Raw genomic sequence first — 56610 nt, 5'->3', positions numbered from 1 at the left:
CGGTGGCGGTCCTCCCAGGTCAGGAACAGGCCGCGCGGCCGCCGGTAGATCTCGCTGAACTTCTGGCAGGCCTCACCCACCGTCGGCGTGTAGACGACGGGCAGCAGCTCCTCCAGGTACTCGGTGACCAGGCGGTAGAAGAGGACCTCGTTGGTGTCCTGGAGCTGCCGCAGGTAGATGTGCCGGTTGAGGGGCTTGTCGTAGCCGTGGAACGCCTCGTAGGCGCGGGCGACCTGCTCGTCCAGGCTCTCCACGGCCGGCGGCAGCAGCCCGTCGATCCCCAGCTCCTCGCGTTCGCGGCGGCTGAAGGCGGTGCCCCGGTTGACCAGGGGGTCGGCCAGGGTCGTCACGGCGGGGCTGGTGGTGGGGCGGGGGTGATGTGTGGGCTGGTCCATGACGTGACGCCTTCCCGTGACGCGCCGGTTCGTGCGGGTGACGTGTGCCATCCGGATGAACACCGGCTCCCTGCAAACGTCCCCCGGACACCGATGAGTTCCGCACCGCCGTCCGGTCTACCTCTCCGTACGGCCCATCGCGCCCCAACGCCCGTCAGGAGACAGTGATATGAGTGTGACGACACCTCAGATCCAGGCACCCCGGACCGAGTCCGGCCTTCTCTCCACCCGCCCCGTGTGGCTGGTGGGCATCCTGGCCACCCTCGCCGGAGCCGTCGTGGCGGAGGCGTTCGCGCTCGTCACGCGAGCCGCCGGCGTCCCGATGGAAGCGGCGAGTCCCGGGGCCGAGGAGGCCGCGGAGATCCCGGTCGGCGGATTCTTCGGCGGGGTGCTGTTCTGGTCGGTCGCCGGAATCGTCCTCGCGGTCGTCCTCGCCCGCTGGGCCAAGCGGCCCGCCCGCACCTTCACGGTGACGACCGTCGCGCTCACCGCACTGTCCCTCGCCGGCCCGGCCGTCGCCCCGCACACCGCCACGTCCACCCAGATCGTCCTCGCCGCGTCCCATGTGGTCGCCGCCGCGGTCGTCGTTCCGCTGCTGGCGCGCAGGCTTGCCCACGTGCGGCGCTGAACACGCCCCACCCCCTCCCCACCACCGACACGGGCCCGTCGCGCTTCGGCGCCGACGGGCCCGTCGCTGTGCTCCCGTCCCGCGGCACCCCTGAACGGCCCAACCGCACTGCGCCGGAGGAGGCGAGCGTGGATGACAGGTGTGACCGTGGTGGAAGGGATGCGCGTGCACACGGTGACGAGGAGGCGTGATGGCGGAGGCACTGGCCGAGGGCGGCACGAAGGGCGCTGCCCCGAGGGGCGGCGCAGGTCCGTCCCCGGGCGTCTTCGAGCAGCTCGGCGCCGTCGCCGACGCCGTCCTCTACGAGGGCTACCTCCTCTACCCCTACCGCCGCTCCTCCGCCAAAAACCGCGTCCGCTGGCAGTTCGGGGTGTTGTTCCCCCGGGACTGGGTGGAGGCGGACGGCCCCGTCACGCCCGGCGTCTCCGGCTCCGCCGACTCCTGGTACCAGCAGACCGAGTGCCTGCTGCGGGTGCGGCAGCCGGGCAGCGCCCGTGTACGGGTGCGTGTGCGCTACCTGCAAATGCAGCGCAAGCAGGTGCAGGAGGCAGGCCACCGCCCCGTCGAGTCGCTGCGCACCGACGACGGCACGGTACATCTGACCTTCGACGAGGCCCTGCCGCGCGAGTGCGAGGTGGAGGTTCCGCTCGACGAACTCCTGCGGGACGGACACACCTTCGCGGTGGGCGCCGCGGCAGGTGAGGACGTCGAGACGCTGCCGGAGGGCGCCGGGCGGGTGGCGCGCACCCGCGAGGAGGTCCGGGCCGAGACCACCGTCACCGCCGAACGGCTCGCCGACGACCTCTGCCGGATCCGCGTACGGACCACCAACACCGCCCCCGCCCCGGCACCGCGCACCACGCGCGACGAGGCGCTGCGACGGGCCCTCATCGCCACCCACACCCTCCTTGGCGGCGACGGAGCGGAGTTCGTCTCGCTGATCGATCCTCCGGCCGGTCTGGAAGCACCCGTGCGCGCGTGCCACAACGAGTTCACCTTCCCCGTGCTCGGCGGCGAGTCCGGCGACACCGGCCCCGTCCTGCTGTCCGCGCCGATCATCCTGCCCGACCACCCCCAGGTCGCCCCCGAAAGCCCGGGCGACCTGCACGACGCCGCGGAGATCGACGAGATCCTCACCCTGCGCACGATGCTGCTGACCGACGAGGAGAAACGCGAGGCGCGGGCCACCGACCCGCGGGCCGCGGCCATCCTCGACCGGGTCGACACCATGCCGCAGGAGGTCTTCGAACGACTGCACGGCGCCGTCCGCTCCCTGACCCCGGCCACCTCGGCGGCGCCCGTGGACCGGCTGTCCGACCCTGCCGGCTCTCCGGCACCGGTCACTGCTGCCGCGACGCCTGCCGGTCGGCTGTCCGGTGCTGTGGGCTCTCCCGCACCGGCCACCCCCGCACCATCCGCCGACCGCCCCGCCTGGTGGCAGGAGGGCGCCGACGACGGGCTCTCCCCGACCAGCGACACCGTGCTCGTCGACGGCGTCCCCCTCGGCGGCGGGAGCCGGGTACGGCTCCGCCCGCGGGGCCGCGGTGCCGACGCCCAGGACATGTTCCTGGCCGGACGCAGCGCCGAAGTCGCCGCCGTCTTCCATGACGTGGACGGCAGTGTGCACCTCGCCGTCACCCTCGACGACGACCCGGCCGCCGAACTGAACAACTGGTACGGCCGCTTCCACTACTTCCGGCCCGACGAGCTCGAACCCCTCGACCCCGTCGGATCCCGGGACGAGCCGTCGGCACCGGCTCCCGCCGCAGCCCCGGCGCGGCACACGACCGAGTCCGAGACCCCCGCAGCGGAGGCCGAGTGACATGACAACCCACAGCAGCACCGCCGAAGTCAGCAAGGAACCCGAACGGTCCGAGGTCCGGCAGGGCATAGACGAGATCACCATCCTCTGGATCTCCGAGGGCATGAGCTGTGACGGTGACACCGTCTCGCTCACCGCCGCCGATCAGCCCTCCATCGAGGACGTGGTGCTCGGGCTGATCCCGGGCCTGCCGAAGGTGAACCTGGTCAACAAGGTGCTCTCGCCCAGCCTGGGCGGCGAGGACTTCCTCGCGCCCTACCGGGCGGCCGTACGCGGCGAACTGGGCCCGTTCATCCTCGTCATCGAGGGCTCGATCCCCAACCAGAACATCATCGAGGGCGACGGCTACTGGACGTCCTTCGGCAACGACCCGGAGACCGGCGAGCCGCAGACCCTCAACTGGTGGATCGACCAACTGGCCCCCAAGGCCTGGGCGGTGGTCGCCGCCGGCACCTGCGCCACCTTCGGCGGCATCCACGCCATGTCCGGCAACCCGACGGGCTGCATGGGCCTGGCCGACTACCTGGGCTGGGACTACACCTCCCAGGGCGGCCTGCCCGTGGTCAACGTGCCCGGCTGCCCGATCCAGCCCGAGAACTTCATGGAGACCCTGATCTGGGTCCTGTACCACGCGGCCGGCTCCGCACCCCCGCCGCCGCTGGACCACATGCTCCGCCCGCAGTGGCTGTTCGGGAAGACCGTCCACGAGGGCTGCGACCGCGGCTCGTACTACGAGCAGGCCAACTTCGCTGCGGACTACAACTCGCCCAAGTGCCTCGTGAAAACGGGCTGCTGGGGCCCGGTCGTCAACTGCAACGTGCCCAAACGCGGCTGGATGGGCGGCCTCGGCGGCTGCCCCAACGTCGGCGGCATCTGCATCGGCTGCACGATGCCCGGTTTCCCCGACGCGTTCATGCCGTTCATGGACGAGCCCCCGGGCAGCACCCTGTCGTCCCTGGTCATCAAGCCGTACGGAGCCGTCATCCGCAGGCTGCGCGGCATGACCAACGAACTCGTCAACCACGAGCCCAGGTGGCGTCACAACAAGCGCAAGCTGACCAGCGGTTACGACCCACGCTGGCGCCCCTGATGACACCCGCGACCCCACCACCCACCACCGACAGCGAGGGGCAGTACCGCAGATGACCACCACCGAGGCCCGGCCCACGGACCGCAAGCCGCCACAGCTCGTGGACATGTCCTGGGACCCGATCACCCGGATCATCGGGAACCTGGGCATCTACACGAAGATCGACTTCGCCAACCGGGAAGTCGTCGAATGCCACAGCACCTCGTCGCTCTTCCGGGGCTACTCGGTGTTCATGAAGGGCAAGGACCCGCGCGACGCGGGCTTCATCACGTCCCGGATCTGCGGCATCTGCGGCGACAACCACACCACCTGCTCCGACTACGCCCAGCAGATGGCCTACGGCGTCAAGCCGCCCCCGCTGGCCGAGCACATCGTCAACCTCGGCGAGGCCGCCGAGTACATGTTCGACCACACGATCTTCCAGGACAACCTGGTCTTCGTGGACTTCTGCGAGGCCATGGTCAAGGCCACCAACCCCGGTGTGCTGGCCCGCGCCGAACGCACCGAGGCGCCCCGCGGCGAGATCCACGGCTACCGGACGATCGCCGACATCATGAAGGCCTTCAACCCCTTCGAGGGCGAGGTCTACAAGGAGGCCCTGAAGGTCAGCCGGGTCACCCGCGAGATGTTCTGCCTGATGGAGGGACGGCACGTCCACCCCTCCACGCTGTACCCGGGCGGCGTCGGCACGATGCCGCAGCCGACCGTCTTCACCGACTACCTCAGCCGCCTCATGCGGGTCATCGACTTTGTGAAGAAGGCCGTCGCCATGAACGACGACGTCTTCGACTTCTTCTACGAGGCGCTGCCCGGCTACGAGGAGGTCGGCCGCCGCCGCGTTCTGCTGGGCTGCTGGGGCGCCTTCCAGAACCCCCAGACCGTCGACTACCGCTACGAGAACATGAACTCCTGGGGCAAGGACATGTACGTCACCCCGGGCATCATCGTCGACGGTGAACTGGTCACCAACAACCTCGTCGACATCAACCTCGGCCTGCGCATCATGCTCGGCAGCTCGTACTACGAGGACTGGGTGAACGAGTCGCCCTTCGTCACGCACGACCCGCTGGGCAACCCCGTCGACATGCGCCACCCGTGGAACCAGACGACCGTCCCGGTGCCGCAGAAGCGCAACTTCGACGACAAGTACAGCTGGGTGATGAGCCCGCGCTGGTTCGACCAGCGCACCGGCGACCACCTGGCCCTGGACACCGGCGGCGGCCCCCTCGCCCGCCTGTGGTCGACCGCGCTGAGCGGCCTGGTCGACACCCCGTACGTCAAGGCCACCGGTCACAGCGTGCGCATCTCCCTGCCCAAGGGCGAGTCCCTGCCGGAGACCACCCTGGAGTGGCGCATCCCGCAGTGGAGCAACACCATCGAACGCGACCGCGCCAGGCCCTACTTCATCGCCTACGCGGCCGCCATGGCCCTGCAATTCCTCGAAGAGGCCATGGGGATGGTGCGCGCGGGCGAGACCAAGGTGTTCGAGAACTACGAGGTGCCCGACGAGGCGATCGGCTGCGGCTTCCACGAGGCCGTGCGCGGCGTCCTCTCCCATCACCTGGTGATCAAGGACAAGAAGATCGCCAACTACCACCCGTACCCGCCCACGCCGTGGAACGCCAGCCCCCGCGACATGTACGGCACCCCCGGCCCGTACGAGGACGCCGTCCAGGGCCAGCCCATCTTCGAGGAGAACGGGCCGGACGACTTCAAGGGCGTCGACATCATGCGCACGGTCCGCAGCTTCGACCCCTGTCTGCCGTGCGGTGTGCACATGTACGTCGGCAAGGGCAAGACGCTGACCACCCTGCACTCGCCGACGTACGGGGCGAACCATGGCTGAGGCCGCCGGCGCACGGTTGGCGGACCCGGACGTCGAGGCCCGCCTCGGCCGGCTCGACGAGCTGCTCGACGGCCTCGAAGCCGCGCCCGGCCCCACGACACGCTCCGCGACCGAGGCGGTGGCCCTGCTGACCGAGGTCTACGGCGAGGCCCTGGCGCGCGTCATGGACCACGCGGACGAGCGGGTGGCCGAACGCCTCGCCGAGGACGAGCTGCTCGGGCACCTGCTGGTGCTGCACGACATCCACCCCGAGCCCGCCGAACGCCGGGCGGCCCGCGCGGTCGAACGGCTGCGGCCCGCCGTGCAGGAACGCGGCGGCGACGTGGAGTGGGCCGGGGTGGAAGGGCAGGTCGCCCGGGTGCGTCTGACCACGGGCGGCGGCGGATGCGGGTCCGGCTGCGGCGGCGGAGGTGACGAGGTCACCGACGCCGTCCGCGCGGCGGTGCTCGCCGCGGCGCCCGAGCTGACGGCGGTGGTGCCCCTGACCGAGACGGCCCCCGCCTTCGTCCCGCTGACCACGCTGACGCACCGGGGCGCGCCGTGACCACCGACGGGGCACTGGCCCGCCTCATCCGCTCCTCGGCCGACCGCACCGCGGCGGCCCGGACGGAGGTGTGCGACCTGTGCGCCGCGCCGGTCGCCGACGAGCACGCCCACCTGTACGACACCGGGCAGGAGGAGGTGCGCTGCGCCTGCGGCCCCTGCTCGGTGCTGTTCGCCGACGCGGCGGCGGGGGGCGGCCAGTACCGGCTCGTGCCCCGGCGCAGGATCCGGCTGCCCAAGGTCGACACGGCCGTCCTGGGCGTACCCGTCGGCCTGGTCTTCTTCGTGCCCCGGGCGGACGGCACGGTCACCGCCGAGGGCCCGAGCCCCGCGGGAGCCATGCGGTGGGAGGTGGACACGGCGGCCTGGCAGGAACTGGCCCTGACGTGTCCGCAGCTCGCAACCGTGGAACCCGACGTGGAGGCCCTCCTGGTGAACACCGTGCACGGCCTCGACGAGCACTGGATCGTGCCGATCGACGACTGCTACCGGATGATCGCCGTCGTACGCCGGGAGTGGCGCGGCCTGTCCGGCGGCGGCCGGATCTGGCCGGCCGTCGAGCAGTTCTTCGAGGACCTCACCGAGCGGCCATAGCCACGCACTCCGCAGGTCGGAGGCGAGGAAGGAGAGCATCCCATGGGCAGCATCAGAGTGGGCCGGCCCCAGGCGAAGCCCGACACCCCCGGGCACGTCACCGGCATGCACCAGGGCAACAAGGGGCCGCGTGAGCGGCAGAAGGGCCACCACGAGGACGGCACCGCCGACGCGCGCCGCTCCACGGGGATCCACTGGAAGCGGCATGACGCCCTCGCGGAGACCATGCCGAACATCTCGCCGGGATGAACACCGTGATGAGTACGAGCAGGGAGTCACTGCGATGAAACGAGTACGCAGACCCGTCGCGCGCAGGCGGGGCGCAACGAGCGGACAGCGGGTGCTGAAGGCCGAGGCCGTCCTGGTGGGCGGTATGGCCCTGGCCCTGCTCGCCTGGGAATGGCCCAGCCTGAGGCGCGAGGCGCGGCTCTGGCGGATGGCCGGCGGATTCCGCGCCGGCCGCCGCTACCCGTGAGCCGGCCGTGCACGAACTGTCGATCGCGACCGCGATCATCGAGCGGGCCGACGAACTGGCCCGGGCGGACGGGACGGGCGCCGTCTCGAAGGTGACCGTCCGGGTCGGCGAACTGGCGGGCGTCGTCCCCGACGCCCTGGACTTCGCCTTCGAGGTGGCCCGCGACGGCACCGCCCTGGCGGGGGCCCGGCTCGTCGTCGAGCAGATCCCCGCGCAGGCCTGGTGCGGCCCGTGCGCCGAGGAGTTCCCGGTGGGCATGCCCCCGTTCTTCTGGTGCCCGCGCTGCGACCAGCCCTCCAGCGACCTGCGCAGCGGCCGGGAACTGGAGATCGCCGGGATCGAACCGGTACCGGCCTAGACTTCGAACCCGTACCGGCCTGGACAGGGAAGGGCCCCGCCGATCCACCGGCGGGGCCCTTCGTCCTTTCCGGGGTCAGCAGATGCGGGGCAGCTGCTCCCCGAGCGGCAGGTCCACCACCCGCGTACCGCCGAGCCCGGTGGCGACCACCACCATCCCCGGGTGCTCGGCGACGCACGCGCCGATCCGCGTCGCCCCGGCACCCTGCGGATGGGCCCGCATCGCCGCCAGCACCTCCTCCGCCTCCGACGGCGGCACGAAGGCGACCAGCCGCCCCTCGTTGGCCACGTAGAGCGGGTCGAGCCCGAGGAACCCGCAGGCGTTCGCCACCGCGTCCGGTACCGGGATCGCCCGTTCCTGAAGCCGGACGCCGGTCCCGGAGGCCCGTGCGATCTCGTTGAGGGACGCGCCCAGGCCGCCCCTGGTGGGGTCGCGCAGCACGTGAACGTCCGGGGTGACGGCCAGCATCGCCGCCACCAGGCCCGCCAGCGGCGCGGTGTCGCTGGCGACCTCCACGCCGAACTCCAGCCCCTCCCGGACGCTCATGATCGCCACGCCGTGCAGTCCGATCGGGCCGCTGACGATCACCGCGTCGCCGGGCCGGGCCCGCTGCGGCCGGATGTCCACCCCGGCTGGTACCAGCCCCACCCCGGCGGTGGTGACGTACACGCCGTCGCCGTGCCCGGACTCCACCACCTTGGTGTCACCCGTGGCGATCGTGACCCCGGCGGCCTCGGCCGCCGCCCCCATCGAGCGCGCGATCCGCTCGACCACGGTCAGCTCCACGCCCTCCTCCAGGACGAAGGCCGCCGAGAGGTACGCGGGCACGGCGCCGCTCATCGCGAGATCGTTGACGGTGCCGTTGACCGCGAGGTCGCCCAGGCAGCCGCCCGGGAAGAACAGCGGCCGGACCACGTACGAGTCCGTGGAGAAGGCCAGCCGCGCGCCGCCCAGTTCGAGGACGGCGGAGTCGGCGAGCCCGGCCAGGGTGGCGTTGCCGTAGGCGGGGGTGAAGATCTGCTCCATCAGCTCCGCCGACAGCGCGCCCCCTCCGCCGTGCCCCATGACCACGACCCCCTGGTCGCGCAGCGGGGCGGGGCAGGTCCAGTTGGCCGGGTCGACCACACCGGCTCCTCGCTCAGCCAACGGGGGCCACCTCCTCCTGCTCCTGCGCGGAACCGCCGGCCTGCGGCGCCCCGGCGTTCATCCGGCGGTACAGGTAGTAGGCCGCGCAGGCGCCCTCGCTGGAGACCATGGTCGCGCCGAGCGGGGTGCGCGGGGTGCAGGTGGTGCCGAACGCGCCGCACTCGGTCGGCTTGATCAGACCCTGGAGCACCTCGCCGGCCCGGCACTCGGCGGGCTCCTCGGTACGGATCCCGCTCACGTCGAAGCGGTGCTCCGCGTCGTACGCGCGGAAGGCGTCGGTCAGCCGCCAGCCGCTGGCCGGGATCGGCCCGATGCCGCGCCAGTTCCGGTCGGTGACCTCGAAGACCTCCTCGATCATGCGCACCGCGGCCGGGTTGCCCTCCTCGCGCACCGCACGCGGGTAGGCGTTCTCCACCCGGTGCTCACCGCGCTCCAGCTGGCGTACCGCCCGGCGGATGCCCTCCAGGATGTCCAGCGGCTCGAAGCCCGTCACCACCATCGGCACGCGGAACCGCTCGGCCAGGTCCGGGTACTCGGCCATCCCCATCACGCTGCACACGTGCCCGGCGGCGAGGAAGCCCTGCACCCGGCACTCGGGCGCCGTCATGATCGCCTCGATGGCCGGGGGAACCCGCACGTGCGACACCAGCAGGCTGAAGTTGGACAGGCCCAGCCGGCGCGCCTGGTGCACGGCCATCGCGTTGGCCGGGGCGGTGGTCTCGAAGCCGATCGCGAAGAACACCACCTCCCGGTCCGGGTTGCCGCGGGCCAGCTCCAGGGCGTCGAGCGGCGAGTACACCACCCGTACGTCGCCGCCCTCGCCCTTGACCCGGAACAGGTCGCGGTCGGTGCCCGGCACCCGGAGCATGTCACCGAAGGAGCAGAAGATCACCCCGGGCCGGGAGGCGATCTCCAGCGCCTTGTCGATGACCTCCAGCGGCGTGACACAGACCGGGCAGCCCGGCCCGTGAATCAACTCCACCTGCTCGGGCAGGAGTTGGTCGATGCCGTGCCGGATGATCGAGTGGGTCTGGCCGCCGCACACCTCCATCAGGGCCCAGGGCCGGGTGGCGGTGGCGCGGATCTCGTCCAGCAGCCGTCGCGCCAGCTGGGGGTCGTTGAACTCGTCGATGTACTTCACGCCGTACCCGCCTCCTTCGACGCCTGCTCCCAGGCGTCCCCGAACTCCTCCTCCAGCAAGCCCAGTTCCTCGAACAGCTTCAGGGAGGCCAGGGCCGACTCCTCGTCCAGGCGCTGGAGCGCGAAGCCGACGTGCACGATGACGTACTCACCCACCTTCACGTCGGACACGTACTCCAGGCACGCCTGCTTCTGCACGCCGCCGAAGTCGATCAGCCCGGTGAGCGGATCGGTACTGTCGTCGATGGACACGACCTTGCCGGGCACTGCCAAACACATGGGTCACTCCTCCTGTCGTAGGTGCGCCGCGACCACCAGCTGGCCGAGGGCCAGCCCGCCGTCGTTGGGCGGGACCTCGCCGTGCCGGAGCACCGCGAAGCCGTCTTCGGTCAGCAGCCGCGCGCACTCCTCCTCCAGCAGCGCGTTGGCGAACACCCCGCCGCTGAGGGCGACGGTGGCCAGCCCGGTCTCCTGACGTGCCCGGCGGCAGACCTCCGCCACCGCCCGGGCCACGCCGCGGTGGAAACGGGCCGCGAGCACGGCTGCCGGGGTGCCGCGCCGCAGATCGGTGATCAGGGCGCCGAGCACGGGTGCCGGGTCGAGTCCGCCGGCAAAGGCGTACGCGGCCGTGTCGGCGCCCCACGCCGAAGCGGCCGCCGCCTCCAGCTCCAGCGCGGCCTGCGCCTCGTACCCCGCGCGATGGCACAGGCCGGCCAGCGACGACACGGCGTCGAAGAGGCGGCCCATGCTGGAGGTCGGCACACAGGCCAGGCCGCTCGTCAACTGTCTTCGGAGCACGGCCCGTTCGTCCGGCACGCACGCGGTCACGCACGGCAGGTCCCCATCCCACGGCAGCCCCGCCGCCCACAGCCGGGCCAGGGCCAGCCGGCAGGGGTTGGCGACGCCCGCGTCGCCGCCGGGCAGCGGGGCGGGGGAGAGGCGGGCGTAGCGCCGGTAGCCGCTGTAGCCGGCGAGGAGGATTTCCCCGCCCCAGACCGTGCCGTCGTCGCCGTAGCCCGTGCCGTCGAAGGCGACACCGATCACCCGGGTCGTGCTGTCGAAGCCGTGCTCGGCCATCGCGGAGGCGACGTGTGCGTGGTGGTGCTGCACCAGCACGGGCGGGCGTCCGGCCAGCCGTCCGGCCCACCGCGTCGAGTGGTACCCGGGGTGCCGGTCCGCCGCGACCAGTTCGGGGCTCACGCCGGTCAGGCCACGCAGCCGCGCGTCCGCCCGCCGGGCCGTCTCCAGAGTGGCCAGATCGCCCATGTCGCCGATGTGCGGCCCGAACCAGGCCTGGTCGCCCGCGCCGAGGCACAGGGCGTTCTTGAGGTCGCCGCCTACGGCGAGGGCGGGCCGCACCGGGACCGGCAGTCGCAGCGGACGGGGCACGAACCCCCGGGATCTGCGCAGCACCTGCTCGGTGCCGTCGGGCCGCACCCGCAGCAGGGAGTCGTCGCAGGGCGAGGCGATGGGCCGGTCGTGGGCGAGCCAGGCGTCGGCGAGACCGGCGAGCCGGGTCAGCGCCTCGTCGTCGTCCGTGACGATCGGCTCCCCGGAACGGTTGCCGCTCGTCATGACCAGCAGGCGTGGGCCGGGCGGGTCGCCGGGCAGGCCGAACAGCAGGGTGTGCACGGGCGTGTAGGGCAGCAGCACACCGAGGTGCGGACTGCCGGGGCAGACACCGGGCGCGAGGCCGTTCGCCTCCGGGCGCCGGCGCACCAGGACGATGGGGCGCCGGGCGCTGGTGAGGACGGCCAGCTCGGACGCGGAGACCTCGGCGATCCGGCGTACGTCGTCGACGTCCGCGCACATCACCGCGAACGGCTTGCCGCCGCGTGCCTTGCGGGAGCGCAGGGTGGCGACGGCCCGGGCGTCGGTGGCGTCACAGGCCAGGTGGTAGCCGCCGAGGCCCTTCACGGCGACGATCCGCCCGGCCGCCAGCAGCGCCCGCGCCGCTGCCAGGGCCTCGGCGTCCCGCGCCGGGCGCACCCCGCTCCCGGACGCCGGCACCAGACGGAGCCGGGGGCCGCAGCCGGGGCAGGCCACCGGCTGGGCGTGGAAGCGCCGGTCCAGGGGATCGCCGTACTCCCGGGCGCACTCGCCGCACATGGGGAAGCCGGACATGGTCGTGACCGCCCGGTCGTACGGCATGCCCGTGGCGATGGTGAAACGGGGGCCGCAGTGGGTGCAGGTGACGAACGGGTGCCGGTGCCGGCGGTCGGCCGGATCGCCCAGTTCGCGCAGGCAGTCGGCGCAGGCCGCCGTGTCGGGCGGGAGGAGGGTGCTGCCCGGGGAGCGGTCGGTGGAGCGGATGGCGAAGGTGCCGTCGACGCCGGTGACGGGAAGCTCCTCGACCCCGACACCGGTGACGGAGGCCAGCGGCGGAGCCTCCTCGGCCAGCCGGTCGCAGAAGGTGCCGACCCCGTCCGGCGGGCCCTCCACCTCGATGAGGACACCGCTCGCCGTGTTGCTCACGAAGCCCGCGAGCGCGAGATCGGTGGCGAGGCGGTGCACGAAGGGCCGGAAGCCCACGCCCTGCACGGTGCCGCGCACGGTGACGCGGCGGCGCACGGCCCGGGTGACGGGCGCTGTCATGGGACGAGGCCGGCTTCGGCGCCCTCGTGCGTGTCCGTGTGGCTGTGGGTGTGTGGGCGGGGTGCCAGGGGCGGCCGGTGGACAGGGGCTCCGTCCCGGACGGCCAGCACGCGCTCCAGCAGGGCGTCGACGCCGGCGCCGGTGCGGGCGCAGGAACGGAGCACCTCCACCCCCGGGTTGACCCGCTGGACGTTCGCCTCGAAGGCCGCCTCGTCGAACCCGGCCGGCCCGGCCAGATCGGTCTTCGTCAGCACCACCAGATGAGCGGACCCGAAGGCTGTGGGGTACTTCAGCGGCTTGTCCTCGCCCTCCGTCACCGCCATCAGCACGACCCGCAGGCTCTCGCCGAGGTCGTAGGACGCGGGGCAGACGAGATTGCCGACGTTCTCCACGAACAGCAGTGACGTGCCCTCGGGCAGCCAGCTCTCCACGTGGCCGCGCAGCTGCCGGGCCTCCAGATGGCACAGGCCGTCCGTCAGCAGCTGCTTCACCGGGGCGCCCGAGCGGGCCAGCCGGCCGGCGTCGTTCTCCGTCGCCAGGTCGGCCGTGAGGGCGGCCACCGGAAGGCTCCGCTCCACCGCCCTGGCCAGCACCCGCCCGAGCAGTTCCGTCTTGCCGCTGCCCGGGCTGGACAGCAGGTTGACCACGCTCACACCGCGCCGGGCCAGCGCCTCACGCAGGCCCGCGGCCAGACCGTCGTTCTTCGCCAGGACGGCCCGGCTGACCTCGTCCACGGAATCGCACATGGGCGCCGCTCCTCGCGGGTCGGTAGGGAAATCGTTCCGCTACCGATCCTCCGCGCCGCCGCTCACCGCGCCCGGCAGCCCGGCCGACGACAGGGCCGCGGATTCGTCCGGGCGGCTCAACGGGGGCGTGGCGCCCGGGTCGGCTAGCAGCACCGGCACCAGGGTGTGCAGCGCCGCGACCGCCCGTCCGACCGCCTCGCGCACCGTCGCGCTGATGCCCGGGGCGATGTCCTCGTCGGCGGGTGCCCGCAGCTCGGGCTCACAGGCCAGGACCAGGACGCGCGGGAGGGGCTCGTCGCCCAGGTGGGCGGCCAGGGCGACGACCTTCGCCGGGTCCATGCCGTGCGCCTCGGGCGGGGCGCCCGACGTGGAGTCGTCGGGCCGCTCCGGCTCGATCAGCGACAGTGTGCCCGGCTCGTGCCCCCGCACGGCCGCGTCGACCAAGACGGCCGTGTCGTAGCCGTCGAGCAGCTCGTACGCCAGGTCCATGCCGCGGATGCCGAAGTCCCGCACCCGCACCTCCGGCGGCAGCGGGTCCTGGTCCAGCGCGCGGATCACCTCGGGGCCGAAGGCATCGTCGGCGAGGAAGATGTTGCCGACCCCCGCGACGAGCAGCCGCGCGCTCATCGCGCGTCCCCGAGGGCCAGCGGCCGGGCGGAGCCGTTCGGGAGTTTGCGGACGAAGGCCGACCGCAGTGCGTGGTAGGGCGCCTCGGGATCAAAGAAGACGGCGCGCATCCGGGCGAGTTCGGACCGCCGGTACTCAGCGAGGGGCCGCGCCAGCTCGTCCGCGTGCCGGGCCGTGGCCTTGGCGGTGATCCGGCGCGGAAGGTCCGGGTCGGCGGCCAGGTCGGCGGCCAGGCGCTCGACCTCGGGGGCGAACTCCTGGGCCGAAACCGGCAGCAGACGGTCCACCAGCCCGATGCGCTCGGCCGTCGCGGCGCTCACCGGCAGCGCCTCGGTCGTCAGCCGCTCCGCCGTCTCGGCGCCCACCCGGCGGGGCAGCGAGTACGTCCAGTACTCCGACCCGTACAGGCCCATGTTCCGGTAGTGCGGGTTGAGGACGCTGCCCGTGCGGCACCAGACCTCGTCGGCGGCCAGGGCGAGCATGACGCCGCCCGCCGCCGCGTTGCCGCCGAGGGCCGACACGACCAGCCGGTCGGTGGTGCGCAGCACCGCCTCGACCAGGTCGTTCATGGCGTTCAGGTTGGACCAGGACTCGCCCGCCGGGTCGCCGGCCGCCTCGATGACGTTGAGGTGGATGCCGTTGGAGAAGAAGTCGCGTACGCCGCCGAGCACCAGGACCGAGGTGGGGCGCGTGAGGGCGTACCGCCAGGCGGCGAGCAGCCTGCGGCAGTGGGTGGTGCTCATCGCCCCGCCCGGGAACGAGAAGGCCAGGAAACCGATGCGCCCGCGCTGCCGGTAGCGGATGTCGGTCCAGGTGGTGCGGTCCGGGGGCAGTTCGAGCGGGGCGGCGATCTCGGGCAGCCAGTACGGGCGGTCGTACGCACCCGGCATGCCCGGGCCGCTGCCGGGCGGGGCCGGGAACCCGGCGAGCACCGAGGCCGCCGGGCGGCGGAACGGCGCGGGGTCTCCGGAGCTCTTGCGGGGCCGCAGCTCCGGGATCCACACCGCGCCGTCCCGGGTCGCCCGGCAGAGCGCGCCGGCCCGGGTCGCGAGCAGTTCCCCGGGCTCCCCGCGCAGCCGGTCCTCGGGGTGCCCGCCGTGCAGGAACACCTCCCGGCCGCAGATCTCGTCCCTCACACCCGGCTGCGAATCGGCCCCCCGCAGCTTGCGCAGCACCGTCGCCGTGCTGTCGTTCTCCCAGTCGATCCGCCGCTGCTCCTGGCGGAAGTAGTCCCGCCACAAGACGTGGGCCCCGGGTTCGCTCTGCGGGCGCGGCTTGTACGACCCCTCGGCGTAGCGGCGCACGGCCAGCAGCACGGCGGCCGTGGCGGCGTCCGCCACCTCGTTGCGGTACAGGTCGCTCTTGCCCGTCGGCGGCACCGGGAACGTGCCGTCCGCCCACACGTCCCCCGCGTCCATGGCCGCCTCGGCCTGGAGCACCGTCACGCCCCACTCGGACGCCTCCTCGGCGATCGCCCAGTCCAGCGACGACGGGCCCCGGTCCCCGGGCGGCCCCGGGTGCACGATCAGGCAGGTGTGCTCCCGCCACACGTCCTCCGGCAGGGCCGACTTCAGCATCGGGGCGACGATCAGCTCCGGGCACCCCTCGCGGACGGCGGCCCGGACCGAGTCGGGGCCGTGCGAGGCGAGCACGACGTCCACGTGGTGCCCCTCGTCCGACAGTTCGGCGAACACACGCTGGGTCAGGCTGTTGAACGCGCTGGCGACGAGCAAGATGTCCATGACACGGCATGGTCGCCCGTCGGGGGAGGGCCGCGAAGGACCACGGCGGCGTTTCGCGGCCCTCATCCGCTTCCGGCCGAACGGGCGGGTGCCGCTGCGGGCGTCACCGGCAGGGCAGGGCCTCGCGAGGCCCTGCCCGCGCCGCCCCGCGCCTCGGATGCGAGGGCCGTGCGGCCGGACCGGGGCAGACACCCTGGCGCCCGTCACCCGGCCGACGTCCCGCACTCATGTACCGAGCCCGCCCCGGGGCGCCGGCCCGGCTTGCGGGCGGTGGCCCGTGTCCGAGGTGCCGCGGTACGAAACGGCACGGCGACCGGCCCGCGCCCTCCACCCTGCCCCCCTGGCCCGGGGCGCCGCTCCCCTTGCCCGGGCCGTACGCCTGACGCACGCTGTTCCTATGGGTGCGCAAGACGGCCCAACGCTCATCAACTCCGTCCAGCGGGCCATGCGGCTGCTGGAGGCGGTGAGCGCGCACGAGAACGGCGCGCCGGCCAAGCAGCTGGCGCGCGAGACGAGCCTGCCCCTGGCCACGACCTATCACCTGCTGCGGACCCTGGTGCACGACGGGTACGTGCGCAAGCTGGACGACGGCGGCTTCATCCTCGGCGACAAGCTCCAGACCCTGCAGTCCACCGGGCGTGCGCAGGCGCTGCTCAGCCGGGTCCGGCCCACCCTCGCCGCCCTGCGGGACGAGCTCGCGACCGCCGCCTACCTCACCTTCTACGAGGAGGGCGAGATCCGGGTCGCGGAGATCGTCGACGGCCCCGGCACCCCGCGCGTCGATCTCTGGGTGGGATTCGAGGACGCCGGGCACGCCACCGCACTCGGCAAGTCCGTCCTGCGCGAACTGGACGAGGAGGCCCGCCGGGACTACCTGTCCCGCCACCACCTCGCCGACCTCACCCCCCGGACCATCACCAGCCTCCCGGAACTGCTCCGGCGACTGGAGACCCCGCCGCTGGCCCCGGCCATCACGGACCTGGAGGAGTACTCCCTCGGCACGGTCTGTGTCGCCGTCCCGGTCTACAGCGGGGACACCGTCGGCTCCCTCGGTGTCTCGCTGCCGTCGAACCGGCTCTCCCGGCTGCCGGAGATCCGCGAACGGCTGCTGCCGACCGCGAGCCGCGTGACGAGGGGCCTCTCGCTCACTATCTGAAAATCCTCTCCTTGCCCGTGCCCCGGCCCACCCCGTTCTCTGGATGAAACGGACATTCCGTGGGCGCGTTCCGAGCCTCGCGCCCCGCTCACAGGTGAGGACCCGATAGGAACATGAGCCATGCGCGAGACCTTGGTGGCGGTCACCGGCCTGCACGGCCGTTCAGCGTCCGAGTGGCCGGTGCCAGGACGTCGGCCCGCAAACGCGCGCTCGCGCAACTGGCCGCAGGCACTCCCGTCCTGCCCGCGCTGGTCGTCTTCGTCGTCATGCTCTCCGGCCTCGCCGACGGCGCCGGAATGATCTGGCTGCCCCTGCTCGTGGCCGGTCCCGCACTGGCGGCCACGACCAACGGGCCCCAGGGGGTCTTCTGGGTCGGCTTCCTCACCGCGCTGCTCGGCGCCCTGCTCGGAATCCGGGACGGTGTGCCGGGCCGGGAACTGGCCGCCGTCCTGGCCGCCCTGGTGACGGTCACCCTCGCGAGCGGCCTGGCCAGCGTCCTGCGCGGGCGTCGGGAACGGGTGCTCGCCGCCGTCCGCTCGGTCGCGGAAACCGCACAGCACGCCCTGCTCAAGCCGGTACCGGCGACGGTCGGGCCGTTCCAGGCGGCCGTCCGCTACAGCGCGGCGGCGGCAGAGGCCCGGATCGGCGGGGATCTGTACGCGCTGATACCCACCCCGCACGGGGTCCGGCTGATCGTCGGCGACGTGCGCGGCAAGGGGCTTCCGGCCGTGGGAACCGCGGCGCTGGTACTCGGTGTCTTCCGGGAAGCCGCCCACGACGAGTCCGATCTCCTCGCCGTGGTCGAGCGCATCGAGCGGAGCCTCGCCCGCAACCTCGGGCACGACGACTTCGTCACCGCCGTGGTCGCCGGGTACCCGCGGGACGGGCACCTGGAGGTCGTGAACTGCGGGCACGCGCCTCCGCTGCTGGTCAGTGCCTCAGGAAGCATCAGGGCCGTGGATCCACCGCACCCGGCTCCGCCCCTCGGCCTGCGCGCGCTCGCGGGCGACACGCCCGTCCTCCAGACGCTGCCCTTCGCCGACGGCGACCAACTGCTGCTCTACACCGACGGGGTCACCGAGGCCCGCGACGGCGGACGGGCCTTCTACCCGCTCGCCGAGGGGCTGGAGCGCCACGTCTCCCACGAGCCGGCGCGCACCCTCGACGCCCTGCACGACGAACTGCTGGCCCACGTGGGCGGCCGGCTGCACGACGACGCGGCCCTGCTCCTGATCCGCAAACCGGTCGCCGGCCGGGCGGCGGCTCCCGGGGCGGGCCGGCCCGGCCCCACCGCCGTCGCCCGGGCGTCCGGGGCGAAGTGCTGCTCCTGAGAGCCGACGCGGCCGCGGCGGATCACGCCTCGCGCAGGTCCTTCACCCGGCGGATCTTGCCGACGGAGCGTTCCAGGGTCTCCGGTTCGACGGTCGTCACGTCGGCGGTGATGCCGATGCCGTCCTTGACGGCCTTCGCGATCGCCCCGGCCGCGGCCTCGCGCTGCTCGGGGCCGGTGCCGGGGCGGGTCTCGACGAGGACGGTCATGTGATCCAGGCGGCCACGCCGGGTCAGCCGGATCTGGAAGTGCGGTGCGACGCCGGGCGTGCGCAGCACGATCTCCTCGATCTGGCTGGGGAAGACGTTCACCCCACGCAGGATGATCATGTCGTCGCAGCGGCCGGTGATCTTCTGGATGCGGCGGAACGCGGGCCGGGCCGTGCCGGGGAGCAGCCGGGTCAGGTCGCGGGTGCGGTACCGGACGACCGGCAGGGCCTCCTTGGTCAGGGAGGTGAAGACCAGCTCGCCCTCCTCGCCCTCCGGCAGCACCTCACCCGTGACCGGGTCGACGACCTCGGGGTAGAAGTGGTCCTCCCACACGTGCAGTCCGTCCTTGGCCTCCACGCACTCCTGGGCGACACCCGGACCGATCACCTCGGACAGTCCGTATATGTCGACGGCGTGGATGTCCATGCGCTCCTCGATCTCGCGGCGCATCTCCTCCGTCCACGGCTCGGCCCCGAAGATGCCCACGCGCAGGCTGGTGCCGCGTGGGTCGATGCCCTGACGCTCGAACTCGTCGAGCAGGGTGAGCATGTAGGACGGGGTGACCATGATGATCTCGGGCCGGAAGTCCTGGATGATCTGCACCTGGCGGGCGGTCATGCCCCCGGAGGCCGGGATCACCAGACAACCGGCGCGCTCCGCGCCGTAGTGCGCGCCGAGACCGCCGGTGAAGAGCCCGTACCCGTAGGAGACGTGCACCTTGTGGCCCGGGCGCCCGCCGGCGGCGCGGATCGAGCGGGCGACGAGGTCCGCCCACATCGACAGGTCGTTCTCCGTGTAGCCGACCACGGTGGGGCGGCCGGTGGTCCCGCTGGAGGCGTGCACGCGCCGCACCCGGTCCATGGGGACGGCGAACATGCCGAACGGGTAGGTGTCCCTGAGGTCGGCCTTCGTGGTGAAGGGGAACCGGGCGAGGTCCTCCAGGGAGCGGCAGTCCTCGGGGGAGACCCCGGCCGCGTCGAACTTCCTGCGGTACGCCTCCACGTTGTCGTAGGCGTGCCGCAGGCTCCGGCGCAGGCGGTCGAGCTGGAGCTCGCGCAGATGCTCGCGCGTCAGGCGCTCCCCGTCGTCGAGCAGGTCGTGGGGGAGGGGGTCGCCGCGTCGCCGGCCGGCCGTGGCCGCGAGGCCCGTCGTGGTGTCCGCTTCCCTGGTCATGCCGACTCCTTCGGCCTCGTGTTCCCGATGCTGCGGCTGCGGCCCCGGAACTCCGCCACCACCTCGTCACCCCGCCGGACGGTCACGTCGTAGACGCCGCTGCGGCCGTAGCGCACCCGTTCCTCGGCCCGTGCCACCAGGGTGTCGCCCTCGTGCGCCGGGGCCACGAAGGTGATGTCCGCGCCGGCCGCGACCGTCACAGGGCCGCGGCTGTTGCACGCGCAGGCGAAGGCGCTGTCGGCCAGCAGGAAGAGGTAGCCGCCGTGGGCGATCCCGTGGCCATTCACCATCGCGGAGGTCACGGTCATGCGCAGGACGGCGGTCCCTTCGCCCTGCTCCAGCAGCTCGATCCCGAGCCCGCGGGAAGCCCGGTCCGCGGCGAACATCGCCTCCGCGGCCGCCGTCGCGTCAGCGGCATGGGTCATGTCTCGCACCACCTCGAAGGCCGACCGACCATTCGGTTAGTTCGGCGTTGCCAAGTAATCCAGCCGTCCCGGCGGCTGTCAAGGGTCCCGGACTTCCCAGGGGTCTTACCAAGGCACGCCGACGTGTCCTACGATGGACCGAACGAATGGTCGGTTGGGAAGTGGGACGGATGGATACGACACGCTCCAGCCCCGTGGGGACGGACGGCGCCGAGCCGGATCTCCAGCAGCACTTCGACGCGACGATCGCGCGGGACCAGCGGATCGAGCCGCGCGACTGGATGCCGGAGGGCTACCGGAAGACACTGATCCGGCAGATCGCGCAGCACGCGCACTCGGAGATCATCGGCATGCAGCCGGAGGGCGAGTGGATCACCCGCGCCCCCTCCCTGTTCGTGGACGGCGCCGCGATCTGCAACCAGGTGCCGCTGTGCCGCTCCTCGTACGGGCCGTACGCGCGCGCCATGGTGCGGATCTGCAAGGAGGAGTCCTTCCACCAGCGGCAGGGCTACGAGCTGCTGATGACGATGATGCGCGGCACGCAGAAGCAGCGCGAGATGGTGCAGGACGCCGTGAACCGCTGGTGGTGGCCGTCGCTGATGATGTTCGGCCCGCCCGACGACGCCTCGCCCAACTCCGCGCAGTCCATGGCCTGGAAGATCAAACGGCACAGCAACGACGAACTGCGCCGGCGCTTCGTCGACATGACCGTCCCGCAGGCCGAGAAGCTCGGCGTGACGCTCCCGGACCCGGAGCTGCGCTGGAACGAGGAGCTGGGCCACCACGACTTCGGCACGCCCGACTGGGACGAGCTGATGCGGGTCATCAAGGGCGACGGCCCGTGCAACGACCAGCGGATGGAACGGCGCCGCACGGCCCACGAGGAGGGCTCCTGGGTGCGCGAGGCGGCCACCGCCCACGCCGCCAAGCAGGCCGCCCGCGAGCGGAAGGGAGCGGTGGCATGACCGCCGACAAGCAGGACTGGCCGCTGTACGAGGTGTTCGTGCGCGGCAAGCGCGGCCTGAATCACGTCCACGTGGGCTCGCTGCACGCCGCCGACGACCGCATGGCGCTCACCCACGCCCGCGACCTCTACACCCGGCGCAACGAGGGCGTCTCCATCTGGGTCGTACGCTCCGAGCACATCGCCGCCTCCACGCGCGACGAGAAGGACCCCTTCTTCGAACCCAGCGCCGACAAGGTCTACCGGCACCCGACCTTCTACGACATCCCCGACGACGTCCCCCACATCTGAAGGACAGGGCATGAGCGACGACCACGTCTACATGACCCTCGCCGAGGGCCACGAGGACGACACCCGCTGGGCCTACGGAACCGGCTTCGAGGACCCCCTGCACGGCGTGGACACCACCGTGCCCGAGGGCGTCGACGCCGCCGCACTGGCGGACCTCTGCGTCACCCTGGCCGACGACGCCCTGGTCTCCGCCCAGCGGCTCGCCGAGTGGACCACCCGCGCCCCCGAGCTGGAGGAGGAGGTGGCGCTGGCCAACATCGGGCTCGACCTGCTCGGCCAGGCCCGCCTGCTGTACTCCCGCGCGGGCCAGGCCGACGGCACCGGCCGTGACGAGGACGCCTACGCCTACTTCCGCGACGCCGGCGCCTTCCGCAACGTACGCCTCGCCGAACTCCCCAACGGCGACTTCGCGTTCTCCGTCGTGCGGCTGCTGGTGTTCGCCAGCTGGCGCCTCGCGCACTTCGAGCGGCTCACCGCACACGGCGACCCGGTGCTCGCGGCGATCGCCGCCAAGGGCGTGAAAGAGCTGACGTACCACCGCCAGTACGCGGCCGAGTGGGCCGTGCGCCTCGGCGACGGCACCGAGGAGTCGCACCGCCGGATGCGCAAGGCGCAGGAACAGGTGGCGCCCTACCTGGGCGAGCTGTTCACGGCGTACGACGTGCGTGACGAGGTCGTCGCGGTGCTCCGCCAGGTCACGGAGGCGGCCGGGCTGCCCATGCCCGTCTACCGCCCGCTGCCCGGCTCGGGCCGCACCGGGGAGCACACCGAGCACCTCGCGCCGCTGCTGGCCGAGTTGCAGGGCGTGGCCCGGGCCCACCCGGGGGCGACATGGTGACCACGCTCCTGGACGCGCGACGGGCCCGGCACATCGCCGAGCAGGTGCCCGACCCCGAACTGCCCATGCTCACCCTGGCCGACCTCGGTGTGCTGCGCGAGGTGTCGCTGACCGAGGACGGCACGGTGGTCGCGAGCCTGACCCCGACCTACTCGGGCTGTCCGGCGATGGCGGAGATGCGCGCGGGCGTGGCCGCCCGGCTGCGCGAGGCCGGGTACGAACGCGTGGAGATCCGCACGGTCCTCGACCCGCCGTGGAGCAGCGACTGGATCACGGCGGACGGCCGGCGCAAGCTCGCCGAGCACGGCATCGCCCCGCCCGGCGCCGCGCCCGCGCGCGCCGCCGGCCCGGTCCCGCTCGTGCTGTCGGCGACCCGCCGCTCCGTGCCCTGCCCCCGGTGCGGTCACCCCGACACCGAGGAGACCTCGCGCTTCGGCGCAACGTCCTGCAAGTCCCTGTGGCGCTGTCTCGCGTGCCGCGAGCCGTTCGAGTACGTCAAGGAGATCTGATGGAGGACCTGATGGAGCCGGCCCCCGCCCCGGCGGCACCCGCGCGCGCCCGCCGACGTCCGGTCTTCCACCCCCTGCGGGTCGCCGCCGTGCAGCCGCTGTGCGAGGACGCGGCAGCCGTGAGTTTCGACATCCCGGCCGAGCTGGCCGAGGAGTTCACCTTCGCGCCCGGCCAGTCGCTCACCCTGCGCCGCGACGTCGACGGCCGGGACGAGCGCCGCTCCTACTCGATCTGCGCCCCCGCCGGCACCGCGCCGCGCATCGGCGTCCGGGTGGTGCCGGGCGGCCTGTTCTCCTCCTGGCTGGTGCACGACGTCCGCCCCGGCGACACCGTCGAGGTCATGGCGCCCACCGGCGCCTTCACCCCCGACCTCACCGCCCACGGCCACCACGTCCTGATCGCGGCCGGCTCCGGCATCACCCCCATGGTGTCCATCGCCGAGTCCGTCCTGGCCGCCGACCCCCGCTCGCGCGTCACCCTCCTCTACGGCAACCGCCGCACCGGCACGGTGATGTTCGCCGACGAACTCGCCGACCTGAAGGACCTCTACCCGACGCGGTTCCAGCTCGCCCACGTCCTGTCCCGCGAGCCCCGCGAGGCCGAGGTGCTCTCCGGCCGCCTCGACGCCGAGCGGCTCTCCGCCCTCGTCGACGCCCTGGTCGACGTGGACTCCGCCGACCACTGGTGGCTGTGCGGCCCGCACGGCATGGTCCGCGCCGCCCAGCAGGTCCTGACCGGCCTCGGGGTCCCCGCCGACCGCGTCCACCAGGAGCTCTTCTACGCCGACGACGAGCCCGTCCGCGAGGTCCGCCACGCCGAGACCGGCCCTTCCGGCCCCGTCAGCCAGGTCACCGTCACCCTCGACGGCCGCTCCACCACGTCCCCCCTGCCCCGCGACCGCACCCTCCTCGAAGGCGCCCAGCAGACCCGCCCCGACCTCCCCTTCGCCTGCAAGGGCGGAGTCTGCGGCACCTGCCGTGCCCTGGTCACCGACGGCAAGGCCGACATGCGCCGCAACTTCGCCCTCGAACCGTCCGAGGTCGACGCGGGCTACGTCCTTACGTGCCAGACGTTCCCGGTGTCCGAGAAGCTGACGGTGGACTTCGACACCTGATCACCCGGGTGGCGTGCCGGCCTGCGGGCCCCGGACCCAGGCGGGCGCTCCTGTTCTTGGAACGGGACGCGTGAAGCGTTACAGGGGATGCGGGCCGCGGTCGGCGCGCAGGACCCGCAACGCCGTGAGGGCCACGTGGAGTTCGGTGCGGCGCTCGCCGGATTCGAGGTCGGTGTCGAGGAGGCGCTCGACGGTGCGCAGCCGCTGGTACAGGGTCTCCCTGGACAGGCCGCCGCGACGGGCCGCCGTGGTCTTGTTGCCGGCGGCGTCGAGGTAGTGGCCCAGGGTCGCCAGCAGGTCGGTGCCGTGCCGGTTGTCGTGGTCGATGATCCGGCCCAGCCGGCGCTCCGCGTAGTCCTGGATGCGGGTGTCCTCGCGCAGCGCGTACAGCAGCCGGCGCAGGCCGATGTCCGGCAGCTCGTGGAAGGAACGGTCCGCGGGGAGGGGCTGGCCGGGCGGGGTGGCCTCTATGACCCGGGCCGCCTCCCGGAACGAGCGCGCGCTGTCCGCGAGCTCCGCCACCTCCGAACCCACGCCGACGACCGCCTCCGGCGCCAGCGCCAGCGCGGTGCGGCCGAGGCGTTCGGCCACGGGCCGCCAGGGCTGGGCGGGCCGCAGAGCCAGCAGGACACCGAGGCGGCGGGGGGACAGTTCGCCGACCAGGGCCGGGACACCGGCCGACCTCAGCTCCTGGTGCAGCCGGGTCTCCGGCTCGGCGCCCGCCCCTCCGGGCCCCAGGTCCACGAGGACGGCCAGGAAGACACCGGCCTCCGTGGGCAGACCCAGAGCGGCGCAGCGGGCCCGGACGTCCTCGGCGGAGTGGTGGCGCTGCTCCGCCAGCTCGCGCAGGGCGTTGCGGTGGGCCGTGTGCTCCCACGGCGTGGAGTGGATGAGCCGGGCCACGGTCAGGGCCATCGCCGTCCGCTCCAGGACGGTGACGTGCTCCGGACCGAAAACCGGCCCGTCGGCGGGCAGCATGGCCAGTCGCCCCCAGCGTTCGCCCTGGTAGGAGACGGGCGCGGTGAGCCAGCCCTCCGGGCCGCCCACCCCGGTGCGGTCGCCCGGACCGGCCGCCCGGGAGCGCTGCTCCCAGTTCCCGAGCGCCTGCTCCACCGTGCTCCCCGAGGGCTCGCAGATCAGCGCCTGGTGCACCAGGTTCTCCAGCACGACCGTCCGGCCGCTCATCTCCGCCGCCGCGCGCACCACGTCCTCCGGCCCCGCCCCGCGCAACGTCAGAGCCGTGAACGCCTCGTGGATCCGCTGCGTCCGCCGCATCGCGTCGGCCTGGTTGCCGAGGATCAGCGCGTGCACCACCTGCGTGACCTCCAGGAAGTTGACGTCCCGGGCGAGGGTGACCAGGGGCAGCCCCCGGGCCCGGCACGCCTGCACGAGCGCGTCGGGCGGCCGGTGATAGCGGCGTACGAGCTCGATGACCAGGGCGGCCGCCCCCACGTCGGTGAGCTCGTCGACGTAGCGGCGGACGCCCGCTGCGTCCTCGGGCAGCGGCATGCCCGTCGTCAGGACCAGCTCGCCGCCCTTGAGGAAGGAGGCCGGGTCCGTCAGCTCGGTGATGTGCACCCAGCGCACCGGCCGGTCCAGCGCGGTCAGGCCCGTCACGACCTGGGGCTGTCCGGCGGCCAGGACCGGCAGGGCGAGCACGTCGGCGAGAGTCGGTGCGCGACCGGCCGGAGCGGCGTCACGGCCGGCTGGCGGGGGGTGAACGGTCACGGGGCCTCCCTGCGTGCCCGGTCACTCTGACAAGCGGGGCTGACCTGCGCAAGAGCTGTCCACCGGAGGGGCAGGCGGGGCCTGGGGGGTCCGGCGGTTGACACAACGTCCGAACAACGGGTTCCGGCTGGACAGATCACGCGTTGTCGCGTTTCGCGGTGGCCTGGATGCTCGGAGACCGGAGCTGAGCCCAGCAACCAGACCTCGTCGTACGGCCGGGAGACACCATGACCGCACTGTCGCCGCATCTTCGCCAGGCCACGCCCGTCGTGGCGGCCCGGGGCGAGGGCGTCCACCTCTACGGCGAGGACGGCCGCCGCTACCTCGACTTCACCGCCGGCATCGGCGTCACCAGCACCGGGCACTGCCACCCCAAGGTCGTGGCGGCGGCGCAGGAGCAGGTGGGCACGCTGATCCACGGCCAGTACACGACCGTCATGCACCAGCCGCTGCGCCGCCTGGTCGACAAGCTGGGCGAGGTGCTGCCGGCCGGCCTGGACAGCCTGTTCTTCACCAACTCCGGCAGCGAGGCCGTCGAGGCGGCACTGCGGCTGGCCCGCCAGGCCACCGGCCGGCCGAACGTCATCGTCTGCCACGGCGGCTTCCACGGCCGTACGGTCGCCGCCGCCTCCATGACCACCTCCGGCATCCGCTTCCGGTCCGGATTCTCGCCGCTGATGAGCGGCGTGGTCGTCACCCCGTTCCCGACGGCCTTCCGGTACGGCTGGGACGAGGAGACCGCCACCCGCTTCGCCCTGAAGGAACTCGACTACACCCTCCAGACGATCTCGTCGCCCGCCGACACGGCGGCGATCATCGTCGAGCCGGTCCTCGGCGAGGGCGGCTACGTCCCCGCGAACCGCGCCTTCCTTGAGGGCCTGCGGGAGCGGGCGGACCGGCACGGCTTCCTGCTGATCCTCGACGAGGTGCAGACCGGAGTCGGCCGCACCGGCCGCTTCTGGGGCCACGACCACTTCGGCGTCACCCCCGACATCCTCGTCACCGCCAAGGGCCTCGCCAGCGGCTTCCCCCTCTCCGGCATCGCCGCCTCCGAGGAGCTGATGACCAAGGCCTGGCCCGGGTCGCAGGGCGGCACGTACGGCGCCAACGCCGTGGCCTGCGCCGCCGCCTGCGCGACGCTCGACGTCGTGCGCGACGAGAAGCTCGTCGAGAACGCCGAGGCCATGGGCAAGCGGCTCCGCCAGGGCCTGGAGGCCGTGGCCGACCGGACCCCGGGCATCGGCGACGTCCGCGGCCTCGGCCTCATGCTCGCCACCGAGTTCGTCACCGAGGACGGCAGCCCCGACTCCGAGACCGCCGCCCGCGTGCAGCGCGCCGCGATCGACGAGGGCCTGCTCCTGCTGCTGTGCGGCGCCTCGAACCAGGTCGTCCGCATGATCCCGGCACTCGTGATCGACGAGGCGGGGGTCGACGAGGGGCTCCAGGCCTGGGCGAACGCCGTGGAGGCCGGTACGTCGGGAACGGCGGAGCGATGACGACAGCCACCCGCGACCTGGCGGGTCTGACGGACCGCATCGCCGAGATCGCGCCCGGTCTGCGGGTGGAGACCGGCCCGGGGGCGACGGGCCCGTATGCCTATGACGCCTCGAACTATCGTGTGCCGCCGCGGGCGGTGGTCTTCCCGCGCACCGCCGACGACGTGGTCGCGGTGCTGCGGGCCTGCCGTGAGGCGGGTGTACCGGTCACGGCCCGGGGCGGCGGCACGAGCATGGCCGGCAACGCGGTCGGGCTCGGTGTGGTCCTGGACTTCTCCCGGTACATGAACCGGATCCTGGACATCGACGAAGAGGCGCGCACCGCGCGCGTCGAGGCCGGTGTCGTCCTCGACGCGCTGCGCAGCGCGACCGCCCTGCACGGGCTGGACTTCGGCCCGGATCCGTCCTCGCACAGCCGCTGCACCCTGGGCGGCATGATCGGCAACGACGCGTGCGGGAACCGGTCGGTGCGTGACGGGCGGACCAGCGGGCATGTCGAGGCCCTGGAGATCGTGACGGCGGACGGCGTGCGGGCCGTCGCCGACCGCTCCGGGCTGCGGGCCGCCGAGCCGGGCGACGCGGAGGCTGTGCGGCGCGTCGCCCGGCTCGAAGCGGATCTCAGACGGCTGGTGGAGGAGCACCTGGCGTTGATCCGTACCGAGCTGGGCCGGATCCCGCGTCAGGTGTCCGGGTTCCAGCTGCATCACCTGCTGCCGGAGAACGGGTTCGACATGGCCCGTGCCCTGGTGGGCACCGAAGGCACCTGTGCGGTCGTCACCGCCGCGACGGTCCGCCTGGTGGCGACCGCACAGGCATCCACCCTGCTGACGCTCGGCTACGAGGATGTGGTCGAGGCGGCCGAGGACGTGCCGGAGATCCTGCGCTGGTCGCCCAGCGCGGTGGAGGGCATGGACGAGGCGATCGTCGCCACCATGCGGGCCCGCCGCGGCGCTGATTCGGTGACGGGGCTGCCCGAGGGGCGGGCCTGGCTGTACGTCGAGCTCGAAGGCGACGACCAGGCCGCGGTCAATGCCCGGGCCGCCGAACTGCTGGATGTGCTCAAGGCCCAGGGGCGGATGACCGGCGGCCGGGTCGTGGAGAGCCCGGCTGAGCGGCGGTCGTTGTGGCGGGTGCGTGAGGACGGGGCGGGGCTGGCCGCCCGGCTCGTGGACGGCGGGGAGTCCTGGCCCGGCTGGGAGGACGCGGCCGTCGCCCCCGAGAACCTGGCCGCCTACCTGCGCGACTTCCGCAAGCTGCTGGCCTCGCACCAGCTGACGGGTGTGCTGTACGGGCACTTCGGCGCCGGCTGCGTGCATGTGCGCATCGACTTCGACCCGGCGACGGAGACGGGACGGACGGTGATGCGCCGGTTCCTGACCGAGGCGGCTGCGCTGGTCGTGGAGCACGGCGGCACGCTGTCGGGTGAGCACGGTGACGGGCGGGCGCGCAGTGAGCTGCTCCAGGTCATGTACAGCCACCGCATGATCGCCGCGTTCGCCGCGTTCAAGAAGGTTTTCGACCCGGAGGGGCTGCTCAACCCGGGCGTGATCGTCGACCCGGCCCCGCTGGATGCGGACCTCGCTCTGCGTGAACTCCCGCTGCTGGAGACGTCGTTCGGCTTTCCGCATGACGAGGACGGTTTCGCGGGCGCGGTGCGCCGCTGCGTGGGTGTCGGCCGGTGCCGCAGTGACGCGGGCGGGGTGATGTGCCCCAGCTACCGGGCCACGGGCGAGGAGAACGACTCCACCCGCGGCCGGGCCCGCATGCTCCAGGAAATGATCCGCGGCGAGACCGTGACCGACGGCTGGCGCTCCACCGAAGTGCGCGACGCCCTCGACCTGTGCCTGTCCTGCAAGGCCTGCTCCAGCGACTGCCCGGTCGGCGTCGACATGGCCACCTACAAGGCGGAGTTCCTCCACCAGCACTACAAGGGACGTCTGCGGCCCCGCTCCCACTACTCCCTCGGCTGGCTGCCCCGGACCTCCGCCCTGGCCGGATACGCCGCCCGGCCGGTCAACGCCCTGTTGCGCGGACCGCTCGGCAAGCTGCTGGCCCGTGTCGGCGGCGTGACCACGAAGCGCAGGATCCCGGCCTTCGCCTCACGGCGCGCCCTGCGCAAGACCCTGCGCACAGCCAAGGCGGCAGAGCCGGCGAAGGCCGTGCTGTTCGTGGACAGCTTCACCCGCGCCTTCCGCCCCGAGATCGCCGGAGCCGCCGGCCGCGTGCTCGCGGACGCGGGCGTTCCCTGCACGCCCCAGGACGGCCTGTGCTGTGGACTGACCTGGGTCAGCACCGGACAGCTGAACGTCGCCCGCAAGATCATGGCCCGCACCGTCGATGCCCTCGACAACGGTGACGACCGGCCGATCATCGTGGCCGAACCCAGCTGCGCCGCCGCGTTGAAGCGCGACGTGCCCGAACTGCTGGGCACCGAGGCCGCCCGGCGCGTCGCCGACCGCGTCCACACCTTCACCGGCGCCCTCGCCGACCTCGCCGATGAGAACTGGAGCCCGCCTCCGTTGCCCGAGAACGTCGTGCTCCAGACCCACTGCCACGAGTACGCCACCTTCAAGGGCCGCCGCCCCGCCGACCTCCTGCGCCGCCTGGGCGTACGCGACGTCGACGAGGCCGAGGGCTGCTGCGGACTCGCCGGCAACTTCGGCTTCGAAGCCCAGCACTACGACACCTCCATCGCCGTCGCGGACCTCGCCCTCAAACCCCGCCTCGACGGACGCCCCGTCATCGCCGACGGCTTCAGCTGCGCCACCCAGATCGACCACCTCGCCGGCGACCGGGACATCCGCGCCCTGCACCTCGCGGAACTCCTCGACCCCGCCGCCGATCAATCAGGAGAGACGACATGACCGAGGTACTGACTCAGTTGTTCATCGGCGGTGCCTGGGTGGACGCCGCGGACGGCGCCACCATGCCCGTCGACGACCCCGCGACCGGCGAGATCCTCTGCCACGTCGCCGACGCCGGGCCGAAGGACGCCCGGCTCGCCGAGGAAGCGGCCGTGCAGGCTCAGACCGACTGGGCCCGCACCCCGCCCCGGGCTCGCAGCGAGATCCTGCGCCGCGCCTATGAGCTCATCCTGGACCGCACCGACGAGCTCGCCCACCTGATGACCTCCGAGATGGGCAAGCCGCTCACCGAAGCCAGGGGAGAGGTGGCCTACGCGGCGGAGTTCTTCCGCTGGTTCTCGGAGGAAGCCGTCCGAATCGACGGCGGCCACGGCCTGCTGCCCGACGGCCGCAACCGCATGCTGCTCTCCCGTCGCCCGGTCGGCCCCTGTCTGCTGATCACGCCGTGGAACTTCCCGCTGGCCATGGGCACGCGCAAGATCGGCCCGGCGATCGCGGCGGGCTGCACGATGGTGCTCAAGCCCGCCCCGCAGACCCCGCTGTCCACTCTCGCGCTGGCCGGCATCCTGAAGGAGGCCGGGCTGCCGGACAGTGTGCTGAACGTCGTCACCACCTCCCGTGCGGGGGAGGTCTGCGAGCCCCTCCTGCGCGGCGGCCGGATCCGCAAGCTGTCCTTCACCGGCTCCACGGCCGTGGGCCGGCTGCTGCTCGCGCAGTGCGCCGACACCGTCGTACGCACGTCGATGGAGCTGGGCGGCAACGCGCCGTTCATCGTCTTCGACGACGCCGACCTTGACGTGGCCGTGGACGGGGCGATGGTCGCCAAGATGCGCAACATGGGCGAGGCCTGCACGGCCGCCAACCGCTTCTTCGTGCACCGGTCGGTGGCCGACGAGTTCGCACGCCGCCTCGCCCAGCGCATGGGCGCGCTCGTGGTGGGCCCCGGCACCCGGGACGGCGTCGACGTCGGCCCGCTCATCGACGCCGCCGGACGCGCCAAGGTCCAGGAACTCGTCGCCGACGCGGTGGAGCGCGGCGCCCGCGTGCTCGTCGGCGGCCGTACGCCCGAGGGGCCCGGCAACTTCTACCCGCCGACCGTGCTCGCCGGCGTCGACCCCGGCAGCCGTCTGATGGACACGGAGATCTTCGGCCCGGTCGCCGCGATCCTCACCTTCGACGACGAGGACGAGGTCCTGCGCCGTGCCAACGACACGCCCTGGGGTCTCGTCGGTTACGTCTTCACCCAGGGTCTGGACCGCGGCCTGCGCGTCAGTGAAGGCCTGGAGGTGGGCATGGTGGGTCTGAACACCGGCCTCGTCTCCAATCCGGCGGCCCCGTTCGGCGGGGTCAAGCAGTCCGGGCTCGGGCGTGAGGGCGGCCGGGTCGGGATCGACGAGTTCCTGGAGTACCAGTACGTGGCCGTGCCCGTTCGGTGACGGGGAGCCGTCGCATGAAGGCATGAATGAGTCTTCATGTGTTCCTGTATGGTGGGGTGAACGCGCCCCCGCCCGAAGGATCCTGATGACCTCCACGCTCACGCCTCAGCCGCTCGAACGGCAGCAGCCCGAGCGTCCCGGGACCCCGCCCCGGCGGCGTACCCGCGTCCTCGCCCTCCCCGAGGCACGCTGGGCCGCCGCGGCCACCGTCCTCTTCCTGCTCGCGCTGCCCCTCCAGCTGACCGGCGCCCCCGCCTGGACGTGGGGCCCGCTGTACGCCCTGTCGTACGTCACGGGCGGCTGGGAGCCGGGGTGGGAAGGGCTCAAGGCGCTGAAGGAGCGCACCCTCGACGTCGACCTGCTGATGGTCGTCGCCGCCCTGGGCGCCGCCTCCATCGGGCAGGTCATGGACGGCGCCCTGCTCATCGTCATCTTCGCCACCTCGGGCGCGCTGGAGGCCCTCGCCACGGCCCGCACCGCGGACTCCGTCCGCGGTCTGCTCGACCTGGCCCCCGCCACGGCCACCCGGATGAGCCCCGGCGGCGGTGAACAGACCGTGTCCGTCGAGGAACTGGCGGTCGGCGACACCGTCCTGGTACGCCCCGGCGAGCGTGTCGGGGCCGACGGCCGGGTGCTGGACGGGGCGAGTGAGGTGGACCAGGCGACCATCACCGGTGAGCCGCTGCCCGTGCCGAAGGAGCGCGGCGACGAGGTCTTCGCGGGCACCCTCAACGGCACCGGCGCCCTCCGGATCCGGGTGGAGCGCGACGCCTCCGACTCGGTGATCGCCCGGATCGTGCGCATGGTCCAGGAGGCGTCCGAGACCAAGGCGCCCACACAGCTGTTCATCGAGAAGGTCGAACAGCGCTACTCGCTGGGCATGGTGGCCGCGACTCTGGCCGTCTTCCTGGTCCCGCTCGCCTTCGGTGAACAGCTCACCGACGCACTGCTGCGCGCCATGACGTTCATGATCGTCGCCTCCCCGTGCGCGGTCGTGCTGGCCACCATGCCGCCGCTGCTGTCGGCCATCGCCAACGCCGGACGGCACGGTGTGCTCGTGAAGTCGGCCGTGGTGATGGAGCGGCTCGGCCAGGTGGACGCGGTCGCGCTGGACAAGACCGGCACGCTCACCGAGGGCAGCCCCCGCGTCACCGACGTGCGGCCGCTGCCCGGATCCGGCCTGGAAGAGGACGAGGTGCTGACGCTGGCGGCCGCAGCCGAGCGGCCCAGCGAGCATCCGCTGGCCCGGGCGGTGGTGGACGCGGCCCGCGAGCGCGGCCTCCGCCTGCCCGACGCGAAGGACTTCACCTCCGCGCCCGGCGTGGGGGTCACCGCCGTCGTCGGCGGCCGCACGGTCGCCGTGGGCGCACCGGCCCGGCTGCTGGACGACAGCCCCGGCATCGCGGCGGAACTGGAGGAGTCCGGCCGTACCGCCGTCCTGGTCGTCGTCGACGGCGCCCCCGCCGGACTGCTCGGCATCGCCGACCGGCTGCGCCCGGATGCCGCCGCCACGGTCGCCTCCCTCGCCACGCTCACCGGCACCGCCCCGGTGCTCCTGACCGGCGACAACCCACGGGCCGCGGCGCACCTCGCCGCCGAGGCCGGCATCGACGATGTGCGCGCCGGGCTGCTGCCGCAGGACAAGCTCGACGCCGTCCGGGAGATGGAGAGCGCGGGCCGCAAGGTGCTGGTCGTCGGGGACGGCGTCAACGACGCACCCGCCCTGGCCGCCGCGCACACTGGGATCGCCATGGGCCGGGCCGGCTCCGACCTGGCCCTGGAGACCGCGGACGCCGTCATCGTGCGCGACGAACTCGCCGCGGTCCCCGCCACCGTCGCCCTGTCCCGCCGCGCCCGCAGGCTGGTCGTGCAGAACCTCGTCATCGCGGGGGTGTTCATCGCCGGACTCGTCGTCTGGGACCTGGCCGGTGACCTGCCGCTGCCGCTGGGCGTTGCGGGCCACGAGGGCTCCACGGTCCTGGTCGGCCTGAACGGTCTGCGGCTGCTGAGGGAGGGAGCCTGGCAGCGAGCCGCCGGGGGAAACGGCTGACCAACGCCTCTCAGCGCACCGGTGGGGGACCGCTGCTGGCCCGCACCACGAGATCCACGGGCACCAGGGTGCCGACGCGGGGCCGGCCGCCCGGGCCGTCGATCCGGTCCAGGAGGAGCCGCAGCGAACGGGTGCCGATCTCCGCGAAGTCGGTGCGGACGGTGGTCAGCGGCGGCAGGAAGTGCGCCGCCTCCGGAACGTCGTCGTAGCCGACGACGCTGATGTCCCCGGGGACGGACCGCCCGGCCTCGTGCAGGGCGTGCAGCAGGCCGAGCGCCATCTGGTCGTTGGAGGCGAACACCGCCGTCACCTCGGGGCGCCGGGCCAGGGAACGGCCCAGGTCGTAGCCGGAGTCGGCGCTCCAGTCCCCGACGAGAGGGGCCGGCGCGGCGGCACCCGCGGCCCGGAGCGTCGACTGCCAGCTCGCCAGCCGGTGGTCGGCCGAGGTCCAGCCGGTCGGGCCCGCGATGTGCCACACGGTCGCGTGCCCGAGGCCGAGGAGGTGCTCGGTGGCCTTGCGGGCGCCGGTGCGGGAATCACCGGTGACCAGGGGCGTCTCCTCGTCGAGCGCGCTCTCCAGCACCACCAGGGGAGTGCCCAGGCCGGTCGTCTCGGCCAGCGCCCGGCCCACCCACAGCTGCGGCGCGATCGCGATCACGCCGTCCGCGCCCTCGGCCGACAGCCGGTCCACGGCCTCGACGACGGTGTCGTGGTCGGCCGTGTCCAGGGCGATGGAGCTGACGAGGTAACCGGCCTCCTGGGCCGCCGTGTTGATCGCGGTCAGGATCGAGGCGGGCCCGTAGCGGGCGGCGTCGAAGGAGATGACCCCGAGCATCCGGGTCCTGCCACTGGCCAGGGACCGCGCACTGCGGCTGGGCCGGTAGCCGAGCGCGCGCATGGCCTCCGAGACCACCTCGCGCGTCTCGGGACGGACGGCCGGATGGTCGTTGAGCACCCGCGAGACCGTCTGCTTGGAGACCCCGGCCAGCCGGGCCACGTCGGCCATCACCGGGCGCGCCCCCGCGAAGTTGCGCCTGCTGCGGCCCTTGGACCCAGGGCCGTCGGGGGCGCTCGGTGTCATGGCGGATGATGTCCTCGACGTCGGTACGGCGGTCCTGAACCCGCCCGGCAGGAGCACAGCATAGGCCGGACAGCAGGCCCGGATCGCCTTCAGCCGGTCCGGACCGTCCAGCGGCGCGTGACCACCCACGCGGCGTCCCGTACCCGTGCCTCCCGCCAGGTGTCGTCCGGCTGCCCTGGAACGTGCACGGGCGCGTCCGGGGAAAGCGGCAGCACCTTCAGCCGCAGCCCCTCCGTGCGCAGTGCCCGGCCCAGCAGCCGGTCAAGACCGATGTCCCAGACCCGCCCCGACCAGAACTGGTCGGCGACCAGAGCGTCTCCCACATAGGCCCGTGCCAGGTCCCCCGTCCAGTGCAGCCGCAGCAGCACACCGGAGGGGTTCCGCAGCAGGTCCTCCGGTACGTCGACCCGGTACTCGGCGGCCGCCGCGTCCACGACCTTCTCGTCCGGCACACTCGCCCGGCCCCGCACGCCGGTCACCGGCCCGGGGGCCGGGCCGCCGGGCCTGACGGACGTGACGGTCGCGGCGGTGCCCGCCGGCGGCCCGGCCTCGACGGTGTAGCGCGTGAACACACCGTCGGGCGTCTCCCGGACACCGGCCCCGTCCACCACCAGTGCGGCATCCGGTGCCGGCAGCACCGCGAACGACGGCCCGGCGGCCTGGCTGTGCAGCCGCACCTCGCTTCGGTCTCCGTCGAAGACGACACCGTCCCCGCACAGCACAAGACGTTCGGCACCCCACGCCCGGCCGCGGTAGACCGTACGGGCCGTCGCCGCGTCCAGGACCAGCAGGCCGACGTGCGAGCCGTCGGCGGTCTCCACCTCGATCAGGGCATCGGTGCCGGGCCGCACTCCGCTGACCAGCACCCGCCCGGCGACCGGCGTGATCTCCCCGAACGGCACGGCGACGGACGCCACCGTGTCGGCGTCCAGGGCGAGTTCGGGGGCGATGCCGTCCGTCGCGGACAGCACCAGGAGCGTACGGCCGTCCGCCTCGACGGTGCACACGGGTTGCGCCGTGGCCCACTCCAGCCGCAGCCCCGCCACGTCCAGCCGGAGCGGCCAGCAGAAGTAGGCGCCGGAGGGCACGGTGACGGGAACGCTGGGCAGCGTCAGCGGGGGAGCGTGCGGGAAGTCGACCGTGAAGGCCGTGTCCGGGTGGTCCGGCAGCGGCTCGTGCGGCTGGTGGTTGGTCACGAAGAGGAAGCCCGAGGTGCCGTCGGTCCGCACGGCCCAGCGCAGGGTCTCCCGGTCGTGCTGCCCGGCCGGCGACCGCTCGGGCAGCACGGACCGCATGGGGGCGATCCGGTGCCCGAAGCAGGCCAGCAGCAGGTGCTGGAGGCGCAGTTCGTGATAGGAGGGCCGCACCTGCCCGTACTCGCCGAGCGGGGCCTGGAAGTCGTAGCTCAGGGCGGGCAGGTCGTTGGGGTAGCCGGTCGCGTGCGACTCCTGGAGGGAGGTCAGCTCGCCGGCCGGGTTCGTGCCGCCGTGGAACATGTAGTAGCCCTGCCACACCGACCCGCAGCCGATCTTGGTCAGTGCCAGCGCACCGACATCCTCCGCCTCCACCCTCGGCCGCCGGTGATAGGCCACCGCCATGCCGCCGCCCAACTCGCACGTCGCCCAGGGGAAGCGGTCCGTCGGAGCCGGGTCCGCCCCGCGGACGGACGTGGGCCGCAGGTCGGCGCCGATGCCCTCGTCGTCGCGCTCGTGGGTGAAGAAGAAGTGCTTGCGGCAGGTGTCGGGCCAGCCGCCGTCGGCCTCCGTCCAGAATGCCTCGGAATAGCCGCCGTACAGCGGGAGCAGGTCCTCGCCCGGCAGCGTGACCCCGCCCCAGGCGGTCGACGTCCACAGCGGCGCGCTCAGCCCGGCCTCCTGGGCGAGGCGCTTGAGCGTGCGCAGATGGCCCGGTCCGTCGTAGAGCTCGTTCTCGATCTGGATCGCGACGATCGGGCCGCCGTTCGCCCGTTCCAGGCCCCTGAGCTGCCCCGCGATCTCCGTGAACCAGGCGCGTACGGGCGACAGGTAGGCCGGGTCGTCGGTGCGCGGTGCGTCCGTCCGTGCCAGGACCCAGTCGGGCAGGCCGCCGTTGCGTACCTCGGCGTGGGACCAGGGGCCGATCCGGGGGATGAAATCCAGGCCGTGGCGGGCGCAGAGTCCGGCGAAGCGCCTGAGGTCGCGGTCGCCGTCGAAGCGGACGCGGTCCTCGACCTCCTCGTGGTGGATCCAGATGACGTAGGAGGCGACGGCGGTCACCCCGCCCGCCTTCATCTTCAGCAGCTCCTCGCCCCACTGCCCGTGCGGGTAGCGGGAGTAGTGGAACTCGCCGGAGACCGGGAACCAGGGGCGGCCGCCCCTGGTGATCCAGCGGCCGGTGACCTCGATCGGGTCGGGCACGCCCGGCGCGTCCGTGAAGGGCGGGTGGCCGGTCAGCGGGGGAGGGGCGGGCGGGGGCACGCGCAGGAGATGCGTCACCAGGTGTTCTCCGGGCCGAGGTCGGGGGCGTCGGTGAGCAGGGCACGGGTGGCGGTGCTGCCGTGCAGCTCCAGCAGGACGAGTTCGTTGGAGCCCGGGCGCAGCACCGGCGCGGGGACGTACAGCGTGCGCTGCGGGCCGCGGTTCCAGTAGCGGCCCAGGTGGAAGCCGTTGACCCAGGCCTGGCCCTTCGTCCAGCCGGGCAGGGCGAGGAAGGCGTCCGCCGGGGTACCGACCTCGAAGGTGCCGCGGTGGAACGCCGGCACGGTGACAGGAGTGTCGCCGGCCGGGGCGAACGGCAGCGCGTCCGGGGCCGTCGGCAGCGGGCGGCAGTCCCAGCCCGTGAGGTCCGTGCCGTTGAAGGAGACGGGTCCGAGCAGCCCCTTGGGCGCGCCGATGCGGGGGCCGTAGTTGACGCCGCCCATGTTCTCGACGAGAACCTCCAGCATCGCACCGGGACGCGGCACCCGCACGGGCAGCGACACGTCGTGGCGTTCGCTCTCCAGCACGCCGACGGGCGCGCCGTCGACGAAGACCTGGGCGCGGTCGCCCACCCCGCGAGTGAAGTGCAGCAGCCCGTCGCCGTCGGCCGGGAGGGTGGTGCGGTAGAGGGCGTAGCCGGTGCGCTGACCGAGCTCGTCCATGGTCACGGGCACGTCGGTGCGCACAACCGCGGTGAGCGAGCCGGCCAGGGGCAGGAGATCCGCCCGGCTGTCCAACTCGACCGGGGTGGGCGGGAGTTTGGGGCCCGGCGCCGGGACGGGTTCGTCCGGCACGGTGGCATGGCGGGCGATGACCTCGCGGAATGCGTGGTACTTCGGGCCCGGGTCGCCGCACTCGGTGAGGGCGGCGTCGTAGTCGTAGGACGTGACCGTGGGCGTGTAGGCGTGTTTGTGGTTGGCGCCGTTGGCGAAGCCGAAGTTGGTGCCCCCGTGGAACATGTAGATGTTGACGGAGGCCCCGGCGGACAGCAGCCGGTCCAGGTCGGCGGCGGCGTCGGCCGCGTCCCGCACATGGTGCGGACCGCCCCAGTGGTCGAACCAGCCGATCCAGAACTCGGCGCAGAACAGCGGGCCTTCGGGCCGGTGTTCGCGCAGGCGTGCCAGGGACTGCTCGATGCGGCTGCCGAAGGTCCCGGTGACCAGGACGCCGGGCATGCTTCCGGTGGCGAGGTGCTCCGGGTCGGCCTGGTCACACGTGAACAGCAGCTCCTCGACGCCGCGGGCGCGGAAGGCGTCGGCGAGGTGCTTCAGATAGGCGGAGTCGTCACCGTACGCCCCGTACTCGTTCTCCACCTGCACGCCGATGACGGGACCGCCCGCCGCGGCCAGGTGCGGCCGGAGCGCGGGCAGCAGCAGGTCGAGGTAGCGGTCGACGGCCCCGGTGAAGCGGGGGTCGCTGGTGCGCAACCGGATGTCCGGGTCGGAGGTCAGCCAGTCGGGCAGGCCACCACCGTCCCACTCGGCGCAGATGAACGGCCCCGGACGCAGCAGCACCCGCAGTCCCTCGTCCTGTGCGAGCCGGAGGAACCGGGGCAGGTCGAGGAAGCCGTCGAGGACCAGGGGGCCCTCGGGATCGGGCTGGTGGTAGTTCCAGGGGATGTACGTCTCGACCGTGTTGAGGCCCATCAGCCGCGCCTTGCGCAGCCGGTCGGACCACAGACCGGGGTGGACGCGGAAGTAGTGCAGCGCGCCGGAGATGATCCGGAACGGCTCGCCGTGCAGCAGGAATCCGTCGGACGTCGTCGTCAGGGCAGGCATGCGGAAGCTTCCCTTCGGGACAGAGGAGTGGAGTCAGCGGGCGCGGGTGGCGCGGATCAGCCAGAGCGTGGCGGCCAGGCAGAGCGCCGAGACGCCGCACAGCAGGAGCGGCACGGCGCGGACCCCGGACCACTCGATGGCCTTGCCCAGCGCCGGCCCCGCGGCGACACCGCCGACCATGGAGGCCGCGATGACCAGGGCACCGGCCCGCCGGGCCTGCGGTGCGGCGCGGTTCAGCCACGGCAGCCCGGTGGGGAAGACCGGCGCGATGAACAGACCGACCCCTGCGTACGCGTAGGGCGCGAGGGCCGGGACGGTTGCCACCAGCAGGCACACCGTCATGCCCGCGCAGGAGACGGTGATGATGGCCTGAGGGGAGAAGCGCAGCGCGAGCGGGGCGACCAGGAAGCGGCCGAAGGTCATCATCAGCCAGTACACGGAGGTGGCGGTCGCGGCGACGCCCGCGCCGTAGCCGACGGTCTCCAGATGCGTGGGCTCCCAGCCGCCCACACCGGCCTCGATGCCGACGTGCAGCACGTAGAGGACGACGAAGACGGCGATCACCGAGCCGAGGCTCCGCCCGAGCGCGCCCCCACCGGCGCCTTGCTCTCCGGCCGGGACGGGCGCCCGGCTCCGCACGCCCCTCAGGCACAGCAGCAGCGGCAGGTTGGCCAGGGCGAAGACGAGGAAGACGGCCGGGTAGTGCTCCGAGCCGACCGCGCCGATCACGGCGGGGCCGAGGATGGCGCCGATGCCGAAGTGGGCGTGGAGGATGTTGAGCATCGCGGTCGAACGGTGGCCGAAGCCCACGGCGAACAGCTGGTTGAGGCCGTAGTCGATACCGCCGAAGCCGACCCCGGCGACCAGGGCCGCCACCAGGGCGGCGGACCAGGCGGGCGCCAGCGCGAAGCCGGCCGCGCCGACGCCCATCAGCAGATACGAACCGCCGAGGATGTGCCGGTTGCCGATCCGCCCGAACAGCCGGTCGGACAGCAGCACCCCGGCCACCCCACCGACGAAGTGCGCGCTCAGCCCCAGCCCCGCGGCGGAGGGCGACAGTCCGAACTCCGCGCGGAAGGCCGGGATCGCCGGTCCGTACAAGGCCTGCAACACCCCCATGAGCACGAAGCCCGCGCAGGAGGCGACCACGGCGGTCCTGCTGAACAGCGGGCCGGGCCGGGTGGGGGAGAGACGGGCAACGCGCTCTTCGATCACGCGGACTCCGAAGGACGGGCCACCGGGTGGTGGGCGGAGGGCACAGTCGCGTACGTCAGGGACAGCGACTGATGTTACCGGTAACATCAGCCGGGTCAACAGTCCCCGGCATCCCCGGAGTCCTTCGCCGGTGTCATTCCCCGGCCCGCCGTCCCCCGGCTCGCCACGAGATCTCCCCCGAGCTCCCACGAACCCCGGAGATCCACCAGGGTTGCCCCGGTCCCGTTCGGGTACGCGAGCAGGACCGTTCCCGGGGCGGATCATGCCCGGGGCGGGCCGCACGACCGCCGCTACCAGGGAATCTGCCATGGAGACACCCGCAAACGACCCCACGCCCACGCCCGCCCAGCGGGCTCTGGACGTCCTCTCCGAGAACACCGAGGACACGGCGGCTCTGGACGCGCTCGCCAACAGCGACGTGCTCATCCCCGTGCCCGACGACGCCAACGACTCGGACGCCGCCAACCCTTCGGCGGTGGCGCTGCCGGTGCTGGAGCAGCCGGGCGGCGAACCGGTGGTGCCCGTGTTCACCTCCGAGGTGGCACGCACATCTGCCGCGTTGTCGTCGGTTGCCGACGCTCCGCGTCGACGCCCTCCTCCGCCTTGCAGCTGCACGCACCAGGCCCCGCTCACCGGCGCTGATCAGCACCGTCGATTTCCTGCGGCCTGATCCAAACGACAGGCCCTAGGAAGGCGACCTGCGCGATCCGGGCCTGGGCGGCTCCTCGCCCAGCGCCCGGATCAGTGCCGCCCGCTGCAACGGGAGCACCTCGGCGTGCAGGTCACGGCCCTTGGCCGTCAGCGCGACCCATACACCCCGGCGGTCCTCCGCGCACACCGACCGCGCCACCAGGCCGTCCTTCTCCAGCCGGGCGATCAGCCGCGACAGCGCGCTCTGGCTGAGGTGGATTCGCCCCACGAGGTTCTGCACGCGGCACTGCTCGCCCTCCTCGGGCGTCGCGGTCGCAAGCATGTCCAGCACCTCGAAGTCGGATGCGCCGAGGCCGTGCGGATGCAGCGCCCGGTCGATCTCGCACATCGTGCGCGCGTGCGCCGACAGGATGTCCCGCCACCGCTCCTCGAGCTGCCCGCCAGCCGTCTTCGCCGCCATATGGGAACGGTAACACCGGCGTAGGGTTCCATGACCGTGCATGCATACGGGCTCCCGGCCCCTGCGCACGGCCTTACGTCGACTCCCGCTTCACCAGCTCCGTCGGCAGGATCACCGCCGCCGGATCCTCGCCCCCGATCTGCGCGAGCAGCACCCGCACCATCTCGCTGCTGATGCGGTCCCAGGGCTGCCGGATCGTCGTCAGCTCGGGCCCCGCGGCCACCGCGGCCGGTGAATCGTCGAAACCGCCGACGGCCACGTCCTGCGGCACCCGCCGCCCGGCCCGGTGCAGGGCCGTGAGCACTCCTTGCGCCATGAGGTCCGAGGCGACGAACACCGCGTCGACGTCCGGCGCCCGCGCCAGCAGCCGCTCGGCGCCCGCCTCACCGCTCGCCCGGCTGTAGTCGCCGGAGACGACCAGCCGCTCGTCGAACTCCAGACCCGCCTCGGCCAGCACCTCCTTGTAACCGGCGAGGCGCTCGACACCACCGGGGGTGTCCAGCGGTCCGGTCACCGTGCCCACCCGGCGCCGCCCGAGCGACAGCAGGTGACGCACCATGTCGCGGGCGCCGTCACGGTCGTCGGCGGCCACGTAACTGACTTTGGACGCCAGCCCGATCGGCTTCCCGCACGCCACCAGCGGCACCCCCGCCTCGCGCAGCTGCTCGGCGACGGGATCACCGGAGTGGCTGGAGACCAGCAGCACCCCGTCGACGTGCCCGGCGGTGATGTACCGCGTGATGCGCCGCCGTTCGTCCTCGGTGCCCGCGAGCATCAGCAGCAGCGGGATGTCGTGCGCGGCGAGCGCCTGGGTGCAGCCGCGCAGCAGCACGTTGAAGTTGGGGTCCTCGAAGAACCTCTCCTGCGGCTCCGTGAGCAGGAAACCGATCGAGTCGGACCGGCCGGTGATCAGGGAACGGGCGTGCCGGTTGACCACGTAACCCGTTCTGCGGATGGCCGCGTTGACTGCCTCCTGGGCGGCCGGACTGACGTAGTGCCCGCCGTTGAGGACGCGTGAGACGGTACCGCGCGAGACACCGGCCTCGCGCGCCACGTCATGGATCGTGGGCGGCCTGCGCCTGCCTCCCGTAGCGTTCACGGTCACGACTTTACGGCTCCCGAGAGCAGATCCAGGCTCCAGAACCGCTGGATGACCAGGAAGAGGGCGACCAGCGGGAGCACGGCGAGCAAGGCTCCCGTGATCACCAGGGTGTACAGCGCCGGGGTGTTGGCGCCCTGCTCCAGCAACGTGAACAGGCCGAGCGTGATCGGGAACTTCTCGTCGTCGCTGAGCATGATGTACGGCAGCAGGAAGTTGTTCCAGATCGCCACGAACTGGAACAGGAACACCGTCACCATCCCGGGGATCATCATCGGCAGGGCGATCCGCGTGAAGATCCGCCACTCGCTCCCCCCGTCCATGCGCCCGGCCTCGATCACGTCGGCGGGCACCGCGGCGGCGGCGTAGATCCGCGCGAGGTAGACGCCGTACGGGAAGAGGATCTGCGGCAGCAGGACGGACAGGTACGAGTCGGTGAGGTCGGCCTTCGCCAGCAGCAGGTACTGGGGGACGGCCAGGATCACCGGCGGCATCAGCACCCCCGCGAGCAGCACGTTGAAGAGCGTCTCGCGCCCGCGGAAGCGGTAGATCGCGAGTGCGTAGCCGCTGATCGCGGACACGCACGTCGACAGCAGGGCCCCGAGGCCGGCGTACAGCGCGGAGTTGGCCATCCACTGCCAGTAGACGCCGTCGCGGTAGGCGTTGAGGTCCCGGACGTTGCCGGCGAAGCCCGTGCCCGGCAGGAACGTGAACGTGGAGAACAGCTCCCGCCCGGACTTGGTGGCCGCGATGACCACCCAGGCGACCGGGAGCAGGCAGTAGAGCGCGCCCAGCAGCAGGGTGACGGTGGGGATCAGGGCGATCCGGCGGCGCAGCGGCGGGCGGCCCTGGGCGGTGCCGGGCGTGCTGCCCGCCACCGGCTCGGTCTGGGGGACGGCGAGGGAGCTCATCGGGCGGCCTCCTGCTTCTGGCGACGGTTCGCGGCCCGCAGGAAGCCGAAGGAGAGGAGGAGCGTGGCGAAGGCGATGATCACGGCCTGCGCCGCGGCCCCGTGGATGTCACCCTCGCCGAAGGCGTCCCGGTGCACCTTCATGAGCGGGCTCCACGTCGTGGACACCGAGTTGGTGAGCGGCTTGAGGGTGGTCGGTTCGTTGAACACCTGGAGCGTCGCGATGATCGAGAAGAAGAAGGTCAGGACCAGGGAGGGCGAGACCATCGGGATCTTGATCCGCAGTGCGATCTGCAGCGGGGTGGCGCCGTCCAGCTTCGCCGCCTCGTACACCTCCGCCGGGATCGCCTGGAGCGAGGTGTAGATGACGATCATGTTGAAGCCGGTGCCGCCCCAGACCGCTATGTTCGACAGGGCCAGGAACAGCGGCCCGCCATCCAGCAGGTCCGGCTGCGGCATCCCGAGCCTGTCGAGCACGAAGTAGAAGGGGCTGACGTCCGGCAGGTAGAGGAAGCCCCACAGCAGGGCCGCCACCACACCGGGGATGGCGTACGGCAGGAAGATCGCGAGCCGGGTGACGGGCGCGAGCCGCACCTTCTCCGAGTCGAGCATCAGCGCGAACAGCAGGGCCAGGCCGAGCATGACGGGCACGACGATGCACCCGTAGCCGAGCACGCGCAGGGTGCCGTGCAGCAGTTCGCTGTCGGAGAGGGCGTCGGTGTAGTTCTCCAGGCCCGCCCAGACCTCCTTGCGGGCGCCGGAGCCGAGGCCGAGGCCCGACACCTGCACCTTGCGGAAGCTGAGCCAGACCGCGTAGCCGATGGGCAGCGCGAAGAACAGCGCGAACAAGACGGTCGCGGGGACGAGGAAGGCGTACGGGGCCCCCTTCACCCCGTACGACCGCCGGCGTGCCGTGCTTTTCACTCCGCGACCTCGAAGCCCTGCTTCTTCATGTCGGCGACGGTGTCGGCCTGCATCTCGTCCAGCGCGGCACCGAAGTCCGACTTGCTCTTCGCCGCGGCGCCGAAGGCGTCCTTGAACGTGGTGTAGGCGACGTTCACGTTCGGGCCCCAGGCGGAGGGCGCGGTGGTCTCCGCGATGTCGGCGGCCTTGGTGTAGAAGTCGGCCTGGTTGGCGAAGTAGGCCGGCGGCTTGAGGAAGGCGCCGCTGGTCTGGGCGTTGGTGGCGGCCGGATAGATGCCGCTCTCCTTCGCCAGCGCGTTCAGCGCCTCGCTGTCGGTGTTCAGCCAGGCGGCGAACTTCGCGGCGGCGGCCCGGTGTTCGGAGTCGGTGGTGACGGCGGTGGAGGAGCCGCCCCAGCTGCCGGTGCTGTTGTCGCTCGCGGACCACTGGGGGAGCGGGGCCATGGCCCACTTGCCCTTGGTGTCGGGCGCGGCCGTGGTCAGCGTGCCCGGCGCCCACACGGCGCTGACCCAGGCGATCTGCTTGCCGGTGTTGAGCGCCTTGTTCCAGGCGGGCGTGTACATCGGCTGGTTGTCGATGGCGCCCTCCTTCACGAGGCCGCCCCAGAACTTCGCGACCTTCTGGGTCGCCGCGTCGTTGATGGCGACCTTCCACCGGTCGCCGGACGTCGTCCACCACTTGGCGCCCGCCTGCTGGGCGAGGCCCGCGAAGAGGCCCGAGTCGTTGGCGGAGAAGGTGGTGAGGTCCTTCTCCGGAGCCGCCTTCTTCAGCTTGCGGGCGGTCTCGGCGAACTCGTCCCAGGTCGTCGGCACGGTCAGGCCGTACTTCTTGAACAGGTCCTCGCGGTAGTAGAACATCATCGGCCCGATGTCCTGCGGGACCGCGTAGACCGCGTCCGTGCCGAGGGTCGTCTGCTGCCAGACGCCGTCGGCGAACTTGCCCTCCGCCTCGCCGGCGTTCTTCGAGATGTCGGCGAGCGCGTCGTTGCTGACGAGCGTGGGCAGCGCCTGGTACTCCGCCTGCACCAGGTCGGGCGCCTTGCCCGCCTTGTGCGCGGTGAGGATCTTGGTGACCAGCGTGTCACCGGACGCCTGCTTCTTCACCGTGACGGTGATCCGGTCCTTCTTGCCCGGCCCCTTGTTCCAGAGGTCCACGACCTTGTCCATGCCGGGCGTCCACGTCCAGTACGTCAGCGAGGCCGGGCCCGACTCGGTGTCGCCGTCCGCGGATTGCGAGCCGCAGGCGGCGAGGGTGGTGGCGCCGAGGGCTATGGCGACGGCGGTTCTCACGAGGCGGCGGCGCTTCGTGTACGGCATGGATCTCTCCCCTGACCTGGGGCCCTCGCCTGCTGCAAGGACCTGCCACGCTTCTGTGAGCGTTCACAGTAGAGAAACATCCCGGACACTTGTCAATGGTTGTTGCTGTGCGGTTATGTTGGCCTTCGCACTGCGCTGCTGTGTGTGCACGTTCCCAAATTTTCGATCGACCGGGAGACCTTCCATGCCGGAGACCACCCCCAGGGGCCTCACCAGGCTCGCCTTCGGTGGGGACTACAACCCCGAGCAGTGGCCGGAGAGTGTCTGGCAGGAGGACGTCCGGCTGATGCGGGAGGCCGGCGTCACGATGGTGAGCGTCGGGATCTTCTCCTGGGCGCTGCTGGAGCCCTCACCCGGCCGCTACGACTTCGGCTGGCTGGACCGGCTCCTGGACCTGCTGCACGAGCACGGTATCCGCGTCGACCTCGGCACCCCCACCGTCGTCCCGCCCGTCTGGTTCTACCGGGCCCACCCAGAGGCACTGCCCGTCACGGCCGAGGGTGTGCGCTACGAGTTCGGCTCCCGCGCGGCCATCTGCCACAGCAACGCCGACTACCGCTCCGCCGCCGCGGCCATCACCACGAAGCTCGCCGAGCGCTACGGCGACCACCCGGCCCTGGCGATGTGGCACGTCCACAACGAGTACGGCGTCCCCGTCTCCGCCTGCTACTGCGCGTCGTGCGCCGCCCACTTCCGCCGCTGGCTGGCGACCACCTACGGCACGGTCGACGCGGTCAACGAGGCCTGGGGCACGGCCTTCTGGGGTCAGCGCTACGGCGGCTTCGAGGACATCAACCCGCCCCGGCTCACCCCCGCGGCCGTCAACCCCGGGCAGGCGCTGGACTACAAGCGGTTCGCCGACGCCACCATGCGCGAGAACTTCCGCATGGAGCGGGACATCCTGCACCGCCTCTCACCCGGCATCCCGGTCACCACCAACTTCATGACGGCGCTGAGCCAGTGCGACTCCGTCGACTACTGGGCCTGGGGCCGCGAGGTCGACCTCGTCACCAACGACCACTACCTGATCACCGACGGCCGCCGCACCCACGTCAATCTGGCGATGGCCGCCGACCTCACCCGCTCCGTCGCGGGTGGCGCCCCCTGGCTGCTGCTGGAACACTCCACCTCGGGCGTCAACTGGCAGCTCCGCAACCCCGCCAAGGCCCCCGGCCAGATGGCCCGCAACTCCCTCGCCCATGTGGCGCGCGGCTCCGACGGCGCCCTGTTCTTCCAGTGGCGCCAGTCCCGGCGCGGCGCCGAGAAGTTCCACTCGGCGATGGTCCCGCACGGCGGCACCGGCACCCGCGTATGGCGCGAGGTCGTCGAACTCGGCGCGCACATCGAGGCGTTGAGCGAAGTCCGTGGCACCCGCACCGAGGCAGACGTGGCCGTGCTCTGGGACTGGCACTCGTGGTGGGCGCAGACCCTCGACTGGCGCCCCAGCGTCGACCACGACGCCCGCGAACGCGCCGACGCCTTCTACGAGGCCCTCTACGACCGCCACCTCACCGTCGACTTCGCCCATCCGGAAGCCGACTTGTCGAGGTATCCCCTTGTCGTCGTACCGGCTCTGTACCTGATGACGGAGGCGGCCGGGCGCAACCTTAAGGCGTACGTCGAGCAGGGCGGCACGCTGGTCGTCTCCTACTTCTCCGGCATCGTCGATCAGCACGACGCCGTCCACGAGGGCGCCTACCCGGGCCCGCTGCGGGACGTCCTCGGCCTCACCGTCGAGGAGTTCTCCCCGCTGCTGCCCGGCGAACGGGTGCGTGTCACCGGCCTCGACGCAACCGACCTCTCCGCCGACGTGTGGACAGAGTTCGTCGTGCCGCGCGGCGCCGAGACCGTCTCGGCCTACGCCGACGGCCTGGCCGCCGGTCTGCCCGCCGTCACCCGGCACCGCCTCGGCGAGGGCACCGCCTGGTACGTCTCCACCCGGCTCGGCGCCGACGGCCTCGACGCGCTGCTCGGCCGGGCGGGCGAGGACGCCGGGCTCGCCCCGCGAGCCGACCTGCCCCGGGACGTCGAGGTGGTCCGCCGCACCGGCGCGACGGGCACCTACCTCTTCACCGTCAACCACACCGGCTCCGACGCCAAGGTGCCGTTGGAGGCCCCCGGCACCGAGCTGCTGACCGGTGACCGCGCCGCCGGCCGCCTCGTGGTCCCGGCCGGAGCCGTCCGGGTCGTGCGGCTCGACGGCTGAACCGACTCCCTCCGCCCGCGCGAGCCACGAGCCGCGGGCGGAGGGCCTGCTCCTCACTCACCTCCTGGTGAGGCCCCCCACCCCCACGTCGAAGGGACGACGGACGACGATGTTCCATCCCAGACGCACCCTCAGGGCCCTGCTGCTCCCGCTCGCCGCGGGCCTCGCCCTCACCGCCCTGCCCGCCGGCCCGGCCCACGCCGCGAGCACGCTGACCAACGGCGGCTTCGAAGCCGACGGAGCGGGCGCCGCGACCCCGAGCGGCTGGTCCGAGTACGGCGACACCGGCGCCTCGTTCACCGAGTCCGGCGGCCACGGCGGCAGCAACCGCCTCAGCCACTGGTCCTCCTCGGCCTACAAGGTGGAGACGTACCAGTACCTGTCCGGGCTCGCCAACGGGAACTACAAGCTCACCGCCTGGGTGCGTTCCGGCGGCGGGCAGAAGTCCGCGTACCTGGCGCTGAAGAACTGCGGCGGCTCCGAACAGCGCACCGACCTGCCGGTCTCCGCCAGTGGGTGGCTCCGGATCGTCGTGCCGGTCACGGTGACCGGCAACCAGTGCACGATCAGCGTCAACAGTGACGCCAACCCGGGCAACTGGATCAATGTCGACGACCTGACCTTCACGTCCGGCACGACCGGTACGTCGGTCAAGGGCGCCGACATCTCCTCGCTGGCCAAGAGCGAGGCCAGGGGCGGCGTCTACCGCAACGGCTCGGGCACCGCCACCGACCCCCTGTCCGTCCTCAAGTCCTCCGGCATGAACTACGCCCGCCTCAAGGTCTGGGTGAACCCGGCCGACGGCTACAACAACAAGGCCCGCGTCCTGGCCACGGCCAAGCGCGTCAAGGCCCAGGGCATGAAGCTGCTGGTCGACTTCCACTACTCGGACTTCTGGGCCGACCCTGGACGCCAGGACAAGCCCGCCGCCTGGGCAGGCCACTCCTACGGTCAGCTGAAGACGGACGTGTACAACCACACGTACGACGTGCTGAACGCCTTGAAGGCGCAGGGCACCACCGCCGACATGGTCCAGGTCGGCAACGAGATCAACGGCGGCATGCTGTGGAACGAGGGATCCACCTCCAACTGGACGCAGCTGGCCGGTCTGCTCAACTCCGGCTACGACGCGGTCAAGGCGGTCAGCCCGTCCACCACCGTGGCGCTGCACCTCGCCGAGGGCGGTGACCTGGAGGGCACCCGCTGGTGGTTCGACAGCGCGCGCTCCAACGGCGTCAGGTTCGACGCGATCGGCCTGTCGTTCTACGGCTACTGGCACGGCACCCTGGCCGACTTCCAGACCACCCTCGACGACGCGGCCGCGCGCTACGGCAAGCCGGTCTTCGTCGCCGAGACCGCCTACCCGTTCCGCCTCGACAGCGAGGACGCCCACGAGAACATCATCGACACCAGCGCCGAACTGGTCCCCGGCTACCCGGCGAGCGTGACCGGCCAGACCCGGTGGATGAACGACATGATGAGCATCGTGGAGGCCGTCCCGAACGGCCGTGGCCTGGGCATCTTCTACTGGGAGGCGACCTGGACCGCGGTGAACGGCAACGGCTGGGACCCGACCGACGCGGCCTCCGGCAACGCCTGGGAGAACCAGGCGCTGTTCGGCTACGACGACCGGGCGCTCTCGTCGATGTCCTGGTTCCGGCACCGCTGAGCGCGCGGGGGAGGGGCCCGGCTTCCGGGCCCCTCCCCCCCTGCCGCGTGTCTGCCCGAACTCCGTTCTGCCGTGCGGCAGTTCGGTATCGGTCAACGATGCCGAACCCCGGACGCGGCGGCGTCGACTGCGAGACAGTGGGAAGACGCGGTGAGAGGGCGAAGCCGCGAGGCAGGGGCACGACATGCTGAGGACTCCCACGGACGAGACGCGGCTCCGCATCCTGGCCTGGCTGAAGGAACCCCGGGCCGCGGCGGACGGTGTCACCGCGGACGCCGTCGCCGAGCGGTTCTCGCTGCCCCGCCCGGTCGCCGTCACCCATCTCCGGCTGCTGGAGGCCACCGGCATGGTGCGCACCAGCAGGTCCGCCGGCCGCGTGCGCTACCACCGCGACGACATGCGGATCGCGGAGGTCGCCCGGATGTTTGAGAAGGGCTGGTAGGCGACCCGTACAGCGAAATCGCCCCCGACGATGAAGGACACGCGCGCGATGGACCGCCCCACGGCACTCGTCCCACGCCACTACGTCGAGGTGGGCCCCGGCCCCGAGGACGTGGTCGCCGACCCGCGCGGCCGGGTCCTCACCGGCGTGGCGGACGGCCGCATCCTGCGGCTCGACGCCCTCGCCGACCCGGTCGCGGCCCGCGTCGAGGTGATCGCCGAGACAGGTGGCAGGCCACTCGGGCTCGAACTCCTCCCGGACGGCGACCTGCTGGTGTGTGACGCCGAGCGCGGCCTGCTGCGCGTCGGCACCGGCGACGGCACGGTCCGGATCCTCGCCGACTCGCTGGCGGGGGAGCCGCTGCGCTTCTGCAGCAACGCCGTCTCCCTCTCCGACGGCAGCGTCTACTTCACCGTCTCCAGCCGCCGGTACCCGCTGGAGCACTGGATCGGCGACATCGTCGAACACACCGGAACGGGACGGCTGCTGCGGCTCGCCCCCGGCGCCGACGCGCCCGAGGTGGTGCTGGACGGGCTGCAGTTCGCCAACGGGCTCGCCGTCGGCGCGGACGAGTCGTTCCTCGTCGTCGCCGAGACCGGCGCCTGCCGTCTCCTGCGCCACTGGCTCACCGGGCCGAAGCCAGGTCGGAGCGAGCCCTTCGCCGAGAATCTCCCGGGCATGCCCGACAACCTCTGGCGCGCGGGGCCCGGCGGACCGGTCTGGGTAGCCCTCGCCGGGCCCCGCGTCCCGGCCCTCGACCTGCTCCACCGCGGCGCGCCCGGCGTCCGTGCCGCCGCCGCGCGTCTGGCCGTGCACGCGCCCTTCCGCCCCACGGGCACGGTCGGCGTCATGGCCTTCGACGACCAGGGCCGCGTCGTCCACCACCTGGCCCGCCGTCACTCCGGCTACCGCATGGCCACCAGCGTGTGCGAAGCGGCCGGGCACCTCGTCCTGGGCAGCGTCCGGGAACGGGGCGTGGCGGTCTGCGCGGCACCCGCTCCGAGGTGACCCCGCTCCGCTGCCGGGGTTAACCTGAACGCGGCCGCGGGCATCCACCGCGGCGCGGCGGTGGGGCCCGCCGTACCCGAACCGCGGCAGTGACGCCGCCAACGGTCCCTACTTGCGACGGCACGCGCCCGCACGACCCGGGCCCCGGCGAGTAGGAGACGTACCACCATGACAACCCCCGAAGAGCGCCTCCGCCCTCCGGTCCGGCGTCCGCCCTCCTGGCGCGCCCAGGCGCTCGTCGTCGCGGTCGTGTCGCTCGGCGGAGCGGTGGGCGCGACCGCCCGCTACGCGGCCTCCCTCTGGTGGACCACGCCCCCGAAGGGCTTCCCCTGGACGACCCTCTGGGTCAATATCGCCGGCTGCGCCGTGATCGGCGTGTTCATGGTGGTCATCACCGAGATCCGGCCCGCCCACCCCCTCGTCCGCCCCTTCTTCGGCACCGGCGTCCTGGGCGGCTTCACCACCTTCTCGACCTACGCCGTCGACATCCGCAGACTCCTCGACGACGGCCGGCCCGGCACCGGTCTGGCCTACCTCGCCGCGACCCCGCTCGCGGCGCTCACAGCGGTGTGGCTCGCGGCCGGGACGACCCGCCGCGTCCTGAAAGGGAGGCAGCCATGACGGGACTCACCGGCAGCGCCCTGCGCCTGACCGTCCTCATCGGCGAGAGTGACACCTGGCACCACAGGCCCCTCTACTCCGAGATCGTCCACCGGGCCCACGCGGCGGGCCTCGCGGGTGCCAGCGTCTTCCGCGGCATCGAGGGCTTCGGTGCGTCCTCGCTCATTCACACCTCGCGGCTGCTGTCCCTGAGCGAGGACCTGCCGATCGCGGTCTTGATCGTCGACACCGCGCCACGCGTCCGCGCGTTCCTCCCGCAACTCGACGACATCGTCGCCGAGGGGCTCGTCACCCTGGAGGACTGTGAGGTGATCCGGTACGCCGGACGCGGGGACGATCCCGGCACAGCGGACACGAAGGGTAAGAGGTCGTTGTGAACTGGCTGCTGGTCGTCTGCGGTGCGATGGTCGGCGCCCCGCTGCGCTACCTCACCGACCGGGCGGTCCAGGCCCGGCACGATTCCGTCTTCCCCTGGGGCACCTTCACGGTGAACGTGACCGGCTGCCTGGTCCTCGGCCTGCTCACCGGAGCCGCCACCCACCTTCAACTGCTGCTGGGCACCGGCCTGTGCGGGGCCCTGACGACGTACTCGACGTTCTCCTACGAGACGCTGCGGCTGGCGGAGACCGGGGCGCGTCTCCAGGCCGCCCTCAACGTCGCGGTCAGCGTGACGGCCGGCCTGGCCGCGGCCTTCGCGGGGGCGGCTCTGGCGGGTAGGTGAGACGCGTCCGTGAGATCCGCTCTCGTCCGGGTGTAGTAAGACGGTCCCCTCCGCTCCAGCCCCCGAGCAGAACTGGATCCCATGAGCGTCATCAGCGTCGGTCAGGCCGTCGTCCTCGGAGCCGTCGAGGGGGTGACCGAGTTCCTGCCCGTCTCCTCGACCGGTCATTTGAAGATCGTCGAGGGGTTGATGGGCATCCCCGTCGACGACACCGCCGTGGTCGCGTTCTCGGCGGTCATCCAGGTGGGCGCGATCGCCGCGGTGCTCGTGTACTTCTTCAAGGACATCGTGCGGATCGTCTCCGCCTGGGGGAGGGGCCTGCGGGACCGCGAGGAGCGGTACCACCATGACTATCAATTCGCCTGGTGGGTCATCTGCGCGACGATCCCGATCGTCGCCGTCGGACTCGCCGCCAAGCCGCTCATCGAGGGCCCGCTCGCCTCGCTGTGGGTGGTCGCCGGGTCGCTGATCGTCGGCAGCGGCGTGATGTGGGCGGCGGACCAGATGGGCCGGCACAAGCGGGGCGAGGACGACACCTCTTTCAAGGACGCGATGCTGGTCGGCAGCTCCCAGATCCTCGCCCTGCTCTTCCCCGGCTTCTCGCGCTCCGGCGCCACCATGTCCACCGCGCTGATCCTCGACCTGGACCGCGTGGCCGCCACCCGGCTCTCCTTCTTCCTCGGCATCCCCGCGCTCACCGGTGCCGGACTCTACGAGCTCAAGGACGCCCTGGGCACGGGGGTGGGCGCGGCCCCGCTGGCCGCGGGCACGGTCGTGTCGTTCGTCGTGGCGTACGCCTCCATCGCGTGGTTGTTGAAGTTCGTCGCCAAGCACTCGTTCAACGCGTTCGTGATCTACCGGGTGGTGGTGGGAGGGCTGCTGTTCGGGCTGCTCGGGGCGGGTGTGCTCAGCAGCTGAGTGTTCTGCCGGGGGCGCCGTCGTTCGTCTGCGGCGCCTTCGTGGCCGGTCGCGCAGTTCCCCGCGCCCCTTTGGGGCGCCCCCCTTGACACGCGCATCCGGTCGCCCGGAGTATCTCTCCCGTGAACCTGTCAGACAGCCGGACAGCCGGACAGCCCGTGCGACGCGTCAGTGCCATGGAAGCGGTGCTGGCGCACCTGCGCGGTGCCATCGAACGGGGCGAGTACGCCATCGGCGACAAGCTCCCCTCCGAGGCGGAGCTGTGCCGGGCCCTGGAGGTCTCCCGGCCGGTGCTGCGCGAGGCGCTGCGGGCGCTGCAGACCATGGGCCTGACCGTGTCCAGGACCGGCAAGGGCACCTTCGTCGTGGCCAGCACCGTCGAGGACCCCACCTTCGGCGACTACGCGGCCAGCGACCTGCTGGAGGTGCGCCGCCACGTCGAGATCCCGGTCGCCGGGTACGCGGCCCGGCGCCGCACCCCGGAGAACCTCGACCACCTGGCCCACCTCCTGGACCGGATGGAGCGGGAGACGGACACCACCGCCTGGGTCGCCATGGACACGCTGTTCCACCTCGCCGTCGCCGAGGCGGCCCAGAACCCGGTCTTCCGCCGGGTCATCGAGGAGATCCGGGACGCGCTGGCCCGCCAGTCCGCCTTCCTCAACGAGCTGGGCGGCCGCCGCGAGCAGTCCAACCGCGAGCACCGGGCGATCGTCGAGGCACTGACCGACGGTTCCGAACACGACGCGGTGGAGGCCATGGCCCACCACCTCGACCGCGTCGAGACCACCCTCACCGACATCGTGCGCCCCTCGCGCACGGACACCTCCACGGAAGGCGGAACCGAGGCGTGAGCGAGCAGTCCCTGCACGATGATGTGCAGAAACGTTCCACCCATGTCGATGCCGGAGACGCGGGCTACAGCAAGTCCCTGAAGTCCCGGCACGTCAACATGATCGCCATCGGCGGAGCCATCGGCACCGGCCTCTTCCTCGGCGCCGGCGGCCGCCTCGCCGACGCCGGCCCGTCCCTCTTCATCGCCTACGCGGTCTGCGGCCTCTTCGCCTTCCTCGTCGTGCGCGCCCTCGGCGAACTGGTGCTGTACCGGCCCTCCTCCGGTGCCTTCGTCTCCTACGCCCGTGAGTTCATGGGGGAGAAGGGCGCCTACACCGCCGGCTGGATGTACTTCCTCAACTGGGCGACCACCGGCATCGCCGACATCACCGCCGTCGCCACTTACACCCACTACTGGGGCATGTTCTCCGACATCCCGCAGTGGGTCATCGCACTGATCGCACTGGCCGTGGTGCTCACCGTGAACCTGATCTCGGTGAAGATCTTCGGCGAGCTGGAATTCTGGTTCGCGATCGTCAAGGTCGGCGCGCTCGTCGTCTTCATGTGCATCGGCATCTTTCTGCTGGTCACCCAGCACCCCGTCGACGGCCACACCCCCGGCCCGTCCCTCATAGGCGACAGCGGCGGCATCTTCCCGCACGGCCTGCTGCCCATGCTGCTGATCATCCAGGGCGTCGTCTTCGCCTATGCCTCCGTCGAACTGGTCGGCGTCGCGGCCGGAGAGACCGAGAACCCCGAGAAGATCATGCCGAAGGCGATCAACTCGATCATGTGGCGCGTCGGCGTCTTCTACGTCGGCTCGGTCGTGCTGCTGTCGATGCTGCTGCCATGGAACAAGTACACGGCGGGGGAGAGTCCCTTCGTCACCGTGCTGTCCAACATCGGCGTCCCGGCCGCCGGCGGCGTGATGAACCTCGTCGTGCTCACCGCCGCCATGTCCTCCCTCAACTCCGGCCTGTACTCCACCGGCCGCATCCTGCGCTCCATGGCCATGGCAGGATCCGCGCCGAAGTTCACCTCCGTGATGAGCCGCAGCCAGGTCCCCTACGGCGGCATCCTGCTCACCAGCGGCATCTGCGTGCTCGGCGTCGGCCTCAACTTCGTCGTCCCCGCCGAGGCGTTCGAGATCGTGCTGAACTTCGCCGCGATCGGAATCCTCGCCACCTGGGGCATGATCATGATCTGTCACCTCCTCTTCTGGCAGAAGACCCAGAGGGGCGAGCTGACCCGCCCGGGCTACCGGCTGCCGGGCTCCCCCTGGACCGAAGTCGTGACGCTGGCGTTCCTCGCCTCCGTCCTGGTCCTCATGTACGCCGACGGCGGCGCGGGACGCACCACCGTGCTGTGCCTGCCGCTGATCGTCGGGGCACTGGTCGCCGGATGGTTCGCCATCCGCGGCCGGATCGCGCGCAAGTCCACCACCGGAGCCGGCGCGTGAGGAACGCGCCGCTCCCAGAGAAGCAGGCAGTGATGTTCAGCAGTTCCCTCGCGGACGCACCCCTTGTCCGTGAACCCGTCCACGCCCCCGTCGCCCACCTCATCCGCGGCGGAATCGTCGAAGGCATCCACTACGGCTCCGTCGTCGTCCTCGACGCCGACGGAAGGGTCGCGCTCCAGATCGGAGACATCGAGGCCGCCTTCTACCCCCGTTCGGCGATCAAGCCCGTCCAGGCCGTGGCCATGGCCCGGGCGGGCCTGCCGCTCGACGGCGAACTCCTGTCCCTGACGGCGGCCAGCCACTCCGGCGAGGAACGCCACCTCGCCGGTGCCCGGCGCATCCTCGACCTCGCCGGGCTCACCGAGGACCATCTGCGCAACGTCACGGACATGCCGTTCGACCCCGTCGTCCGGGACGCCTGGGTGCGCGAGGGCCGGCTGCCCTCACGGCTCGCGCAGAACTGCTCCGGCAAGCACGCCGCCATGCTCTACACCTGCATGCTCAACGGCTGGCCCCTGGAGAACTACCTCGACCCCGGGCACCCGCTCCAGCAGGCGATCGCCGAGATCGTCGAGGACCTCACCGGGCAGCGCATCGCCCGGGTCACCGTCGATGGCTGCGGCGCCCCCCTGTTCTCCGTCTCCCTGCACGGCCTCGCCCGCGCCACCGCCCGGATCGTCACGGCCGCGCCGGGGACGCCGGAGGCGCGGGTCGCCGACGCGATGCGGGAGCACGCGGAGATGGCCTCCGGCTCCGGGCGGGACGTCGCCGCGCTGATGCGGGCCGTGCCGGGGCTGCTGTCCAAGGACGGCTTCGAGGGCGTGCAGGTCGCTGCGCTGGCCGATGGGCGGGCCGTTGCGGTGAAGATCGCGGACGGGGCGAACCGGGCGCGGGTTCCCGTGACCGCCGCCGCGCTGGCCCGGGCCGGTGTCGACCCGGGGCTGCTCGCCGAGTTCGCGGGTGAGCCGCTGCTCGGTGGAGGGCGGGAGGTCGGGCGGGTGCGGCCCGTGCGTTCGCTGGAGCCGCTTGCCGCTGCTGACCGCGCCTGACGAAGTGCCGGGTTCTCCCTTCCGGCGGCCGCGGGTCCCCTGTGGCTGATCGCGCAGTTCCCCGCGCCCTTTCAGGGGCGCTTCCCCCCTGTACCTCAGAAAGAAGACCCTCACCCTCATGACGACCGCCGCCACCCGTTCCGAGCACGATCTGCTCGGCGACCGTGACGTTCCCGCCGATGCCTACTGGGGTGTGCACACCCTGCGGGCCACGGAGAACTTCCCGATCACCGGTACGCCGATCTCCGCGTACCCGCATCTGATCGATGCCCTTGCTGCGGTCAAGGAGGCCGCCGCCCTCGCCAACGAGGAACTCGGCCTGCTGGACCCCAAGAAGGCGGCCGCCATCGTCGAGGCCTGCCAGGAGATCCGGGACGGCAAGCTGCACGACCAGTTCGTCGTGGACGTCGTCCAGGGCGGTGCCGGCACCTCGACCAACATGAACGCCAACGAGGTCGTGGC

53 protein-coding genes (1 of these 53 only partly in view) are annotated in these 56610 nt (G+C 72.3%); 33 read left to right on the top strand and 20 right to left on the bottom strand.

What is annotated here, in order from left to right:
* A protein-coding gene (locus OO68_RS40555) for an NAD-dependent malic enzyme (RefSeq protein ID WP_051815010.1) crosses the window boundary here: on the bottom strand, positions 1-395 show its 5' end (the start). 1282 nt of this gene lie to the left of the window's left edge; 395 of the gene's 1677 nt are visible here — the first part of the coding sequence; it begins with the start codon at positions 393-395; its stop codon lies off the left edge, out of view.
* Positions 396-564: 169 nt separating this feature from the next.
* Here OO68_RS40555 and OO68_RS40550 point away from each other — a divergent pair, with 169 nt between their 5' ends.
* The 9 genes from OO68_RS40550 to hypA all read left to right on the top strand — a co-directional run bounded on the left by OO68_RS40550 (position 565) and on the right by hypA (position 7751).
* The gene (locus OO68_RS40550) at positions 565-1023 is read left to right on the top strand and encodes a DUF6069 family protein (RefSeq protein WP_033314508.1); all 459 of its coding nucleotides are present in this window, start codon (positions 565-567) and stop codon (positions 1021-1023) included.
* A gap of 190 nt (positions 1024-1213) precedes the next feature.
* Positions 1214-2845 carry a hypothetical protein gene (locus OO68_RS40545; protein ID WP_033314507.1) on the top strand — a complete coding sequence of 544 codons (1632 nt, stop codon included), beginning with the start codon at positions 1214-1216 and terminating at the stop codon, positions 2843-2845.
* A 1-nt stretch (position 2846) separates the two neighbouring features.
* Entirely contained in the window at positions 2847-3935 is a 1089-nt protein-coding gene (locus OO68_RS40540) for an NADH-quinone oxidoreductase subunit B family protein (RefSeq protein ID WP_033314506.1), read from the top strand.
* Between the two features lie 52 nt (positions 3936-3987).
* Positions 3988-5781, top strand: coding sequence for a nickel-dependent hydrogenase large subunit (locus OO68_RS40535; RefSeq protein ID WP_033314505.1), 1794 nt, complete (start codon positions 3988-3990; stop codon positions 5779-5781).
* Positions 5774-6325 carry a NifU-related iron-sulfur-binding protein gene (locus tag OO68_RS40530; RefSeq protein ID WP_033314504.1) on the top strand — a complete coding sequence of 184 codons (552 nt, stop codon included), beginning with the start codon at positions 5774-5776 and terminating at the stop codon, positions 6323-6325. The genes OO68_RS40535 and OO68_RS40530 overlap by 8 nt, the downstream gene beginning before the upstream one ends.
* Positions 6322-6918 carry a DUF5947 family protein gene (locus tag OO68_RS40525; RefSeq protein ID WP_033314503.1) on the top strand — a complete coding sequence of 199 codons (597 nt, stop codon included), beginning with the start codon at positions 6322-6324 and terminating at the stop codon, positions 6916-6918. The genes OO68_RS40530 and OO68_RS40525 overlap by 4 nt, the downstream gene beginning before the upstream one ends.
* Positions 6919-6960: 42 nt before the next feature.
* Complete coding sequence (locus tag OO68_RS40520; RefSeq protein ID WP_033314502.1) at positions 6961-7167, top strand: hypothetical protein; 207 nt, start codon at positions 6961-6963, stop codon at positions 7165-7167.
* 34 nt (positions 7168-7201) lie between these two features.
* Complete coding sequence (locus OO68_RS43350) at positions 7202-7393, top strand: hypothetical protein (protein ID WP_051815008.1); 192 nt, start codon at positions 7202-7204, stop codon at positions 7391-7393.
* A gap of 7 nt (positions 7394-7400) precedes the next feature.
* Positions 7401-7751, top strand: coding sequence for a hydrogenase maturation nickel metallochaperone HypA (hypA, locus tag OO68_RS40515; protein ID WP_033314501.1), 351 nt, complete (start codon positions 7401-7403; stop codon positions 7749-7751).
* A gap of 75 nt (positions 7752-7826) precedes the next feature.
* Here the strand turns inward: hypA and hypE are convergent, their stop codons facing one another.
* The 7 genes from hypE to OO68_RS40480 all read right to left on the bottom strand — a co-directional run bounded on the left by hypE (position 7827) and on the right by OO68_RS40480 (position 15747).
* Positions 7827-8816 carry a hydrogenase expression/formation protein HypE gene (gene hypE, locus OO68_RS40510; RefSeq protein ID WP_245237436.1) on the bottom strand — a complete coding sequence of 330 codons (990 nt, stop codon included), beginning with the start codon at positions 8814-8816 and terminating at the stop codon, positions 7827-7829.
* A 73-nt stretch (positions 8817-8889) separates the two neighbouring features.
* The gene (hypD, locus tag OO68_RS40505) at positions 8890-10038 is read right to left on the bottom strand and encodes a hydrogenase formation protein HypD (RefSeq protein ID WP_033314499.1); all 1149 of its coding nucleotides are present in this window, start codon (positions 10036-10038) and stop codon (positions 8890-8892) included.
* Positions 10035-10316 carry a HypC/HybG/HupF family hydrogenase formation chaperone gene (locus OO68_RS40500; RefSeq protein WP_033314498.1) on the bottom strand — a complete coding sequence of 94 codons (282 nt, stop codon included), beginning with the start codon at positions 10314-10316 and terminating at the stop codon, positions 10035-10037. Before OO68_RS40500 ends, hypD begins: the two co-directional genes overlap by 4 nt.
* Before the next feature lie 3 nt (positions 10317-10319).
* Positions 10320-12632 carry a carbamoyltransferase HypF gene (gene hypF, locus OO68_RS40495; protein ID WP_033314497.1) on the bottom strand — a complete coding sequence of 771 codons (2313 nt, stop codon included), beginning with the start codon at positions 12630-12632 and terminating at the stop codon, positions 10320-10322.
* Positions 12629-13378: a hydrogenase nickel incorporation protein HypB gene (hypB, locus tag OO68_RS40490; RefSeq protein ID WP_033314496.1), complete on the bottom strand. Its 750-nt coding sequence runs from the start codon at positions 13376-13378 to the stop codon at positions 12629-12631. Before hypB ends, hypF begins: the two co-directional genes overlap by 4 nt.
* A gap of 39 nt (positions 13379-13417) precedes the next feature.
* Positions 13418-14005, bottom strand: coding sequence for a hydrogenase maturation protease (locus OO68_RS40485; RefSeq protein WP_033314495.1), 588 nt, complete (start codon positions 14003-14005; stop codon positions 13418-13420).
* Positions 14002-15747: an enoyl-CoA hydratase-related protein gene (locus tag OO68_RS40480; RefSeq protein WP_033314494.1), complete on the bottom strand. Its 1746-nt coding sequence runs from the start codon at positions 15745-15747 to the stop codon at positions 14002-14004. Before OO68_RS40480 ends, OO68_RS40485 begins: the two co-directional genes overlap by 4 nt.
* A gap of 397 nt (positions 15748-16144) precedes the next feature.
* Here OO68_RS40480 and OO68_RS40475 point away from each other — a divergent pair, with 397 nt between their 5' ends.
* Positions 16145-16903, top strand: coding sequence for an IclR family transcriptional regulator (locus OO68_RS40475; protein ID WP_033314493.1), 759 nt, complete (start codon positions 16145-16147; stop codon positions 16901-16903).
* A 266-nt stretch (positions 16904-17169) separates the two neighbouring features.
* Complete coding sequence (locus OO68_RS40470; protein ID WP_051815009.1) at positions 17170-18234, top strand: PP2C family protein-serine/threonine phosphatase; 1065 nt, start codon at positions 17170-17172, stop codon at positions 18232-18234.
* Between the two features lie 22 nt (positions 18235-18256).
* Here OO68_RS40470 and paaK read toward each other — a convergent pair whose 3' ends face one another.
* Positions 18257-19615, bottom strand: coding sequence for a phenylacetate--CoA ligase PaaK (paaK, locus tag OO68_RS40465; protein ID WP_033314492.1), 1359 nt, complete (start codon positions 19613-19615; stop codon positions 18257-18259).
* The gene (paaI, locus tag OO68_RS40460) at positions 19612-20040 is read right to left on the bottom strand and encodes a hydroxyphenylacetyl-CoA thioesterase PaaI (protein WP_033314491.1); all 429 of its coding nucleotides are present in this window, start codon (positions 20038-20040) and stop codon (positions 19612-19614) included. The genes paaK and paaI overlap by 4 nt, the downstream gene beginning before the upstream one ends.
* A 170-nt stretch (positions 20041-20210) precedes the next feature.
* Here paaI and paaA point away from each other — a divergent pair, with 170 nt between their 5' ends.
* From paaA to paaE, 5 genes are read left to right on the top strand one after another with little or no spacing between them, the layout of a single operon-like run.
* Positions 20211-21005 (top strand): 1,2-phenylacetyl-CoA epoxidase subunit PaaA, encoded by a 795-nt coding sequence (gene paaA, locus OO68_RS40455; protein ID WP_033314490.1) that lies wholly within the window; start codon positions 20211-20213, stop codon positions 21003-21005.
* A complete protein-coding gene (gene paaB / locus OO68_RS40450; protein ID WP_031142175.1) occupies positions 21002-21295 on the top strand; it encodes a 1,2-phenylacetyl-CoA epoxidase subunit PaaB in 294 nt (97 codons plus the stop codon). Before paaA ends, paaB begins: the two co-directional genes overlap by 4 nt.
* 10 nt (positions 21296-21305) lie before the next feature.
* Positions 21306-22133: a 1,2-phenylacetyl-CoA epoxidase subunit PaaC gene (paaC, locus tag OO68_RS40445; protein WP_033314489.1), complete on the top strand. Its 828-nt coding sequence runs from the start codon at positions 21306-21308 to the stop codon at positions 22131-22133.
* The gene (gene paaD, locus OO68_RS40440) at positions 22127-22642 is read left to right on the top strand and encodes a 1,2-phenylacetyl-CoA epoxidase subunit PaaD (RefSeq protein WP_033314488.1); all 516 of its coding nucleotides are present in this window, start codon (positions 22127-22129) and stop codon (positions 22640-22642) included. Before paaC ends, paaD begins: the two co-directional genes overlap by 7 nt.
* On the top strand, positions 22642-23757 hold the full coding sequence (gene paaE / locus OO68_RS40435; RefSeq protein ID WP_245237432.1) for a 1,2-phenylacetyl-CoA epoxidase subunit PaaE: 1116 nt from the start codon (positions 22642-22644) through the stop codon (positions 23755-23757). The genes paaD and paaE overlap by 1 nt, the downstream gene beginning before the upstream one ends.
* Positions 23758-23835: 78 nt before the next feature.
* Here paaE and OO68_RS40430 read toward each other — a convergent pair whose 3' ends face one another.
* Entirely contained in the window at positions 23836-25485 is a 1650-nt protein-coding gene (locus tag OO68_RS40430; protein ID WP_033314487.1) for a PucR family transcriptional regulator, read from the bottom strand.
* Between the two features lie 227 nt (positions 25486-25712).
* Between OO68_RS40430 and OO68_RS40425 the strand changes: the two genes are divergently transcribed.
* The 4 genes from OO68_RS40425 to OO68_RS40410 all read left to right on the top strand — a co-directional run bounded on the left by OO68_RS40425 (position 25713) and on the right by OO68_RS40410 (position 33331).
* Positions 25713-26981 carry an aspartate aminotransferase family protein gene (locus OO68_RS40425; protein WP_033314486.1) on the top strand — a complete coding sequence of 423 codons (1269 nt, stop codon included), beginning with the start codon at positions 25713-25715 and terminating at the stop codon, positions 26979-26981.
* Positions 26978-29845: an FAD-binding and (Fe-S)-binding domain-containing protein gene (locus OO68_RS40420; protein ID WP_033314485.1), complete on the top strand. Its 2868-nt coding sequence runs from the start codon at positions 26978-26980 to the stop codon at positions 29843-29845. Before OO68_RS40425 ends, OO68_RS40420 begins: the two co-directional genes overlap by 4 nt.
* A complete protein-coding gene (locus tag OO68_RS40415; RefSeq protein ID WP_033314484.1) occupies positions 29842-31281 on the top strand; it encodes an NAD-dependent succinate-semialdehyde dehydrogenase in 1440 nt (479 codons plus the stop codon). The genes OO68_RS40420 and OO68_RS40415 overlap by 4 nt, the downstream gene beginning before the upstream one ends.
* An 85-nt stretch (positions 31282-31366) precedes the next feature.
* Complete coding sequence (locus tag OO68_RS40410; RefSeq protein ID WP_033314483.1) at positions 31367-33331, top strand: heavy metal translocating P-type ATPase; 1965 nt, start codon at positions 31367-31369, stop codon at positions 33329-33331.
* A gap of 10 nt (positions 33332-33341) precedes the next feature.
* Here the strand turns inward: OO68_RS40410 and OO68_RS40405 are convergent, their stop codons facing one another.
* The 4 genes from OO68_RS40405 to OO68_RS40390 all read right to left on the bottom strand — a co-directional run bounded on the left by OO68_RS40405 (position 33342) and on the right by OO68_RS40390 (position 39861).
* Entirely contained in the window at positions 33342-34412 is a 1071-nt protein-coding gene (locus OO68_RS40405) for a LacI family DNA-binding transcriptional regulator (RefSeq protein ID WP_033314482.1), read from the bottom strand.
* Positions 34413-34501: 89 nt separating this feature from the next.
* Positions 34502-36889 (bottom strand): beta-galactosidase, encoded by a 2388-nt coding sequence (locus OO68_RS40400; RefSeq protein WP_106974543.1) that lies wholly within the window; start codon positions 36887-36889, stop codon positions 34502-34504.
* Positions 36883-38646, bottom strand: coding sequence for a glycoside hydrolase family 35 protein (locus OO68_RS40395; protein ID WP_033314480.1), 1764 nt, complete (start codon positions 38644-38646; stop codon positions 36883-36885). The genes OO68_RS40400 and OO68_RS40395 overlap by 7 nt, the downstream gene beginning before the upstream one ends.
* Positions 38647-38679: 33 nt before the next feature.
* On the bottom strand, positions 38680-39861 hold the full coding sequence (locus OO68_RS40390) for an MFS transporter (protein ID WP_245237430.1): 1182 nt from the start codon (positions 39859-39861) through the stop codon (positions 38680-38682).
* A 307-nt stretch (positions 39862-40168) separates the two neighbouring features.
* Between OO68_RS40390 and OO68_RS48145 the strand changes: the two genes are divergently transcribed.
* The gene (locus OO68_RS48145) at positions 40169-40531 is read left to right on the top strand and encodes an SseB family protein (protein WP_245237428.1); all 363 of its coding nucleotides are present in this window, start codon (positions 40169-40171) and stop codon (positions 40529-40531) included.
* A 15-nt stretch (positions 40532-40546) separates the two neighbouring features.
* Here the strand turns inward: OO68_RS48145 and OO68_RS40380 are convergent, their stop codons facing one another.
* The 5 genes from OO68_RS40380 to OO68_RS40360 form a co-directional block, all read right to left on the bottom strand.
* Positions 40547-40972 (bottom strand): MarR family winged helix-turn-helix transcriptional regulator, encoded by a 426-nt coding sequence (locus tag OO68_RS40380; RefSeq protein WP_033314479.1) that lies wholly within the window; start codon positions 40970-40972, stop codon positions 40547-40549.
* Between the two features lie 73 nt (positions 40973-41045).
* Positions 41046-42077, bottom strand: coding sequence for a LacI family DNA-binding transcriptional regulator (locus OO68_RS40375; protein ID WP_033314478.1), 1032 nt, complete (start codon positions 42075-42077; stop codon positions 41046-41048).
* Positions 42074-42982: a carbohydrate ABC transporter permease gene (locus OO68_RS40370; RefSeq protein WP_033314477.1), complete on the bottom strand. Its 909-nt coding sequence runs from the start codon at positions 42980-42982 to the stop codon at positions 42074-42076. The genes OO68_RS40375 and OO68_RS40370 overlap by 4 nt, the downstream gene beginning before the upstream one ends.
* On the bottom strand, positions 42979-43905 hold the full coding sequence (locus OO68_RS40365; protein ID WP_033314476.1) for a carbohydrate ABC transporter permease: 927 nt from the start codon (positions 43903-43905) through the stop codon (positions 42979-42981). Before OO68_RS40365 ends, OO68_RS40370 begins: the two co-directional genes overlap by 4 nt.
* Entirely contained in the window at positions 43902-45221 is a 1320-nt protein-coding gene (locus OO68_RS40360) for an ABC transporter substrate-binding protein (RefSeq protein ID WP_033314475.1), read from the bottom strand. Before OO68_RS40360 ends, OO68_RS40365 begins: the two co-directional genes overlap by 4 nt.
* 184 nt (positions 45222-45405) lie before the next feature.
* Between OO68_RS40360 and OO68_RS40355 the strand changes: the two genes are divergently transcribed.
* The 12 genes from OO68_RS40355 to OO68_RS40300 all read left to right on the top strand — a co-directional run.
* On the top strand, positions 45406-47427 hold the full coding sequence (locus OO68_RS40355) for a beta-galactosidase (protein WP_033314474.1): 2022 nt from the start codon (positions 45406-45408) through the stop codon (positions 47425-47427).
* A gap of 109 nt (positions 47428-47536) precedes the next feature.
* Positions 47537-49096 (top strand): glycoside hydrolase family 53 protein, encoded by a 1560-nt coding sequence (locus tag OO68_RS40350; protein ID WP_033314509.1) that lies wholly within the window; start codon positions 47537-47539, stop codon positions 49094-49096.
* Positions 49097-49280: 184 nt separating this feature from the next.
* Positions 49281-49538, top strand: coding sequence for an ArsR/SmtB family transcription factor (locus tag OO68_RS40345; RefSeq protein WP_033314473.1), 258 nt, complete (start codon positions 49281-49283; stop codon positions 49536-49538).
* A 48-nt stretch (positions 49539-49586) separates the two neighbouring features.
* Entirely contained in the window at positions 49587-50546 is a 960-nt protein-coding gene (locus OO68_RS40340) for an SMP-30/gluconolactonase/LRE family protein (RefSeq protein ID WP_033314472.1), read from the top strand.
* 168 nt (positions 50547-50714) lie between these two features.
* Positions 50715-51167, top strand: coding sequence for a fluoride efflux transporter CrcB (gene crcB, locus OO68_RS40335; RefSeq protein ID WP_033314471.1), 453 nt, complete (start codon positions 50715-50717; stop codon positions 51165-51167).
* Positions 51164-51544 (top strand): DUF190 domain-containing protein, encoded by a 381-nt coding sequence (locus OO68_RS40330; RefSeq protein ID WP_033314470.1) that lies wholly within the window; start codon positions 51164-51166, stop codon positions 51542-51544. Before crcB (OO68_RS40335) ends, OO68_RS40330 begins: the two co-directional genes overlap by 4 nt.
* Positions 51541-51888 carry a fluoride efflux transporter CrcB gene (gene crcB, locus OO68_RS40325; protein WP_033314469.1) on the top strand — a complete coding sequence of 116 codons (348 nt, stop codon included), beginning with the start codon at positions 51541-51543 and terminating at the stop codon, positions 51886-51888. Before OO68_RS40330 ends, crcB (OO68_RS40325) begins: the two co-directional genes overlap by 4 nt.
* Before the next feature lie 81 nt (positions 51889-51969).
* The gene (locus OO68_RS40320) at positions 51970-52806 is read left to right on the top strand and encodes an undecaprenyl-diphosphate phosphatase (protein ID WP_033314468.1); all 837 of its coding nucleotides are present in this window, start codon (positions 51970-51972) and stop codon (positions 52804-52806) included.
* 176 nt (positions 52807-52982) lie between these two features.
* On the top strand, positions 52983-53660 hold the full coding sequence (locus OO68_RS40315) for a FadR/GntR family transcriptional regulator (protein WP_033314467.1): 678 nt from the start codon (positions 52983-52985) through the stop codon (positions 53658-53660).
* Complete coding sequence (locus OO68_RS40310; protein ID WP_033314466.1) at positions 53657-55099, top strand: amino acid permease; 1443 nt, start codon at positions 53657-53659, stop codon at positions 55097-55099. The genes OO68_RS40315 and OO68_RS40310 overlap by 4 nt, the downstream gene beginning before the upstream one ends.
* Before the next feature lie 32 nt (positions 55100-55131).
* Positions 55132-56148 (top strand): asparaginase, encoded by a 1017-nt coding sequence (locus OO68_RS40305; RefSeq protein ID WP_033314465.1) that lies wholly within the window; start codon positions 55132-55134, stop codon positions 56146-56148.
* 118 nt (positions 56149-56266) lie between these two features.
* A partial coding sequence (locus OO68_RS40300; protein WP_033314464.1) for a lyase family protein occupies positions 56267-56610 on the top strand: 344 nt, incomplete at its 3' end.

The sequence above is a fragment of the Streptomyces iakyrus genome, from assembly GCF_000717055.1.
In the GTDB taxonomy this organism is placed as follows: domain Bacteria; phylum Actinomycetota; class Actinomycetes; order Streptomycetales; family Streptomycetaceae; genus Streptomyces; species Streptomyces iakyrus.
This window is presented reverse-complemented; position numbering and strand designations above follow the sequence as displayed.

What these genes read in the sequence shown, in the direction of transcription:
- paaI (WP_033314491.1), bottom strand. Translation starts at nt 20,040, where the DNA reads ATGACCCATGCCGCTGACGCGACGGCGGCCGCGGAGGCGATGTTCGCC.
- paaK (WP_033314492.1), bottom strand. Translation starts at nt 19,615, where the DNA reads ATGACCAGGGAAGCGGACACCACGACGGGCCTCGCGGCCACGGCCGGC.
- OO68_RS40480 (WP_033314494.1), bottom strand. Translation starts at nt 15,747, where the DNA reads ATGGACATCTTGCTCGTCGCCAGCGCGTTCAACAGCCTGACCCAGCGT.
- paaD (WP_033314488.1), top strand. Translation starts at nt 22,127, where the DNA reads ATGGTGACCACGCTCCTGGACGCGCGACGGGCCCGGCACATCGCCGAG.
- OO68_RS40305 (WP_033314465.1), top strand. Translation starts at nt 55,132, where the DNA reads ATGTTCAGCAGTTCCCTCGCGGACGCACCCCTTGTCCGTGAACCCGTC.
- paaA (WP_033314490.1), top strand. Translation starts at nt 20,211, where the DNA reads ATGGATACGACACGCTCCAGCCCCGTGGGGACGGACGGCGCCGAGCCG.
- OO68_RS40520 (WP_033314502.1), top strand. Translation starts at nt 6,961, where the DNA reads ATGGGCAGCATCAGAGTGGGCCGGCCCCAGGCGAAGCCCGACACCCCC.
- OO68_RS40320 (WP_033314468.1), top strand. Translation starts at nt 51,970, where the DNA reads ATGAGCGTCATCAGCGTCGGTCAGGCCGTCGTCCTCGGAGCCGTCGAG.
- OO68_RS40530 (WP_033314504.1), top strand. Translation starts at nt 5,774, where the DNA reads ATGGCTGAGGCCGCCGGCGCACGGTTGGCGGACCCGGACGTCGAGGCC.
- OO68_RS40540 (WP_033314506.1), top strand. Translation starts at nt 2,847, where the DNA reads ATGACAACCCACAGCAGCACCGCCGAAGTCAGCAAGGAACCCGAACGG.
- OO68_RS40420 (WP_033314485.1), top strand. Translation starts at nt 26,978, where the DNA reads ATGACGACAGCCACCCGCGACCTGGCGGGTCTGACGGACCGCATCGCC.
- OO68_RS40405 (WP_033314482.1), bottom strand. Translation starts at nt 34,412, where the DNA reads ATGACACCGAGCGCCCCCGACGGCCCTGGGTCCAAGGGCCGCAGCAGG.
- OO68_RS40360 (WP_033314475.1), bottom strand. Translation starts at nt 45,221, where the DNA reads ATGCCGTACACGAAGCGCCGCCGCCTCGTGAGAACCGCCGTCGCCATA.
- OO68_RS40475 (WP_033314493.1), top strand. Translation starts at nt 16,145, where the DNA reads ATGGGTGCGCAAGACGGCCCAACGCTCATCAACTCCGTCCAGCGGGCC.
- OO68_RS40500 (WP_033314498.1), bottom strand. Translation starts at nt 10,316, where the DNA reads ATGTGTTTGGCAGTGCCCGGCAAGGTCGTGTCCATCGACGACAGTACC.
- OO68_RS40485 (WP_033314495.1), bottom strand. Translation starts at nt 14,005, where the DNA reads ATGAGCGCGCGGCTGCTCGTCGCGGGGGTCGGCAACATCTTCCTCGCC.
- OO68_RS40470 (WP_051815009.1), top strand. Translation starts at nt 17,170, where the DNA reads ATGCTCTCCGGCCTCGCCGACGGCGCCGGAATGATCTGGCTGCCCCTG.
- OO68_RS40380 (WP_033314479.1), bottom strand. Translation starts at nt 40,972, where the DNA reads ATGGCGGCGAAGACGGCTGGCGGGCAGCTCGAGGAGCGGTGGCGGGAC.
- OO68_RS40340 (WP_033314472.1), top strand. Translation starts at nt 49,587, where the DNA reads ATGGACCGCCCCACGGCACTCGTCCCACGCCACTACGTCGAGGTGGGC.
- OO68_RS40415 (WP_033314484.1), top strand. Translation starts at nt 29,842, where the DNA reads ATGACCGAGGTACTGACTCAGTTGTTCATCGGCGGTGCCTGGGTGGAC.
- hypB (WP_033314496.1), bottom strand. Translation starts at nt 13,378, where the DNA reads ATGTGCGATTCCGTGGACGAGGTCAGCCGGGCCGTCCTGGCGAAGAAC.
- OO68_RS40330 (WP_033314470.1), top strand. Translation starts at nt 51,164, where the DNA reads ATGACGGGACTCACCGGCAGCGCCCTGCGCCTGACCGTCCTCATCGGC.
- OO68_RS40545 (WP_033314507.1), top strand. Translation starts at nt 1,214, where the DNA reads ATGGCGGAGGCACTGGCCGAGGGCGGCACGAAGGGCGCTGCCCCGAGG.
- OO68_RS40425 (WP_033314486.1), top strand. Translation starts at nt 25,713, where the DNA reads ATGACCGCACTGTCGCCGCATCTTCGCCAGGCCACGCCCGTCGTGGCG.
- OO68_RS40395 (WP_033314480.1), bottom strand. Translation starts at nt 38,646, where the DNA reads ATGCCTGCCCTGACGACGACGTCCGACGGATTCCTGCTGCACGGCGAG.
- paaB (WP_031142175.1), top strand. Translation starts at nt 21,002, where the DNA reads ATGACCGCCGACAAGCAGGACTGGCCGCTGTACGAGGTGTTCGTGCGC.
- OO68_RS43350 (WP_051815008.1), top strand. Translation starts at nt 7,202, where the DNA reads ATGAAACGAGTACGCAGACCCGTCGCGCGCAGGCGGGGCGCAACGAGC.
- OO68_RS48145 (WP_245237428.1), top strand. Translation starts at nt 40,169, where the DNA reads ATGGAGACACCCGCAAACGACCCCACGCCCACGCCCGCCCAGCGGGCT.
- hypF (WP_033314497.1), bottom strand. Translation starts at nt 12,632, where the DNA reads ATGACAGCGCCCGTCACCCGGGCCGTGCGCCGCCGCGTCACCGTGCGC.
- OO68_RS40350 (WP_033314509.1), top strand. Translation starts at nt 47,537, where the DNA reads ATGTTCCATCCCAGACGCACCCTCAGGGCCCTGCTGCTCCCGCTCGCC.
- paaE (WP_245237432.1), top strand. Translation starts at nt 22,642, where the DNA reads ATGGAGGACCTGATGGAGCCGGCCCCCGCCCCGGCGGCACCCGCGCGC.
- OO68_RS40370 (WP_033314477.1), bottom strand. Translation starts at nt 42,982, where the DNA reads ATGAGCTCCCTCGCCGTCCCCCAGACCGAGCCGGTGGCGGGCAGCACG.
- OO68_RS40535 (WP_033314505.1), top strand. Translation starts at nt 3,988, where the DNA reads ATGACCACCACCGAGGCCCGGCCCACGGACCGCAAGCCGCCACAGCTC.
- OO68_RS40315 (WP_033314467.1), top strand. Translation starts at nt 52,983, where the DNA reads ATGGAAGCGGTGCTGGCGCACCTGCGCGGTGCCATCGAACGGGGCGAG.
- OO68_RS40355 (WP_033314474.1), top strand. Translation starts at nt 45,406, where the DNA reads ATGCCGGAGACCACCCCCAGGGGCCTCACCAGGCTCGCCTTCGGTGGG.
- paaC (WP_033314489.1), top strand. Translation starts at nt 21,306, where the DNA reads ATGAGCGACGACCACGTCTACATGACCCTCGCCGAGGGCCACGAGGAC.
- OO68_RS40550 (WP_033314508.1), top strand. Translation starts at nt 565, where the DNA reads ATGAGTGTGACGACACCTCAGATCCAGGCACCCCGGACCGAGTCCGGC.
- OO68_RS40345 (WP_033314473.1), top strand. Translation starts at nt 49,281, where the DNA reads ATGCTGAGGACTCCCACGGACGAGACGCGGCTCCGCATCCTGGCCTGG.
- crcB (WP_033314471.1), top strand. Translation starts at nt 50,715, where the DNA reads ATGACAACCCCCGAAGAGCGCCTCCGCCCTCCGGTCCGGCGTCCGCCC.
- OO68_RS40410 (WP_033314483.1), top strand. Translation starts at nt 31,367, where the DNA reads ATGACCTCCACGCTCACGCCTCAGCCGCTCGAACGGCAGCAGCCCGAG.
- hypE (WP_245237436.1), bottom strand. Translation starts at nt 8,816, where the DNA reads ATGGGGCACGGCGGAGGGGGCGCGCTGTCGGCGGAGCTGATGGAGCAG.